At 53.1% G+C, this 57,456-nt stretch carries 52 protein-coding genes (2 of these 52 running past the window's edge); 32 read left to right on the top strand and 20 right to left on the bottom strand.

The genetic code is table 11. The features are described from left to right. Positions 1-1,431, bottom strand: partial view of a penicillin acylase family protein gene (locus AC23NW_RS08255; protein ID WP_487448818.1) — the 5' portion only. The gene continues 1,026 nt to the left of window position 1, outside the view; only the first 1,431 of its 2,457 coding nucleotides appear in the window; its start codon is at positions 1,429-1,431; its stop codon lies beyond the left edge, outside the window. Between the two features lie 234 nt (positions 1,432-1,665). Here AC23NW_RS08255 and AC23NW_RS08250 point away from each other — a divergent pair, with 234 nt between their 5' ends. Together AC23NW_RS08250 and AC23NW_RS08245 are read left to right on the top strand one after the other, a co-directional pair. Continuing rightward, a complete protein-coding gene (locus AC23NW_RS08250) occupies positions 1,666-2,514 on the top strand; it encodes a glycerophosphodiester phosphodiesterase family protein (RefSeq protein ID WP_487448817.1) in 849 nt (282 codons plus the stop codon). A gap of 3 nt (positions 2,515-2,517) precedes the next feature. Continuing rightward, on the top strand, positions 2,518-4,050 hold the full coding sequence (locus AC23NW_RS08245) for a GH3 auxin-responsive promoter family protein (RefSeq protein WP_487448816.1): 1,533 nt from the start codon (positions 2,518-2,520) through the stop codon (positions 4,048-4,050). Here the strand turns inward: AC23NW_RS08245 and AC23NW_RS08240 are convergent, their stop codons facing one another. Further along, positions 4,051-4,539: a flavin reductase family protein gene (locus AC23NW_RS08240; RefSeq protein ID WP_487448815.1), complete on the bottom strand. Its 489-nt coding sequence runs from the start codon at positions 4,537-4,539 to the stop codon at positions 4,051-4,053. A gap of 128 nt (positions 4,540-4,667) precedes the next feature. Here AC23NW_RS08240 and AC23NW_RS08235 point away from each other — a divergent pair, with 128 nt between their 5' ends. Beyond that, positions 4,668-5,897 carry a 4-hydroxy-3-methylbut-2-enyl diphosphate reductase gene (locus tag AC23NW_RS08235; protein WP_487448814.1) on the top strand — a complete coding sequence of 410 codons (1,230 nt, stop codon included), beginning with the start codon at positions 4,668-4,670 and terminating at the stop codon, positions 5,895-5,897. On the opposite strand, the gene AC23NW_RS08230 is transcribed toward AC23NW_RS08235, so the two are convergent. Together AC23NW_RS08230 and AC23NW_RS08225 are read right to left on the bottom strand one after the other, a co-directional pair. Then, positions 5,894-7,516, bottom strand: a complete 1,623-nt coding sequence (locus tag AC23NW_RS08230) for a glycoside hydrolase family 10-like protein (RefSeq protein WP_487448813.1) — start codon at positions 7,514-7,516, stop codon at positions 5,894-5,896. The genes AC23NW_RS08235 and AC23NW_RS08230 overlap by 4 nt on opposite strands. A gap of 114 nt (positions 7,517-7,630) precedes the next feature. Next, complete coding sequence (locus AC23NW_RS08225) at positions 7,631-7,774, bottom strand: DUF2256 domain-containing protein (RefSeq protein ID WP_293834175.1); 144 nt, start codon at positions 7,772-7,774, stop codon at positions 7,631-7,633. Positions 7,775-7,836: 62 nt separating this feature from the next. Between AC23NW_RS08225 and AC23NW_RS08220 the strand changes: the two genes are divergently transcribed. Continuing rightward, positions 7,837-8,127 (top strand): TIGR03643 family protein, encoded by a 291-nt coding sequence (locus tag AC23NW_RS08220; protein WP_293834176.1) that lies wholly within the window; start codon positions 7,837-7,839, stop codon positions 8,125-8,127. Between the two features lie 176 nt (positions 8,128-8,303). Then, positions 8,304-8,774, top strand: a complete 471-nt coding sequence (locus tag AC23NW_RS08215; protein ID WP_071503387.1) for an Lrp/AsnC family transcriptional regulator — start codon at positions 8,304-8,306, stop codon at positions 8,772-8,774. Positions 8,775-8,829: 55 nt separating this feature from the next. On the opposite strand, the gene AC23NW_RS08210 is transcribed toward AC23NW_RS08215, so the two are convergent. Then, positions 8,830-10,047, bottom strand: coding sequence for a tetratricopeptide repeat protein (locus tag AC23NW_RS08210; protein WP_293834177.1), 1,218 nt, complete (start codon positions 10,045-10,047; stop codon positions 8,830-8,832). A 173-nt stretch (positions 10,048-10,220) separates the two neighbouring features. Here AC23NW_RS08210 and hpt point away from each other — a divergent pair, with 173 nt between their 5' ends. Next, a complete protein-coding gene (gene hpt, locus AC23NW_RS08205; RefSeq protein WP_487448812.1) occupies positions 10,221-10,763 on the top strand; it encodes a hypoxanthine phosphoribosyltransferase in 543 nt (180 codons plus the stop codon). A 4-nt stretch (positions 10,764-10,767) separates the two neighbouring features. Then, complete coding sequence (locus tag AC23NW_RS08200; protein ID WP_487448810.1) at positions 10,768-11,160, top strand: VOC family protein; 393 nt, start codon at positions 10,768-10,770, stop codon at positions 11,158-11,160. Here AC23NW_RS08200 and moaA read toward each other — a convergent pair. Further along, complete coding sequence (gene moaA / locus AC23NW_RS08195) at positions 11,157-12,137, bottom strand: GTP 3',8-cyclase MoaA (protein WP_487448809.1); 981 nt, start codon at positions 12,135-12,137, stop codon at positions 11,157-11,159. The genes AC23NW_RS08200 and moaA overlap by 4 nt on opposite strands. A 32-nt stretch (positions 12,138-12,169) precedes the next feature. Between moaA and AC23NW_RS08190 the strand changes: the two genes are divergently transcribed. The 5 genes from AC23NW_RS08190 to AC23NW_RS08170 all read left to right on the top strand — a co-directional run bounded on the left by AC23NW_RS08190 (position 12,170) and on the right by AC23NW_RS08170 (position 15,441). Then, on the top strand, positions 12,170-12,790 hold the full coding sequence (locus AC23NW_RS08190) for an ATP-binding cassette domain-containing protein (RefSeq protein WP_293834181.1): 621 nt from the start codon (positions 12,170-12,172) through the stop codon (positions 12,788-12,790). A gap of 117 nt (positions 12,791-12,907) precedes the next feature. After that, on the top strand, positions 12,908-13,354 hold the full coding sequence (locus tag AC23NW_RS08185) for a DUF4920 domain-containing protein (protein ID WP_293834182.1): 447 nt from the start codon (positions 12,908-12,910) through the stop codon (positions 13,352-13,354). 128 nt (positions 13,355-13,482) lie between these two features. Further along, positions 13,483-14,340, top strand: coding sequence for an alpha/beta fold hydrolase (locus tag AC23NW_RS08180; RefSeq protein WP_487448807.1), 858 nt, complete (start codon positions 13,483-13,485; stop codon positions 14,338-14,340). 14 nt (positions 14,341-14,354) lie between these two features. Next, positions 14,355-14,849 carry an RNA polymerase sigma factor gene (locus AC23NW_RS08175; protein WP_293834184.1) on the top strand — a complete coding sequence of 165 codons (495 nt, stop codon included), beginning with the start codon at positions 14,355-14,357 and terminating at the stop codon, positions 14,847-14,849. Then, on the top strand, positions 14,836-15,441 hold the full coding sequence (locus AC23NW_RS08170; protein WP_487448806.1) for a hypothetical protein: 606 nt from the start codon (positions 14,836-14,838) through the stop codon (positions 15,439-15,441). The genes AC23NW_RS08175 and AC23NW_RS08170 overlap by 14 nt, the downstream gene beginning before the upstream one ends. A 126-nt stretch (positions 15,442-15,567) precedes the next feature. On the opposite strand, the gene AC23NW_RS08165 is transcribed toward AC23NW_RS08170, so the two are convergent. Then, positions 15,568-17,757: a penicillin acylase family protein gene (locus AC23NW_RS08165; RefSeq protein WP_487448805.1), complete on the bottom strand. Its 2,190-nt coding sequence runs from the start codon at positions 17,755-17,757 to the stop codon at positions 15,568-15,570. Positions 17,758-17,847: 90 nt separating this feature from the next. Here AC23NW_RS08165 and AC23NW_RS08160 point away from each other — a divergent pair, with 90 nt between their 5' ends. From AC23NW_RS08160 to AC23NW_RS08145, 4 genes are all read left to right on the top strand, one after another. Continuing rightward, complete coding sequence (locus AC23NW_RS08160; RefSeq protein WP_293834187.1) at positions 17,848-19,137, top strand: metal-dependent hydrolase family protein; 1,290 nt, start codon at positions 17,848-17,850, stop codon at positions 19,135-19,137. Positions 19,138-19,328: 191 nt separating this feature from the next. Continuing rightward, the gene (locus tag AC23NW_RS08155; RefSeq protein WP_487448928.1) at positions 19,329-20,414 is read left to right on the top strand and encodes a saccharopine dehydrogenase family protein; all 1,086 of its coding nucleotides are present in this window, start codon (positions 19,329-19,331) and stop codon (positions 20,412-20,414) included. A 221-nt stretch (positions 20,415-20,635) separates the two neighbouring features. Beyond that, positions 20,636-21,979 carry an MFS transporter gene (locus tag AC23NW_RS08150; RefSeq protein ID WP_293834188.1) on the top strand — a complete coding sequence of 448 codons (1,344 nt, stop codon included), beginning with the start codon at positions 20,636-20,638 and terminating at the stop codon, positions 21,977-21,979. Between the two features lie 28 nt (positions 21,980-22,007). After that, positions 22,008-23,501, top strand: a complete 1,494-nt coding sequence (locus AC23NW_RS08145) for a tagaturonate reductase (RefSeq protein WP_487448804.1) — start codon at positions 22,008-22,010, stop codon at positions 23,499-23,501. A 68-nt stretch (positions 23,502-23,569) separates the two neighbouring features. Here AC23NW_RS08145 and AC23NW_RS08140 read toward each other — a convergent pair whose 3' ends face one another. Continuing rightward, entirely contained in the window at positions 23,570-24,838 is a 1,269-nt protein-coding gene (locus AC23NW_RS08140; RefSeq protein WP_487448802.1) for an MFS transporter, read from the bottom strand. A 96-nt stretch (positions 24,839-24,934) separates the two neighbouring features. Then, positions 24,935-25,672, bottom strand: a complete 738-nt coding sequence (locus AC23NW_RS08135; RefSeq protein WP_293834191.1) for a LytR/AlgR family response regulator transcription factor — start codon at positions 25,670-25,672, stop codon at positions 24,935-24,937. 83 nt (positions 25,673-25,755) lie between these two features. Here AC23NW_RS08135 and AC23NW_RS08130 point away from each other — a divergent pair, with 83 nt between their 5' ends. Further along, positions 25,756-28,806, top strand: coding sequence for a sensor histidine kinase (locus AC23NW_RS08130; RefSeq protein ID WP_487448801.1), 3,051 nt, complete (start codon positions 25,756-25,758; stop codon positions 28,804-28,806). Between the two features lie 21 nt (positions 28,807-28,827). On the opposite strand, the gene AC23NW_RS08125 is transcribed toward AC23NW_RS08130, so the two are convergent. Next, positions 28,828-30,363 carry a hypothetical protein gene (locus tag AC23NW_RS08125; protein ID WP_487448800.1) on the bottom strand — a complete coding sequence of 512 codons (1,536 nt, stop codon included), beginning with the start codon at positions 30,361-30,363 and terminating at the stop codon, positions 28,828-28,830. An 89-nt stretch (positions 30,364-30,452) separates the two neighbouring features. Then, the gene (locus AC23NW_RS08120; RefSeq protein WP_487448798.1) at positions 30,453-31,874 is read right to left on the bottom strand and encodes a hypothetical protein; all 1,422 of its coding nucleotides are present in this window, start codon (positions 31,872-31,874) and stop codon (positions 30,453-30,455) included. A gap of 238 nt (positions 31,875-32,112) precedes the next feature. Here AC23NW_RS08120 and carB point away from each other — a divergent pair, with 238 nt between their 5' ends. Then, a complete protein-coding gene (gene carB, locus AC23NW_RS08115; protein WP_293844438.1) occupies positions 32,113-34,989 on the top strand; it encodes a carbamoyl-phosphate synthase large subunit in 2,877 nt (958 codons plus the stop codon). A gap of 93 nt (positions 34,990-35,082) precedes the next feature. Here carB and AC23NW_RS08110 read toward each other — a convergent pair whose 3' ends face one another. From AC23NW_RS08110 to AC23NW_RS08100, 3 genes are all read right to left on the bottom strand, one after another. Then, a complete protein-coding gene (locus AC23NW_RS08110) occupies positions 35,083-36,627 on the bottom strand; it encodes a DUF4394 domain-containing protein (protein WP_487448797.1) in 1,545 nt (514 codons plus the stop codon). 161 nt (positions 36,628-36,788) lie between these two features. Continuing rightward, a complete protein-coding gene (locus tag AC23NW_RS08105; protein ID WP_293843839.1) occupies positions 36,789-36,953 on the bottom strand; it encodes a hypothetical protein in 165 nt (54 codons plus the stop codon). 193 nt (positions 36,954-37,146) lie between these two features. Then, the gene (locus tag AC23NW_RS08100; RefSeq protein WP_487448795.1) at positions 37,147-37,428 is read right to left on the bottom strand and encodes a hypothetical protein; all 282 of its coding nucleotides are present in this window, start codon (positions 37,426-37,428) and stop codon (positions 37,147-37,149) included. 270 nt (positions 37,429-37,698) lie between these two features. Between AC23NW_RS08100 and AC23NW_RS08095 the strand changes: the two genes are divergently transcribed. Genes AC23NW_RS08095 through AC23NW_RS08080 form a run of 4 tightly spaced genes read left to right on the top strand, consistent with a single transcriptional unit; the run spans position 37,699 to position 40,500 of the window. Then, positions 37,699-38,220: an RNA polymerase sigma factor gene (locus AC23NW_RS08095; RefSeq protein WP_293843845.1), complete on the top strand. Its 522-nt coding sequence runs from the start codon at positions 37,699-37,701 to the stop codon at positions 38,218-38,220. After that, on the top strand, positions 38,201-38,968 hold the full coding sequence (locus AC23NW_RS08090) for a HEAT repeat domain-containing protein (RefSeq protein ID WP_487448792.1): 768 nt from the start codon (positions 38,201-38,203) through the stop codon (positions 38,966-38,968). The genes AC23NW_RS08095 and AC23NW_RS08090 overlap by 20 nt, the downstream gene beginning before the upstream one ends. A gap of 32 nt (positions 38,969-39,000) precedes the next feature. After that, positions 39,001-39,777 carry a DUF4097 family beta strand repeat-containing protein gene (locus AC23NW_RS08085; RefSeq protein ID WP_293843851.1) on the top strand — a complete coding sequence of 259 codons (777 nt, stop codon included), beginning with the start codon at positions 39,001-39,003 and terminating at the stop codon, positions 39,775-39,777. 18 nt (positions 39,778-39,795) lie between these two features. Continuing rightward, on the top strand, positions 39,796-40,500 hold the full coding sequence (locus tag AC23NW_RS08080; RefSeq protein WP_487448790.1) for a DUF4097 family beta strand repeat-containing protein: 705 nt from the start codon (positions 39,796-39,798) through the stop codon (positions 40,498-40,500). Positions 40,501-40,579: 79 nt separating this feature from the next. On the opposite strand, the gene AC23NW_RS08075 is transcribed toward AC23NW_RS08080, so the two are convergent. Then, positions 40,580-41,563: a glycoside hydrolase family 43 protein gene (locus AC23NW_RS08075; RefSeq protein ID WP_487448788.1), complete on the bottom strand. Its 984-nt coding sequence runs from the start codon at positions 41,561-41,563 to the stop codon at positions 40,580-40,582. A gap of 198 nt (positions 41,564-41,761) precedes the next feature. Between AC23NW_RS08075 and AC23NW_RS08070 the strand changes: the two genes are divergently transcribed. Continuing rightward, entirely contained in the window at positions 41,762-42,577 is an 816-nt protein-coding gene (locus AC23NW_RS08070; protein ID WP_487448786.1) for a carboxylesterase family protein, read from the top strand. Between the two features lie 6 nt (positions 42,578-42,583). On the opposite strand, the gene AC23NW_RS08065 is transcribed toward AC23NW_RS08070, so the two are convergent. After that, positions 42,584-43,519: a LytTR family DNA-binding domain-containing protein gene (locus AC23NW_RS08065; protein WP_487448784.1), complete on the bottom strand. Its 936-nt coding sequence runs from the start codon at positions 43,517-43,519 to the stop codon at positions 42,584-42,586. Positions 43,520-43,718: 199 nt separating this feature from the next. Here AC23NW_RS08065 and AC23NW_RS08060 point away from each other — a divergent pair, with 199 nt between their 5' ends. After that, entirely contained in the window at positions 43,719-44,621 is a 903-nt protein-coding gene (locus AC23NW_RS08060) for a carboxypeptidase-like regulatory domain-containing protein (protein ID WP_487448782.1), read from the top strand. A 31-nt stretch (positions 44,622-44,652) separates the two neighbouring features. On the opposite strand, the gene AC23NW_RS08055 is transcribed toward AC23NW_RS08060, so the two are convergent. The 3 genes from AC23NW_RS08055 to AC23NW_RS08045 are packed head-to-tail and all read right to left on the bottom strand — an operon-like array spanning position 44,653 to position 47,216. Next, a complete protein-coding gene (locus AC23NW_RS08055) occupies positions 44,653-45,117 on the bottom strand; it encodes a 3-oxoacyl-ACP synthase (protein WP_487448780.1) in 465 nt (154 codons plus the stop codon). A gap of 53 nt (positions 45,118-45,170) precedes the next feature. Then, a complete protein-coding gene (locus AC23NW_RS08050) occupies positions 45,171-45,464 on the bottom strand; it encodes a DUF952 domain-containing protein (protein WP_487448779.1) in 294 nt (97 codons plus the stop codon). 12 nt (positions 45,465-45,476) lie between these two features. Further along, positions 45,477-47,216, bottom strand: a complete 1,740-nt coding sequence (locus AC23NW_RS08045; RefSeq protein ID WP_487448778.1) for a GMC oxidoreductase — start codon at positions 47,214-47,216, stop codon at positions 45,477-45,479. A gap of 277 nt (positions 47,217-47,493) precedes the next feature. On the opposite strand from AC23NW_RS08045, the gene AC23NW_RS08040 reads away from it, so the two are divergent. The 8 genes from AC23NW_RS08040 (at position 47,494) to AC23NW_RS08005 (ending at position 57,141) form a co-directional block, all read left to right on the top strand. Continuing rightward, a complete protein-coding gene (locus AC23NW_RS08040) occupies positions 47,494-47,841 on the top strand; it encodes a hypothetical protein (RefSeq protein ID WP_487448776.1) in 348 nt (115 codons plus the stop codon). Between the two features lie 168 nt (positions 47,842-48,009). Continuing rightward, entirely contained in the window at positions 48,010-50,844 is a 2,835-nt protein-coding gene (locus tag AC23NW_RS08035; protein WP_487448775.1) for an ATP-binding protein, read from the top strand. Positions 50,845-50,981: 137 nt separating this feature from the next. Beyond that, positions 50,982-51,344, top strand: a complete 363-nt coding sequence (locus AC23NW_RS08030) for a hypothetical protein (RefSeq protein WP_487448773.1) — start codon at positions 50,982-50,984, stop codon at positions 51,342-51,344. Positions 51,345-51,349: 5 nt separating this feature from the next. Continuing rightward, positions 51,350-52,339, top strand: coding sequence for a cytochrome-c peroxidase (locus AC23NW_RS08025; protein ID WP_487448772.1), 990 nt, complete (start codon positions 51,350-51,352; stop codon positions 52,337-52,339). A 150-nt stretch (positions 52,340-52,489) separates the two neighbouring features. Then, positions 52,490-53,344 (top strand): SDR family oxidoreductase, encoded by an 855-nt coding sequence (locus AC23NW_RS08020; RefSeq protein WP_293840269.1) that lies wholly within the window; start codon positions 52,490-52,492, stop codon positions 53,342-53,344. 15 nt (positions 53,345-53,359) lie between these two features. Then, positions 53,360-54,226 carry an SDR family oxidoreductase gene (locus AC23NW_RS08015; protein WP_487448770.1) on the top strand — a complete coding sequence of 289 codons (867 nt, stop codon included), beginning with the start codon at positions 53,360-53,362 and terminating at the stop codon, positions 54,224-54,226. Between the two features lie 174 nt (positions 54,227-54,400). Beyond that, the gene (locus tag AC23NW_RS08010) at positions 54,401-55,693 is read left to right on the top strand and encodes an erythromycin esterase family protein (protein WP_487448769.1); all 1,293 of its coding nucleotides are present in this window, start codon (positions 54,401-54,403) and stop codon (positions 55,691-55,693) included. Between the two features lie 62 nt (positions 55,694-55,755). Then, entirely contained in the window at positions 55,756-57,141 is a 1,386-nt protein-coding gene (locus tag AC23NW_RS08005; protein ID WP_487448767.1) for a cytochrome P450, read from the top strand. Between the two features lie 97 nt (positions 57,142-57,238). Here the strand turns inward: AC23NW_RS08005 and AC23NW_RS08000 are convergent, their stop codons facing one another. Then, positions 57,239-57,456, bottom strand: partial view of an META domain-containing protein gene (locus AC23NW_RS08000; protein WP_487448765.1) — the 3' end only. It continues 334 nt past the right edge of the window; only the last 218 of its 552 coding nucleotides appear in the window; the start codon falls outside the window, past its right edge; its stop codon occupies positions 57,239-57,241.

Genomic DNA, 57,456 nt, shown 5'->3' with positions numbered 1-57,456 from the left:
AGCGATGTTTTTACTGTTATCCGCAAAAACAAAGTTTTGGGCCGGCGCTGCATAATGGGCCAGTGCCTTTACATAATCATCGTAGTTTACCGCGCGGTTAAGCTGGTAGAAACACAACAGGTCATTAGCCGCTTCGTGCGCAATCCAGCGGGCGGCGTGCCCTACCGGGATATTCGGCCGGAATGGCTTCTGTGCACCCATATAGACCACAGGTCCATGATGTGTGTAGTACACGGTATCAACCACATCGGGCTTTCCTTTTACCTTAATGCGTTCAATACGCCGGGTCGTTTGTTTCCATTGTTTATCATGGAGGTAAACCGAGTGCTGATCATCCCTGAACTGAATCGTATAAAAATCCAGTACATCGGCCCCCACGTTAGTTACCCCCCAGGCAACCTGTTTATTGAAGCCGATGATTACACCCGGCGCTCCCGGCAACGACGCGCCGTAGACATTCAGCGTTGGTGTAATGAGCTGAATCTGATACCAGATCGACGGTAAACTCAGCGTCAGGTGGGGGTCATTGGCGAGAATGGGATAACCGGTTGCCGACTTTTCAGCACCCACCGCCCAGTTATTGCTGCCAATCGATGGATCATGGCGCAGCAACCCGGCACTGAATGTAGCGGCCGACATGCCGAGTAAACGCTGCTGCATCACAGAATCTTTTGGAGTGGCAGGTACCGGCAGCGGTTTGAAATCCCACTTCGTTCCCGGCGGAATAATCGGATCTTCGCGGGTCGGATAATCCGGAAACAGGTCGGCCACGACGCCGGCACCGTATTTTTTCAGCAGGTTAGTCATCCGCAGATCATCAGCACCCATTGCCAGTGTGCTTGTCATCTGCTTCAGCAGGTAGGCACACTTGATCGGTGTCCATGGCTCCGGAGCATAGCCCAGCAGTTTGTATTCCACCGGATAGGTTGCCGGTTTCAGCTGCTCAATCCAGGCATTGATTCCTGCGGTATAGGCCTCCACAATTTCTTTGGTTTTGGGATCAGCCAGCATGGTCTTTACCGCTTTTTCGGCACCAAAGCCCATGCCCATCCGCCGGTTGAACCGGTCGAGCTCCAGCGCCCGTTCGCCGACAATTTCCGACACACGGCCGGCGGCAGCATGTGTCTGAAACTCCATCTGCCACAGGCGGTCCCGCGCCGTTACAAACCCCTGCGCGAAATAAGCATCGTAATCATTTTGGGCAAATACGTGCGGCACACCCACATCGTCATACAACACAGTGACCGGCTGCCGCGTACCGCTGATCGTAAACTCCTTATCCGTAGTAGCAGTAGATTCAGCATTTTGCCAGAAGCCGGTGAACGGACTCAGTAAAGGGCCAAAAGCGGGAGTTGCCCCCCAGGGGCGGTTAAGGGCCACAATGATAACCAGCGCTGCTACACTGCTACCAATGGCTTTCAGGTTGTTCATAAAGCTAAGGGAATCGGGCCGCAAGTAAAATATTCTTTATTTAATAAAAAATAGTCTTTATTACCCTGATTACTTCTTTCCTTCAATTAATTTGCCCCGGCAATTCACAGAAACTTCATACGTGTTTGCAACAGGGCTTCTCCGATTTGTGTTATAGCAGGAGTTATACACCCATAAAGCCTGTCTATGCATCGGATTCTTTTAGTTGCCCTGTTTATACCGGTACTACACGTTATGGGACAACCTGCCGCAAATACGCCGGGTATACAGGGCCACCGGGGCTGCCGGGGCCTTATGCCCGAAAATACCCTTCCTGCGTTCCGGAAAGCATTAGATTTGGGGGTTACAACGCTTGAGTTAGATGTCGTCATCAGCAAGGACAGCCAGGTGGTTGTGTCGCATGAACCCTATGTCAATGCCGACTTTTCAACAGCACCTGACGGCACCCCCGTTTCGCGCAAAGACCAGAAGAATCTGAATATCTATCAGATGGCGTACAGCGATGTTAAACGGTACGATGTTGGTCTGCGGGGTAATGTCAATTATCCGGAGCAACAGAAAGTGGCGGCGTACAAACCGTTGCTCAGTGAGGTTTTCGAAACAATGGAAGCGTACCGAAAGGCCAATAACCTGCCTGAGTTTAGCTATAATATTGAGATTAAAAGCGAGCCGGACCAATACAATGTGTCTCAGCCCGCACCCGCTCCTTTTTCAGATTTAGTGCTGGCGGTTATTAAAGAACACATTTCTATCGACCGGATTACCATACAAAGTTTCGATTTTGCGGTATTAAAGCACTGGAAGCAGCAGATTGATGCCGGTAATTATCCGAAAACCAAACTTGCCGCGCTGGTAGCCGATTTAAAAAGTGTTGACTCCCATTTAAAAGATTTAGGATTTATACCCGATATTTATAGTCCATATTTCCGACTTTTGGGACAGGAAAAGGTAGATCGTATTCACCGGAAAGGGATGAAAGTAATTCCCTGGACGGTAAACAATACCGAAGAGATGCAGAAACTGAAAGGTTGGGGCGTCGACGGTATCATTACGGATTATCCCGATCGTGCAAAAGGATTGTAGCTTATGACACTGCTGAACACTACACTTAAATGGCTTCTTGAACGTCGGTTACCCCGCATCGAGGCGATGATGAAGCACCCCGGTGAGGTGCAGCAGCAGGTGTTTAACCAGCTCATCCGCCGTGGCCGGCGCACCCATTGGGGCAAGCTCCATCACTACGGCAGCATCCGGTCCGTTAAGGATTTTCAGACGCAGGTGCCCGTTTCTTCTTACGAAGACCTGTATCCGTATATCGAACGGACCATGAAAGGCGAGAACAATCTGCTCTGGCCTTCACCGATTCACTGGTTCTCCAAATCGTCGGGGACGACCAATGCCCGCAGTAAGTTTATTCCGGTTTCGCAGGATTCGCTGGACGATTGCCATTTCAAAGGTGGCAAGGATATGATGGCGCTTTACGTGGCCAACCGCCCCGACAGTAAAACCTTTGAAGGCAAAGGGCTATCCATTGGTGGCAGCCTCCACGAAAACCCCTTCAGCAAAAGCGGTGCGGCGGGCGACGTATCGGCAGTTGTCATGAAAAACCTGCCGTCCTGGGCACAATACATCCGTACACCGACCATCGACGTTGCCCTCATGGGCGAATGGGAGTCGAAAATCGAACGGATGGCCGAGGTGACAGCCCGTGAGAATGTGACGAGTATTCTGGGGGTACCAACGTGGACCCTCGTACTGCTCGACAAAATTCTGGCCAATACCGGCAAATCCAATATTCTGGAAGTATGGCCGAATTTTGAGGTGTTTATTCACGGCGCCGTCAACTTCCAGCCTTACCGCGAGCTGTTTACGCAGCATATCTTTCCGTCAGGCGATATTAAATACCTGGAAGTATACAATGCATCGGAAGGTTTTTTCGCGATTCAGGATGATGTACGCCGGATTGGTGAGATGCTGGTGATGCTCGACTATGGCATTTTCTATGAATTTGTCCCGATGGAAGAAGCCGACAGTCCGTTTCCGAAAGCGCTGACCATCGAAGAGGTTGAACTCCATAAAAACTACGCGCTGGTCATTTCCACCAATGGCGGTTTATGGCGTTATCGGGTGGGTGACACTGTCCGGTTTACGTCTCTGTATCCGCACCGGCTCAAAGTCAGCGGACGGACCAAGCATTTTATCAATGCCTTCGGCGAGGAAGTGATTGTCGAAAATGCCGAAGCGGCCATTACCAAAGCCAGCGAACTGACCGGAGCGGTTATTGCCGACTATACGGCAGGCCCCGTTTACATGGGCGGCAACCGGAATGGCCGCCATGAATGGATCATTGAGTTTTCGCAGCCACCGGCCGACCAGGCCTATTTCAACCGGATTCTCGACGAAACCTTACGCCTCGTTAACTCCGATTACGATGCCAAGCGGTATAACGACATGGTCTTACAGGCGCCGATCATTCATGCCGTGCCGCGCGGGACGTTCTACAACTGGATGGGGCAGCGCGGTAAGCTGGGCGGACAGCATAAGGTTCCCCGGCTGGCCAACTCACGCGAGTACCTGGACGATATTCTGCATTGTCTGGATCAGGACTACGTTGACTAACTACCCGCGAACCAGTCCTTTTTCCCGCAGAAAATTATTGGTCATCACCGGTTTATCCGGATGTAGTACCAACTGACCAACCACTTCGCACACGAAAAGAACATGATCGCCGGAGTCGATCTGTCCAATCACCCGGCATTGAGCATAGCCAACAGCTCCGGTCAGAAACGGACATCCGCGGTTATCCAGTGCATGCGGTAACCGGCTGAGCTTATCCTGCTCACGTCCGCTTTTCCGGCCCAGCCGGCCGATGAGATTCGTCTGGTCTTCTGCCAGCAGATTTACGTTGAAAATACCGCTGTCTTCTACCAGCGTTATGGTATAATCAATTTTGTACAGGGCAACAGTCAGGTGCGTGCCGCCCATAGCCGTCTGCATGACCCATGTGGCAATGTTTGCATTATACCGTGCCCCTGGTGTGCCGGCGCCGGCTAAGGTTGTAATGGAATGGACATCGTAATTTTTATATTTCAGTAGTTTTTTCGCCATCGGGACCTGTGTTGGAGTTCAAACGGGTTATCGTAGTTTTGCAGTGAACAAAGCGTTTCATCTCTCTGTTTAGAACAAAGCAGGTTATTTGTCAGGCCTGTACGTTAAGTGACCCATTCAGCACAGTCATGAAGTCTTTCAACATCCCTCAGCATTACCGCAGTGCCGTTATTACTCCCATTAAGGAATTCCGCCGGAAACGTGATAAGCTAAAACGCGATTTCACCCCGACCGAACTGGATTTCGGGCCGGTACGGGTACTGATTGCCCGCCACTTTGGCTTTTGCTACGGTGTTGAAAATGCGGTTGAGATTGCCTACAAAGCCATCGCCGAAAACGAAGGCCGCCGGCTTTTTCTGCTGAGTGAAATGATTCACAACCCCGATGTAAATGCCGATCTGATCAGCCGGGGAGTGCGTTTTCTGATGGATACGCATGGCAAACAGCTGATCCCGTGGGAAGAACTGACGGCCGATGATGTGGTCATTATCCCGGCGTTCGGCACTACACTGGAAACCTACGCCCGCCTGCAAGCTATTGGTCTGGACATCGAAAAATACGATACCACCTGCCCGTTTGTGGAAAAAGTATGGAACAAGGCCAGCCAGATCGGCAATAAGCAGTACACTGTTATCGTGCATGGTAAGCCAAGCCACGAAGAGACGCGGGCCACGTTTTCACACAGCAAGGAAGCAGCGCCGACCGTGGTGGTGAAGGACATGAAACAGACACAGCATCTGGCAAGGTTCATTACCGGTGCCCTGCCGGCCGAACAGTTTTATACCGACTTTGCGGGGCAATACTCAGAAGGGTTCGATCCGTCTGTCGACTTAAAACGTATCGGTGTGGTAAACCAGACGACAATGCTGGCCTCCGATACTCAGGGCATTGCCGATTACCTGAAAGGCATCATGATTGACACCTACCAGCTTACGCCGGAGACTGTCGATAACCATTTTGCCAATACACGGGATACCTTGTGTTATGCCACCAACGACAATCAGGATGCAACCTATACCCTGCTTGACTATCCGGCCGATTTTGCCATTGTAGCAGGTGGCTATAACAGTTCCAATACGTCCCACATTGTCGAGCTCTGTGAGGCGAAAATTCCGACTTACTTTATTGAGTCAGATCAGAAAATACTCTCTGCTGACCTGATCCGCCACTACGACCTGCATACGAAACAGGAAGTGGTTACAGAATCCTTTATTCCGCAGCAGGAGCAGGTAACCGTATTGTTAACCTGCGGCGCCTCCTGCCCCGACGCGGTTGTCGAGGGCATTCTGATGCGCCTGGTCAGCTTCTTCCCGAATGCCCGTTCCATTGAATCGGTGATGAACCAGGTGACGGATTAATTGAGCCAGACCTGTACTTCCCGGCTTTCGTTGTGCAGCCGGTCAAAGGAGGTTACGATATACGTGTATTTCTTTTTCGGATCGGCCGTACGGTCGATGAAACGGGTATTGTCCTCGCCCGGGCAAATGCTCAGGATCCGTTGCGGATTATCGGTACGATACTGGCGGTAGCGGCCTTCAAAACGATAAACGACATAATAACTGGCCAGATCACCGTCTCTGGCTTCATCCGGTGACTGCCAGTAAATTTCTACCCCGCTCTCCGTACGGGCCGCTTTCAGGTCGCGTACCGGCAAGGGCGGAATACTGTCGATCCAGGTCATTGGCGGCACCAGCGCCGGATATTTATAGAGGTTTGTCTGAAGCGAATCCCGCACACCCAGCCGGTTGGTGGTCAGCGACTTTGAGCTAAAATAAATACTGCCGTGAACCGGTCCGCGTGCCGCCGTCAGTGCATTATTGCGCAGGTACCTGATCTGCGACGGCATCTGTGTCGGGTCCATCCAGGTCTGGTCGCGTTCGCGGGTGTTGCCCAGGCGGTAAGCTCCGTGGCCAATATACAGGTGGCGGCCGATGCTGTTTTTTGCCCACCAGTCGACCAGTACTTTATACGGCGCGCGGCTGAACTCGGTCGTGAAATATACCTGCGGCACAATGTAATCGACCCAGCCCTGACGGACCCATTTGCGGGTGTCGGCATAGAGTTCATAATACGCCTGCCCGCCGGTAGTTGCTGATCCGTCGGGATCACTTTTTACATTCTTCCAGATTCCGAACGGACTGATCCCGAACTTACAGTACGGATTTACAGCTTTTACGGAATCGCGCAGTTCGAGCACCAGTTTATCAACATTGCTCCGGCGCCAGTCTTCCTTACCCATTCCGTTGTAATATTTCCGGTAAGCGGCATCATCTTTAATCGTCTGTCCGGCAATGGCATACGGGTAAAAATAATCATCAAAATGGATACCATCCACGTCGTAGTTGCGTACGATATTGGCCACAATCCCGGCCACATAGGTCCGCACTTCCGGCATACCTAAGTTGAACAGCTTCCGGTCACCATAGGTGATAAACCATTCCGGTTTGCGGTAGCTGATATGGTCACTGGTAATGCTGGCTGTTTTCCCGAATGTCCCCCGGTCGAGGTTGAGCCACGCATGAAACTCCATGCCCCGGCTATGTGCCTGATCAATGATGAATTCCATCGGATCGTAAAACGGATCGGGAGCCTTGCCCTGCTTACCGGTCAGCCACTCCGACCACGGTTCCGCGCCTTCGGCATAGAATGCGTCGGCAGCGGCCCGCACCTGCATGATCACGGCATTTAGCCCCGCCTGCCGGTGCATGTCCAGAATCGAAATCATTTCCTGTTGCTGCTGCGCTGTCGGCAGCCCTTTCTTACTCGGCCAGTCAATGTTTTGTACGGTAGCAATCCAGACAGCCCTGAACTCGCGCTTCGGCGAAGGGGGCACCGACATATCCGGTACTTCATAGGTAACCGTATCAACCGGCGGCTTTGGCCGGGCGGCCACCGATGAAACCGGCTTTGGCGATGTCGTAACCGGCGGCTTTTTAGCTACGGGCTTTGTTGTGGCCGGCGGCGTTCTGACAACCACAGGCGTTCGGCGCGAATGGCACCCTATCGTGAAAAGAAGCGTTGAGAGACAAACCCAGAAAACAGTTACCCGAAACATGGAAAAGCGAATTAGGCTACAAAAGTACGGGATTAATTACTTTTTGCCTTCCCGCCGGCAACGATCGCTGCAATAGATAACCTGATCCCAGTCCCGTTCCCACTTTTTCCGCCAGCTGAACGGGCGTTGACAAACAGGGCATACCTTCACCGGCAGGTCGGACTTCTTGCGCATTTTCATGATCTGATTCCTTAACGTTTTATTTCGCTAAACCTTACCCTGCGGCCAATGGTTTAGGGTTCATGAAAACACAACAGACTACCCTCCTGACTGACGATGATATTGACCGGATTATTGAAATGGCATGGGAGGACCGGACACCCTTCGATGCCATCGAAGCACAGTTTGGTCTGGCCGAGCAGGACGTGATTGAACTCATGCGCCGTGAAATGAAACCATCGTCGTGGCGCATGTGGCGGGCCCGCGTTCAGGGCCGGAAGACTAAACACAAGGCTACATCGGCGGTTGACGATCAAACGTTTAAATGTAGCCGACAACGGCAAATCAGTCATAATCAGTCGAAAAAACGTTGAGAATGACATTTTGGCATCTAAATGTTTTCGCTTAATTTTGTCGCGCAATATTTGGGTAAATGGATATTTCTATTCAAAAAATAGTAAAAAAACCCAAAAATTTAAAATTTTTTTTGGAAAGGTGTAGTTTTGCAAACGACGTGATAAACTACTAACCTTAGCGTACAACGAAGACTATGTCAAGCTCAAAGTTAGATCAAATTGACCGAAAGGTTCTGGATATTCTGCAATCAAACGCCAAGATAACCAACGCACAATTATCAAAGGAAATCGGCCTGTCTCCTGCCCCGACACTCGAACGTGTTAAGAAGCTGGAAACATCCGGTATCATCCAAAGCTACCACGCCCAGCTCGACCGCGAAAAAGTAGGTCTGGGGGTAACTACATTTGTGATGGTAACCCTGGTAGGCCATAAAAAAATGGTGACCGACTCGTTTGTACAACGGGTCAACGAAATCCCTGAAATCATCGAATGCCACCACATTACCGGTTCAGGTGACTTCCTGCTGAAGGTTATTTCAAAAGACATCAACTCGTATCAAAAGCTGATGCTGGAAGTAATTAACGAGATTGAAGAGGTTGCCAGCACCCAAACCATGGTAATTTTATCGACGTTCAAGGAAAGCAAGGTAATGCCTATTCCCTGAGCCGTATATACCTGACGAAAAAGGGCCATTTACAGCAAATGGCCCTTTTTCGTATTTAGTCGCGGCGTTTCCGGCGTTCGTCCCTGCGCGACTTTTTACTGTCTTTCAGGGCCTTTTTCGCTTCTTCATACTGGCTTGATTTCTTATCGGCCGAATCGAGCACTTCCTTGTAGTAGGTTGTTGCCTGATCGTAGTTCTTCTCATCGGTCGCAATCTTCGCCAGCCCGACCAGCGATGACCAGTAATAGCCTGCGTTTGTTGCGTTAATCTGCTTAGCAAAATCAATGGACTGCTGGTAATACTGCTTGGCGGTCGCCGTATTGCGGTAAAAGTTGTGGTTTACGTAAGCCAGAATGTACGCAGCTGTCCGGCCGCTGACGGCTTCATACCCGGTTTGCCCGCGGGCGATTTTTTCCAGAATCCGTTTTGAAATCACTTCCGCTTCGTTCAGCCGTCCCCGCACAAATGCCGACCGGGCAAAATACCGCTCAAAAAAAGGATTTTCGGGATACTGCTCCGTCATGTACTTCGCCAGATCATAGGCTTTGTCGTACTGGTTTTCCATGCTGTAAATCTGTAGCAGGAAGTAGCGTGCCTCCGTCCGGGTATAAAACGCATTATTGGCTGTCTTTTCCAGTTGCTGAATACCGGAGTTCTTATCCCCTTTCGGGAAAAACATCAGGATCGGCTTCAGCAGCGGATAGTTCTGCGGAATCCACTGAGCATAATAATTATACAGCCCGTCGCCGAAGAGCAATTCGGGGCTGATATCGCCGTTCCCCTTACACTTCTCGAAATATTTCAGGGCGTTTTTACCGGCCAGGGTTGCCTTTGCCCATTTCTTCCGCTCCGAATACAGACGCCCTTTGAAAGCATAGGCCGCTGCCAGGAAAAACGACGGTTCTACCTTGTTATCGCTGTCGTCATATAGTTTTTCCGCCAATGTGATGGTCGAATCCATATACGCCAGACAACGGTCATCATAGTCCTCAATGTCGGTATTCGGTACAATTTTCCACCACTCGGCGAGGCCCATCAGAAAATAAGGCATCGGGTGTTTCGGATACCGCACCTTGAGCCAGCGGAACTCCTTATCGGCTTCGTAAAATTTATAGTTATACAACTGGTTAATGGCCTCAGCCGATTCCAGCTGCACACCGGGGTGCTTTAATAATCCATCGTATTTTTTATCAAAAGCCGACGGATCATATAACTGTGCCTGAGCCATATAGCCCAATACGATTAACAAAACCGTCAAACTGAACTGCTTCATGTTCTTTGTCATTTAGCTACGCTGCTGAACGTTCTCTGCGTCTTACCTATAACGGCTGCGACATCTTTTTATGTGTGATCTTTCCATTAACGTACAAAGCCGGCGATCAGTTTACCCTTCATAAAATTTACGAAAAAGTTGCCTTGCCATGCCCGCCCGCCGTACCTTTGCTCATGCCTACAGAAAAGATAACGATCAAAGATAAGTCGTTTGTGCCGTTTATTCCGGCCGAAGCCATTCAGAACCGCATCACGCAACTCGCTCAGCAGATTAATGAAGATTACGCCGGGAAACAGCCGCTGGTCATCGGTATCCTGAACGGGTCGGTACTCTTCGCGGCAGATCTGCTGAAAAAACTGAGCATTCCCTGTGAAATCGCCTTTGTCCGGGTCTCTTCCTATGCACAGACCAGCTCGACCGGTGCGGTCAAACAGATTCTGGGCCTGAGTGAATCCGTGAAAGACCGTGATCTGATCGTCGTGGAAGATATTGTCGATACGGGTCTTACCATCAATGATATACGCAAACAGCTCCTGGTTGAGGGACCGGCCTCACTGACCATTGCTACCCTTCTGCACAAACCCGAGGCCCTGAAACAGCCTGTTGAGCTCCAATACGTTGGTTTTGAGATCGAGAATAAATTTGTGGTTGGCTACGGGCTGGATTACGACGGGCTGGGCCGCAATACCGCAGCGATTTACGTGTTAAGCGAATAAAGACATGCAGCAGACTATTGCCTGTTTCGCGCTTGTTGTTGCTGACTACGACGAAGCCATTGCGTTCTATACGCAAAAGCTACATTTTACGCTGCGGGAAGACACGATGCTGAGCGAGACAAAACGCTGGGTAGTGATTGCTCCGCCGGGCACAACCGGCAGCGGTATCCTGCTGGCTAAAGCGGCCAATGAGGAGCAACAGTCCCGCGTAGGCAACCAGACCGGTGGCCGGGTCTTTCTGTTTCTGCATACCGATAACTTTACCCGCGACTATCAGAATCTGCTTGACCATGGCATCACCATCGTTCGCCATCCCGTTACCGAGGCATACGGAACCGTAGCGGTCTTTGCTGATTTGTACGGAAATTTGTGGGACTTAATCGGGCCGGAGCGTTAACCGCCAATCGTCGCCATTGATTCGGAAACGGGTGCTCGGTTCTTTTCGGCTTCGAAACCGTTGGCAGGGCGGCTGGCAAAGGCCTGTTTAAATGCCTCAACCAGGTCTGCATCCGTTGCCCCTGAGCGCATCAGGTCGCGGACGTTCAGCACACCGCTGTCGTACAGGCAGGTTTTCAGAACGCCTTGTGCCGTCATCCGGATCCGGTTGCAGCTCCCGCAGAACGTCCGGCTGAAGGCCGCAATGATCCCGACCGTTCCTTTATAGCCTGGTATCTGATAGTCATTCGACGTGGAAAACGGCCCGTCGGCAAGCTTCTGTATATCCGGATAAAATGACTTCAGCTCCGTCAGAATGCGGCGGTGTGTCCAGTTCAGGACCGGGTAATGTGTGCCTTCGCCGTTAAAGGGCATTTCTTCGATAAACCGAACTGCCACCGGCTGATCGCGGGTCAGCTCAGCCAGTAACGGAATGTCTTCGATGTTCTGCCCTTCCATCACTACCGCATTGATTTTTACCTCAATGTCATGCGCCAGCAGCTCATCAAGGGTTCGCAAAACAGCCGGCAGTTCATCGCGGCGCGTAATCTGGTGGAATCGCTGCCGATCCAGTGTATCAATACTGAGGTTAACGGATTTCAGTCCCAGCGATGCCAGCTCGGCCACATGCGGCGCAGTCAGCACCCCGTTGGTAGTCATTGCCAGTTCGGTCAGGCCGTCGATAGCCGACAATGACCGCATGAACGCCATCAGGCCATTACGTACAAATGGTTCCCCACCTGTAATCCTGACTTTATTTACACCTAGCCCCGCCAGTACGCTGACCAGCCGCTCCATTTCTTCGAACGTCAGCAGCTGTTTTTTCGGCAGGTAACGGATACCTTCTTCCGGCATACAGTAAAAACAACGCAGGTTGCAGCGGTCGGTAACGGCCAGCCGCAGATAGGTTATCGGGCGATTATGATTATCAAAAAGCATGAGTTACAAGCAAGTTAGCTTAATTTTGCGGTATGCTGACCATTACAGCCGAAGACATCGGCAAAAAATATCGTCGTGAATGGATATTCCGGCACGTTAACCTGACATTAACCGCAGGGACAAGTTACACGTTTGTTGGCCCCAACGGAAGTGGTAAGTCCACGTTTCTTCAGTTAATTTCCGGGGTAATGCCCGCCACCGAAGGCAAATTAGCCTACCGGCTCGGGGATAAAACACTTTTAGCCGATGACTGGTTTCGGCAAGTTACTATGGCAGCGCCTTATCTTGAACTGATCGAAGAACTGACCCTGCTCGAACTGCTTGCTTTTCACCAGACGTTCAAGCCATTTAAGAACGGGCTGACAACCGAAACTGTGCTGGAAAGAATGTTTCTGAGTCATGCCCGTAACAAAGAAATCAAGTACTTTTCGTCGGGTATGAAGCAACGGGTTAAGCTCGGGCTGGCTTTTTTCTCCGACGCCCCGCTGGTAATTCTGGATGAGCCGACCGCCAACCTCGACCGGCAGGGGGCAAACTGGTACCTGGACGAAGTGCAGCAGCTTGGTCCGGAACAGATCCTGCTCATCGGATCCAACCAGCCGGAAGAATACACATTCTGCCGGAATGTGTTAAGCGTTATGGAATGGAAGTGACCCGTACGCCCTGGAATCCGGCATAGGACAACAATCAGGGCTTACGTATGATAAAGCACCTGTGATTTTCTGGCACATAGCTTGTATATTTACCCTACGAAAAACTTCTGACACACAATGAAACACATTCTTGTACTGGTAGTAGCCCTTGGCCTTACACTGACGGCAAAGGCGCAAAGCTACCACGGTAAAAAAATCACTGACGACTCCGCCGTTGCGGCTACTGAACTCGCTGCTAAAATGGGCGAGAAAAAAGAACTGACAACCAAAGTAGAAGGCACGGTCGATCAGGTCTGCAAAGTCAAAGGCTGCTGGATGACCGTAAAAACGGCTGACGGCAAAACCATGCGTGTGACCTTCAAAGACTACGGGTTCTTTGTTCCGAAAGACATTGCCGGCAAGCAGGTTGTCTTCGAAGGCGTAGCCCAGACTACCACTACGTCGGTTGCCGAACTGCGCCACTATGCCGAAGATGCCGGTAAGAGCAAAGCCGAAATCGAAAAAATCACCGAGCCGGAAAAAGCACTTACATTCGTTGCTGACGGCGTAATCGTCAAAAAATAAGCACCTTACCGCTTCATAAAGCCTGGCTATCCAACATAGTCAGGCTTTTTTTTTGCTCAGTCTGTAACAATCCGGGCAGGCATGTATCAAAAGGCCAACATTACGAAACACTAAAAAACATATTCGCCATGAAGACCTTATTATTGACCCTGCTCATTGCTGTCTATGCCACCTGTTGCGTGGCTCAGTCAAACGCCTTTACGGTATCAGTAACCGGCAAAGGACAGCCTGTTATCCTGATTCCCGGCTATTCGTGCGGTGGTGAGGTCTGGAAGGAAACGGTCGACCACCTGAAAGGCCGCTACGAATGCCATGTACTGACCCTCGCCGGCTACAATGGCGTGGCTCCTATTCAGGCACCGGTCCTGCAAACCGTGCGGGATGAACTTATCCGGTATGTGAAAACGCAGCAGTTACACAAACCCATCCTGCTCGGCCATAGCCTGGGCGCGTTCATGAGCTTGTGGGTCAGCAGTACTGAACCGGACCTGTTTTCGAAAATCATCTGCGTCGACGGTGTTCCGTTTATTTCGGCGATGACCAACCCGACGATTACGGCCGACTCGCTGCGTAGAAACCCGATGTATAATCCGGAGCTTATGGTTAGAAATTTTACGTCTACCCCCGATTCGCTGTTTGCCGTATCACAGAAACGGGCCATGCGCATGCAGGTAACCGATACCCTGAAAGCTGATCTGGTAACCAGCTGGGCTGTCCGCAGTGACCGCCGGACACTGGCGGAGACGATTATCGAAATGAGTCTGACGGATTTACGGCAGGATATTGCCCGCATCACCGCCCCTACCCTCGTACTGGGTGGCCAGTATTTCAACAGTGAACCGGCAACGATGCGGATTCTGAACGAACAATATGAAAAGCTGCCCAACAAACATCTGGCCGTATCGAACACGAAACACTTCATCATGTACGAGAATCCGCAGTGGTTTTATGCTCAGATCGACCGGTTTCTGCAATCGGCTAACTAACCTGTCGATTCGATATGACTTTACCCAATTCATTTGACCTGCTCTACAAAACGTGGCACCCCAAAGTGCTTAAACTTTGCCTCGGGTATACCGGTGATTACGATCAGGCGCAGGACCTGGTACAGGAAACCTTTATTAAAGTCTGGCACCATCTCCCGACTTTCCGGGGTGATGCGCAGGTTCAGACCTGGATTTACCGGATTGCTGTCAATACCTGCCTGCTGCATCTGCGCAGTACCCGCACTAAACCTACAGCAACGGCAGACCCGAAGGATATACACAACATTCCGGACGAACAGGCCGAACCCGACGAGCAGATTATGGTCCTGTATAAGTGCATCAGTCAGCTTGCCGAAACCGACCGGATTATCATTACCCTCGTACTCGAAGACACGCCTTACCCCGACATAGCGCAGGTTGTGGGCATTTCAGAAGGAAATCTGCGCGTAAAAATTCACCGCATCAAACAACAACTAACGTCAATTTACAAGCAATATGGACGAGTTTGAGCTATTTAAAGAACGCTGGCAGCAACAACCGGAACCCGTTAAAGGCCCTGACCTGGCCGGACTGAAAGCCAGCAACACCGACGCGCTGTCGAAACTGCGGCGAACGCAGCTCTGGTCGGCCATTGCCTTGCTGGCGACGGTAGTCGTGCTGACCTGGATTGGTTTTTTCAGCGGCATTACCTTTTCGTCGGCCACCACCTACACCGGTCTGGTGCTGGTACTGGTCGTTGTACTGACCCAGAGTCTTATCAATTTTGCCATTTACCGGCGGCTGGGGCAGCTGGCGGTTACCTCTTCGGCAAGCGAGCATTTACAGCAGTGGGAGACGTATTACAGCTTCCGGAAAAAAATGGTACGAATCAACAGCCCGCTCTATTTTATCGGCCTGAATGCCGCAATGGGACTCTATTTTATCGAAATCCTCGGCTATTTTTCATCGGCGTTCATTGCCTTATTTCTGGTTTTGTATCTGGGATGGATGGCGTTTGCGTACCTGTATCTGGGTCGGCGTGCCCTGCGGAAAGAGTACGGCCAGATTGAAGCCATTCTGGAAAATCTCCGCCGGCTGCACGGGCAACTGAAGGAGGAATAAGAAAAAGGGGGGCGACCACGTGCACCTTTATAGAAAAGGGCGGCTACATGGGGAAAATGAATGGGCGACCACGTGGGGGTAGAAAAACGGGCGACCACATGGGGTCGCCCGTACGAGTGCAATGCGTTATTCGCCGGGGTGGTATGTTTTTTCGACGTGCTGCTGAATGTCTTCGGGATAGAACCACACATCGCGGAACCGACCCTGGCTGTACAGACTGGCCTGATCAGTGAAATGCGGTGATTTGGGGTTGCTGTTGGAACCGCCTGTAACAACCGCCCGCGCCTTTACTTTCTTGCCGAATTCGACTACGGCCACAAAGCTGTTGCCGACATAGCCGTAGCGTTTTTTCGTATTTGGATACGACCGCGCCCCGAATGCCGCCAGCGAGCCCCAGGCCGACGGCGTAAACCCGACAGCCAGGCTCGGCTTCGTATCGTCGTAAGTCTCCTGAATCTGGCCCGTCAGCCGCTGAAACCGGTTCATGTCGCCCCAAGCTACGTTCCACTTGCCGAAATCGCGCTCAAATTCGTCGACTACCTCCGCCAGCGTCTGAATCTTTTCCCTGGCAGAGGTATTGTTGATCACCAGATCGGTCATGCCCAGATTATCGAGCCGCTGTCCGGCCGTTGCCCGCGGACGGGCCATCCGCTGCATTTTCTCACCCCAGACAATCGCCAGCGCGGTACCGACCGAATTTACGCCGTAGTTTTTGTCCCACACCCGCAACACCTCGATGGCTTTCCGGACATCAGAAGCCTGTTTGCCGGACAAGTCCGTTACATTTTCGTAGGCTTTCAGCAACGCAGGAATCAGTGCATCGAAACCGGCCAGGTGCGGATCATTGGCGGCGGCAATGAGTGAGTCCAGCGTATACACAGGCTTCCCTGCCAGCACGCGGGCGGCATTGATGCCCCGATAGTTTTCGGCGTCGGGTGCCATATACGCCGGAAATTTATCTTTTTGCGGACTGCTGCTGCCAGACACCGTAAACGGCGTTGAATTGCAGTTCTGAATCCAGCCCGTCGCCGGATTTTTTACCTGTACAATATCCGAAACCGCATGCAGGCCTTTCCAGTCTGTTTCGGGATTGCTGCCATCAACCGGTTGTTCCCAGTCAAATTTCGGATCACGCTTCGGCATGAAATTACCGTGCCAGTAGGCGATATTGCCTTTACGGTCGGCAAATACGGTATTGTTGGAGGCATTGCCGTTGAGCTTCATCACTTTCTGGTAGCTGGCGTAATCTTTAGCTTTTGTCCGCAGATACGACTGCATCAGCGCATTCAGCCCGTCGTTCATCATACTCAGTGCAATCCACGTGCCGTCCTTCTCACCGACAACCGGCCCGTGATGGGTGCGGTAGATTGTGAACTCGCGCTGTTCAACGCCTTTGCCCAGTTTGTACGGCAGCAGTACTTTCTCGACTGTTACCGGCCGCCATTCTTCCCCGTATTTATAGACCAGCTTCCCGTCTTTTTTCTCAATCGTTTCCAGAAACTCGTCCATCACATCGGCATAGCTGGAGGTATGCATCCAGCCACAGTTCCGGTTAAAGCCCTGATAGATGAAAAACTGCCCCCATGTTACGGCTCCGTATGCATTCAGGCCCTCTTTGCTGACCATCTGCAATTCAGAGCGGAAATAAAACGATGTGTGCGGATTGATGAGCAGCAGGGCATTTTTGGTCGCGCTTTTCGAGGGCGCAATCGCAAAGCCGTTTGACCCGACCGATTCCCGCTCGTAATGGCTGTCGAAGTCATCAACCTGTGACGTTTTACGGTTTTCGTAAAAGGCCTTCAACCGCTCGGTCGATACGGCGCTGATGTTACCGCCAATACTGCCTTCACTGAACATTAGCGGCATCCACGGCTTGAAGCGTGTCAGCAGCCGGGGTTTCACCTGCGGGTGAGTATGAAGGTAGTAGTTGGCTCCGTCGGCAAAGGCATTCAGGAGCTTTTTCATCCATGCCGGACTTTTCTGGTATTGCGCAATGGCCATGGTGCTGTCCATAAAAAGCCGGGCACGGAGGTCATGGTAGAGTGCCCCCTCACCGTCCACCTCTGCCATGCGGCCGATGGCATCGATGTAATTGGCTTCAACCCGCGCGAAATCGTCCTCACACTGGGTGTATAAAGCACCGAACACCACGTCGGCATCGGTTTTGCCGTAAATGTGCGGGATGCCCCACGTATCGCGCGTAATGGTAATCTGCCGGGCCTGTTGCTGCCAGCGGGCCACTTCATCGGCCGTAAACGACTGGGCCGTGGCTATCCCTGCCGACAGCAGCACACCTAAAAGGGAAAGGACTTTCATTTGTTCAGGCTTGTAGTCTGTTGAATGCGTTAAATATAGGCGTTTTCGTTTATCTTGCATCTCTTACCTAAACATGAAAAATCATCAATCATGAAACATCGTTACCTTTCGGCACTCCTGCTGGCAGGAACAGCTTTGTGTGCCGGCCAGGCCGTTGCCCAGCGCACCCTCATTCACTGCGGCAACCTGTTCGACGGCGTCCGGAATGACCTGCAACGCGACGTTACCGTTGTCGTGGAAGGCAATAAAATCACCGGTATTCAGAAGGGCTTCACGTCGGCAAGCGGCTCCGATAAAGTCATCGACCTGAAAAACAAAACCGTGTTGCCGGGCCTGATCGATATGCACGTGCACATCGAAAGCGAAACCCGCCGCGGAGGCTCTTACGACCGCTTTACGCAGAACGTACCCGACGTGGCGTTTCAGGCCGCCAAATATGCGAAAGTAACGCTGCTGGCCGGTTTCACGACCGTGCGCGATCTGGGGGGCTCAGGCGTTAATATCTCGCTCCGGAATGCGATCAACCGTGGGCTGGCAGAAGGCCCGCGCATCATGACCAGCGGCAAGTCCATTGCCACCACCGGTGGCCACGCCGACCCCACCAACGGCTTCCGCCGCGATCTGGCCGGTGACCCGGGACCGGTCGACGGCGTCATCAACGGCCCGGACGAAGCCCGTAAAGCCGTTCGTCAGCGCTATAAGGAGGGTGCCGATGTGATTAAAATTACGGCAACCGGCGGCGTACTGAGCAATGCCAAAGACGGTCAGGGCCCGCAGTTTACCGACGAAGAAGCAAAAGCGATTGTTGAAACCGCCAAAGATTACGGCATGAGCGTGGCTGCCCACGCCCACGGCGCAGAAGGCATGAAGCGGGCCATCCGCGCCGGTGTCACCACTATCGAACACGGTACGCTGATGGACGACGAGGCCATTGAATTGTTCAAAAAACACGGAACGTACTACGTGCCGACCATCATCGCCGGCCGGACCGCCGCCGACTCAGCCCGCATCATGGGCTACTACCCGGCTCTGGTGACGCCAAAAGCCCTCGCCATTGGGCCGAAAATTCAGGCAACATTTACGAAGGCTTACAAGGCAGGCGTTAAAATCGCCTTTGGTACCGATGCCGGGGTTTATCCGCACGGCTACAACGCCAAGGAGTTTGAGTACATGGTCGAAGGCGGTATGCCACCGGTTGAGTGCATTAAGGCGGCAACCGTTGTCAACGCCGAAGTACTGGGCATGAAAGACCAGATCGGAGCCATCGAAACCGGCAAACTTGCCGACATTATCGCCGTTGACGGCAACCCGTTACAAGACATCAAAACCCTGCAACAGGTGAAATTCGTCATGAAAGACGGCAAAGTTTACAAGCAGTAGAGACGCATACATGCGTCTCATGTATGCCCGTTTATTATCCGGAGCGAGATCTGACCGATCTCGCTTTTTTTGATACCTACACCACCGGTCAGATACGGCCTCCTTGCTCGGTTTAAGGACAAAACCCGGATAAATTATAAGCTAATCTGTATATTGCTTACCAAATTCATTGCAAACTAGTAAAGCTTATGATCCAGAACGTATTAGTCGTCGGACTGGGTAAGGTGGGATCGCTGGTCGGTGTTTTGCTCGGCCGCAAGTTTTCGGTAACCGGTTTCGACAAACACCAGCCGGCCTACGAGAATCTCCCTTTTCCGACACTGCAGGGCGACATTTCCGATACAACCGCATTCGAAAACGTCCTTCAGGGGTTCGATGCCGTGGTTTCCTGTCTGCCCTATTCCCTGAACCTGCCGATTGCGCAAACCGCCCATAAACTTGGTGTCCACTATTTTGACCTCACCGAAGACGTTCCGACCACCAATGCCATCCGCGACATGGCCAAAACCGGCACATCGGTCATGGCGCCGCAATGCGGCCTGGCGCCCGGCTATATCGGTATCGTCGGGGCTGACTTAGCGAACCGCTTCGACCGCCTGCGCGACATCGAACTGCGCGTCGGTGCACTGCCGCAGAACCCGAACGGCCTCCTGGGCTATTCGTTTACGTGGTCGCCGGCGGGGGTTATCAACGAGTACCTGAACGACTGCGAGGTGATCCAGAACGGTGTCCGCAAGTGGGTGACGGCTCTCGACGGGCTGGAAGTCATCAATATGCATGGCATGGAGTTCGAAGCGTTTTCGACCTCAGGCGGCCTCGGAACCATGTGCGAAACGTATGAGGGGCAGCTCGACACGCTCAACTACAAGACCATCCGCTATCCCGGCCACGCGAAGCTGATGCGCTTTCTGCTGTATGAACTGATCCTGAAAAACAAGCGGGAACTGGCCGAGCAAATCCTGACCGAAGCAAAACCACCGGTTCAGGATGATGTCGTCTACGTGTATGCCGTTGTCGAAGGCTGGAAAAACGGGCAGCTGAAACGTGAAGAATTTGCCCATGCCTACCACCCGATCTCACTCGAAGGACGGCGTTGGCGGGCTATTTCCTGGACAACAGCCGCGTCGGTAGCGGCCGTGGTGGAACTGGTATCCGATGGCCGGTTACCGCAACAAGGCTTCCTGAAACAGGAGGATATTCCGCTTGATGCTTTCCTTCAAACCCTGAACGGCTCCATCTACGAAGCTGCCCACACATCGCAGGTGATGACCTTGTAAATTCAGACAGGATTACGGGATTGACAGGATTTATCAGTGAAAACAATCCTGTTAATCCTGTAATCCTGTCTGACAAAAACGCCAATCCTGCGTAATTTACCCCATATTCTGTCTCTTTTTAACCACACCCGTTCCCTTGCCGGGCCCCTCTTCTTCTGCTCGTAGATCAGTAAAACAGTACAGCTTTCGGCTTTGGAGGTAAAGATTGCCTTTTGTTTTTCATGCAAAATACCGCGCCCACCGGCACTTATCGCTGGCGAATTGTTGCCGTTTTATTCCTGGCTACTACGATCAACTATATTGATCGGCAGGTGCTGTCGTTCACGATGACCGACGAGCTGTTCCGGCGCGAAATGCTTGGCCTCGGCCCCGACGAACTGCTGACGCCCGAGGCCATTGACCGGTTCCGGATTCAGTACGGCGATGTAGTGGCGGCGTTCCAGTTTACCTATGCCCTGGGCCTGCTGACCATCGGCTACCTGATCGACCGGATCGGCACCAAGCGCGGTTTTTCGCTGGGAATTCTGGTCTGGAGCATTGCGGGCGTTATGACAACCTTTGTGCAGTCTATTTCCGGACTGGCCCTGGCCCGAACCGTGCTGGGCATCGGTGAGGCAGCCAACTTTCCGTCGGCCATCAAAACGGTATCCATCTGGTTTCCAAAGCACGAGCGTTCCTTTGCCAACGGCCTGTTCAACGCCGGTACCAACGTTGGTATTATCCTGACGGCGCTGCTGGTGCCTTACCTGATTCTGCACTTTGGCTGGCGCAGCTCGTTTTTTGTCACCGGTATGCTGGGCTTTTTTCTGCTCATCCTGTGGTGGCGGACGTATACCCGCCCGGAATACAGCAATGCCGTCTCCCCTTCCGAGCTGGCATACATCCGGCAACGGGACGACAGCCCGCAGGCCCCCGAGAAAATTTCATGGCTTAACCTGCTGAGTTATAAACAAACCTGGGCACTGGTAATCGGTAAGTTTCTGGCCGACCCGATCTGGTATTTCTACATGATCTGGCTACCCGATTTTTTTAACTCGAACGATGCGCTCGACCAGAAACTTGACCTGAGCAGCTTCGGCCTGCCATTCCTGATCATCTACGTGGTGTCTGATGCGGGCAGTATCTTTTTCGGCTGGCTCAGCACCCAGTTTATGCACCGGGGCTGGTCGGCGAACCGTGCCCGCAAAACGACCATGCTTTTTTGTGCGCTTTGTGTACTGCCGATTTTCACGGTCGCACAGACAAATAGCCTTACGATGGCCATTGCCCTGATTTCGCTGGCAACCGCGGCTCATCAGGGCTGGTCGGCCAATATGTATACGTTTGCTTCGGATTTGTTCCCGAAAAATGTCGTCGGTTCCGTGATGGGCATTGGTGGCATGTCGGGAGCGGTGGGCGGCATTTTGCTGGCCCAGCAATCGGGGCGAATAATTACAGCTTTTGGCTATTTGCCCATGTTTATTATCGCAAGTTGTGCTTATTTAGTAGCGTTGATTATTATACACTTTTTATTGCCGAAGCTGGAGCCGGTAAGTGCAGAAGAGTTAGCAGGTATAGCTGTCTAATTTTATGCCCTCAATTCGAATGTTGACTATGACCAAACTTAATCGTACAACCCACCCTGTTTCCTCAAATCCGGAACGTGTATTACAATTCGGCACGGGCGTGCTCCTGCGCGGACTTGTTGACTATCAAATTGATAAGGCTAATAAGCAGGGTCTTTTCAATGGTTCGGTTGTTATTGTTAAATCAACCGGCGGTACAACCGATGAGTTTGCCCGGCAGGATAATCTGTATTCGGTAGCAGTGCGTGGTGTACGGCAGGGACAAAGCATCAGTGAGAATACGCTGGTAACGTCGGTAAGCCGTGTGCTGTCGGCGCAAACCGAATGGCGCGACATCCTGAATCTGGCCAAAAGCCCGAGTCTGCGCGTCATCGTGTCGAATACCACTGAAGTTGGCTTACAATATGTAGAGGAGAGTATTTTCCAGAATCCTCCTCAATCATTTGCCGGTAAGCTGACAGCGTTCCTGTATGAGCGGTTTAAGGATGTCGGCGGCTCACGCAACCGCGGGCTGGTCGTTATCCCGACCGAGCTGGTGGTCGATAACGGATTGAAACTGCGGGATCTGGTCGAGCGGTTAGCGGCTCACAACGAATTGGGCAAGCTCTTTACCAAGTGGCTTAAATTCCACGTCCGGTTCTGCAACTCGCTGGTCGACCGCATTGTACCCGGCAAACCGGAAGCAGGCATTAAAAAGCAGATTGAAGAAGAACTTGGCTACGAAGATGATCTGCTGACCATGACGGAACCCTATCACCTCTGGGCCATCGAAGGCGACGACCGTGTGAAAGAAATCCTGTCATTTGCCGGTGCCAACCCGAATACCATTGTTATCGACGAAGACATTACGTTCTACCGTGAGCGCAAACTCCGCGTGCTGAACGGCAGCCATACCATCAGCGTACCACTGGCTTACCTCCTCGGCCACGAAATTGTCCTCGACATGATGGATGATCCGTTGACAAGCCGGTTTATCGAAGAGGTGATGCAGCAGGAAATCGTACCGACGGTTCCGGCCGACGATGTAGCGCTGGTGAAAGAGTTTGCCGACGAAGTACTGGACCGCTTCCGTAACCCGAGTATTGAACACCTCCTGCTGAACATTACCGTGCAGGAGTCGGCCAAAATGCAGGCGCGGAACGTAACTACGTTACAGCGTTACTATGAACTTTTCAACAAAGTACCTGACCGCTTCGCCCTTGGTTTCGCTGCTTATCTGCGTTTTATGAAGGTAACGCACGAAGACAAAGGCACTTTCTACGGCGAAGTTGATGTAGCGGCCGGGCTGCTGAATTATCCGGTTAAAGATGACCGTGCGGCCTACTACTACGGCATCTGGCCAACTGTTCAGACGGGCGATGAAGCGTCTGTACGGGCATTTGTTGAAAAGGTTTGTTCGGATAAAGAGTTCTGGAAAGCAGACTTGTCGGCGCTGCCTGGCTGGGTTGATGCCGTATCGGGCTATCTGTTCAGTATGCTGAACAAAGGCGTCCGGGCTACGGTAAACGAGGTACTGGCGTAATACAGGTGCATAACAAAGGCGGCTACCTGATGCCAGGTAGCCGCCTTTGTTATATAAGCATCCTACTGTTATTCTTCCAGGTAATTCAGGTCCTTGCCGTGCGTTTCCGGAATGGTCAGAATGGAATAAAAGCCTACGACAAAGGCGATCAGGCCAACCAGCGCACCGGCATTAATAATATCCATCGACGGTTTGAACGCCTGATAGGTCAGCGTCATCGGAATCACCAGCCCGCGCACCATGTTCGGAACGGTTGTTGCCGCCGTAGCCCGCAGGTTAGTACCGAACTGCTCGGCGCCGATGGTCACGAACATCGCCCAGTAGCCGATGCCGAAGCCCAGCACCAGGGCTGTTCCGTAAAGCGTAGCCGCACTTTTCAGCCCGCCATAGAGATAGAACAAACTAACGACCAGCGTCAGCCCCATCAGCAGTGAGACGGCCTTCTTACGCGAGTGCAGCGCATGGCTGATTACCCCGCTCGACAAATCGCCAAAGGCCAGCCCGACGTACGTCCACATGATCGTCAGACCAGGTTTTATCGGCTCGCTGATACCGAATGCTTTGCCGAATTCATTACTGAACGTGGCCAGAATCCCGATTACAAACCAGGTCGGCAAACCGATACCGATGCATTTCAGGTAGCGTGACATCCGGTCAGTACTTGTAAAAAATGCCAGGAAATTCCCCCGCTCAACGTGCTGTTGCTCGGTCACATTTTTGAACATCCCCGACTCGATAACGCCTACCCGTAGCAGTAACAGGCCAATACCCATCAGACCGCCCACGAAAAACGCCATTTTCCAGTCGAACAGCTCAACGGTAAAGTAGGCTACGACCGCGCCGAACAGCCCCACACCGGCCACCAGCGAGGTACCAATAGCCCGAAGCTCTTTCGGCAATACTTCGGAAACCAGCGTAATACCAGCGCCCAGCTCTCCGGCCAGACCGATCCCGGCAACAAACCGCATGTAGGCATAGTAATCGGTCGGGTCCATGAACGTCACGTCGGCGATAAACCCGCAGGCGATGTTGGCCAGCGAGTAAGTGATGATACTGCCGAAAAGCACCGACAACCGGCCTTTTTTATCGCCCAGTACCCCCCAGATGATACCGCCGATGAGCAGTCCACCCATCTGCCAGTTCAGAATCCGGGTGCCTACTTCTGAAATCTGATCGCCGCTAAGCCCTAAGTCCTGTAGGCTGGGCACACGAACAATACCAAAAAGTAATAAATCGTAAATATCAACGAAGTAGCCCAGCGCCGCCACGATCACCGGCAGGCTGATTAAGTGCTGGGCAGTCGTTTTGGTTTTAGGGGTAAGGGTAGGAACAGCCATTCGGGGTCGAATTGAGTTTTGCTTAGATTGAGTAAACTACTACAAAATGACGGAAATCCGGCCGAATGACCAAATAAAACAGCCGTAATTTCTCGTTTAACCTAAACGCGCTAAAAACTCCTGCTTGCGGCGGCGGGCCACTTCAACCTCGCTGCCGTCCGAAAGAATGACACTGCCGCCTTCGCCGCGGATATACTCTGTGAGGTGTTGCAGGTTGATCACCGCCGCATGATGAATCCGGAAAAAGCCCTGGGTTTCGAGCAGCAGCTCATATTCCTTCAGCGTGCGGGTAGCCACCAGCTGCCGCTTCCCGGTAAGGTGAAAGATCGTGTAGTTTTTATGCGCTTCCAGATAAACGACATCAGCCAGCGGCACAAACATCATTCCCCGCGCCGACGGCACAGCGATTTTCTGCAATACGGCAACAGACTGGTTCTGCTTTTGTTCAGCCACCTGCTGACGCTGTTCGCGTTTCTTATGGCGAAAGCGTTCCAGGGCGCCGGCCAGCTCGTCTTCATCGACCGGTTTCAGCAGGAAATCAAACGCATAGGCCCGTAAGGCCGGAATGGCATAGTGCTGGTAGGCCGTCGTGAACATAATTTCGGCGCCGCACGAACGAACCCGTTCCTGAAAGGTAAAGCCATCCATACCCGGCATCTCAATATCCAGAAAAATCAGGTCCGGCTGCAGGCGTTCGGCAGCGCTCAGTGCCTCCTGTGCCACGCAATAACTGCCCAGAATATCAATATCGGGCGCAACAAAGCCCAGTTTAGCAACGAGTGCATCAAGACTTGGCCGCTCGTCATCGACCAAAATAGCGGTAAAAACTGCCACAAATCCTGCCGGTTAGTGAGTACCCCGAAATATAGCTATACTTACGGGAAGTTAAGGTCCCCGCGATTTCATTCCTCTGTATCATGCGTGTTTTTCTGCTCGCCTGTCTGCTGTTTTATGGGTTGTCTGCCCGGGCCGACGTCCGGTTTCAGCACCTTACCGTTGATAATGGCCTGCCCAGCAATACCACTGAACTCGTTTTCCGCGACTCACGGGGCTTTGTCTGGATTGGTACCAACGCCGGTCTGGTCCGGTTCGACGGCAGCCGCACCCGTACATACCTGAGCGAACTGGCGGGAAAGTCCATTAATGCGATTCATGAAGACCAGTCGGGGAATTTGTGGGTGGGTACAGGAGGTGGCCTGTTCCGGTACACCTATACCCGTGACCGGTTTACGCTTATTCAACTACCACCGGCCCTTACCGGCCTGGCCGCCGGCTGGATTGCGCCGTTTTACATCGACAATCAGCAACAACTCTGGTTTTTCTATCCGGCCAAATGGAGCGTTTTTACCATCAATATCCAGACCTTACGGGTCTTATTCCGTAGCCCCGGTACTGAACTGACCGACCGCGTTATCCCCTATCCACAGCAACCGTTCCGTCCCCTGCAAGCCCTGTATAGCCGGTCCGATCAGGGCGGGATTGTCAAACGTCTGGTGAAGAACGGGCGCGTACTGCCGCCGGAACTGTTCTTTAATGCCGGGTCGGCTACCCTGCCGGAACCGGTATTTCCGGTATCCTACTGGCTCGTTCCTGAAAACGACAGCATTGTCTGGGCAGGCGGCGATGCAGGACTTATCCGGCTGAACACCGCCACCGCTCAATTCCGGCGTTATCAGCCGGATAAGCTCCGGCAACCGTTGGGTACCATTAACCACCTGACCGCATTCGGTAAAGCGCAGCTGGCAGTCAGTTCCGCAACCGGCGGGCTAGTGCTTTTTAATACCGCATCCAGGCGCTTTTACGCCTCCTATACCGTACAGCGTGCCAACCTGCAAAGCATTGCCGGTGATAACGTAAACCGGACATTTGTTGACTCAACAGGCCTTATTATCTGCTCACTGAATAACGGGCGCGGCGTAAGTTACGGTTCGCTGCAACCGACCCCCTTCCGGCAGGTATATGGGCCGCAACAGGCAGGCAGCCTGCACCTGCCCGACGAAACCGTTAGTGCTCTTTGTCAGGCAGGGCCCGAAGCGCTGCTGCTGGGAACACCCTACGGATTGGTAAAGTCAGCCACAACTGCCGCACCGGCAACCTTGCTGAACCGTCTTACAGGCATCACCTGCCTGCAACCGGTCACCGGCAAACCGTTAACGCTAGCCGGTACCAGCCACGGCTTATTTCTGGTCAATACCCTGACGGGACAGCCCAAGCCGCTACCCTTTCCCGGCAACTTCCCGGCCGACCAGGTATTTGCCATTGTTCCGGCCGGTACGGATACATGGTGGATTAATACGTATTACGGTGCCTTTACGCTGACCCTGCATCCGGATGCTCCGCTCACCTGGCAACCGGTTGACTTTGCCGATATACCCGGCGCCGCGGTTGTAAACACAGCTGCCTACGCCGACCCTGATGGCCGGACGATAGTTGTCCTGAGTGAATACGGGAATCTGATCTATACCTTCAGGCGCACAGCCCGGGGCAACTGGAAACGGACCGCAAAGCAGCGGACGGACCTTCTCGGGCAGCAGATTACGGCCGTTCCCGGCCAGACCGATTCGCTTAATATGGCCTGCGGGCAGGGGATTTTCCGGTTCCACAAAAGCACATTACAGGGAAAACTTTACCGCACCCCCCACCCGCTGAACGGCCTGCTGCCTGATCAGGGACATACCTGGTATTTATCAACAAACGGACTTTATCAAGGTAACAGACAAGGGCAGTTATCGCGGCATTTTACCGGGGCAGATGGTATCCGGCCCGGCAACTACATTCCCGCAGCAGCCATGCAGGCGGCCGGTAAGCAGTGGTATTTCGGCAGTCCGGCCGGTTTGTTTGTATACGATCCGGGCAGCAGAAGCACGGAACCGCCTGTAAACCTGCAACTCACGAATGTTACGATTGCTAACCGGACCGATGCCGGCCAGCTAGCAGCGGCCCATACCGGCAACGGCATTGCCTTGCAGCCGGGTCAGGAAGATCTATCGCTCGACTGGGTGATACCGGACCCTGTAGCCCCCAACAGTCATTCGTTCCGCTATATTCTCAGCGGCTACGACAGAAACCGGCAGCGTACGGGAAATCCGGCCACGATCCGCTACACCAACCTACCCGCCGGTGATTTCGTGCTGCTGGTTGATATCCTCGGCCAGTCGGGTCAGGTTTTAGCCACCCGCCGGATTCCGGTACAGGTCACGGCCGCCTTCACCAAAACACGCTGGTACCGGGCGCTGCTGGTGGTACTGCTGCTGCTTACCGTATCCCTGATTGCCTGGCTGCGCATCCGCATCTGGCGCGACGAACAGGCGAGGGCCGAACTGGCACGCCTGCAAACCGAAACCGAGCTGCGGGCGTTGCGGGCCCAGATCAATCCGCACTTCGTTTTTAACTGCATGAACACCATAGATGCTTACATCCTGACCGACCGTAACCGGCAGGCATCACGGTTTCTGCAACGCTTTTCGAAGCTGATCCGGCTTACGCTCGAAAACTCCGAAAGCCGGCTGGTTGCCCTGTCGCAGGAAATCCGGCTGCTTGATTTATACATCGGTCTGGAAGCCGAGCGCTTCGATAACCTCTTCCGGTACCAGATTCAGGTGAGTCCGGAGCTGGAGGAGCGGCCTTACCAGATTCCGCCTTTGCTGTTACAGCCCTTTGTAGAAAATGCCATTCTGCACGGCCTGCGCCACCTGCCCGACCCCACAACCGGCGTACTGACCGTTACCCTCCGGCTTGCCGGTGCAGAGATGCATATCTGTATTCAGGATAACGGTATCGGGCGGGAAGCCTCCGCGCGGCTAAATGCCCAACGCCCCGAAGCATTCCGGTCGATGGGGATGCGTGTTACGGCGGGACGGGTAGCTATTTATCAGAAACTGTACCGGCAAGCGATCCGCGTCGAAACCACCGACTGTTTGCCAGGCACCCGCGTTGACCTGTGGCTACCCGCCTTACTGCCTTCGTAAAGGTATTGTTCCGGGGAGGTTTTAAGGCCTTGCTGCCGTAACGCTCCGGAGCTTCAGCACTTCCCTGCGTTCAGCGGAACTGAACGAACGCGGCGATGCTTCCAGCGCAACCTGCGAAACAACCCCGCTCCAGCCCGCACGGCTGCCTAAATCAATTTCGTAGACCCGCATTTCGCCGTCGCCGGTGATCGGGAAATCAACGTAGCGTTCGGGCTGTACCAGAAAATCGCCGTCTTCCGGCTTCCGCCAGCTGAACCGCGCCGTATTAGCCGGCGTTTTAAAGGCCGCCTGCACATACACTTTCGGCACATTTCCGGCCCGCCAGAACACCATCGGGCTTTTTACCTGAAAATTCACTTTGGTAGAGTCACGGCGGCCCCATTGAATTACCAGCTCATTGTCCGGCTGGCCCTGATCAACGGTATTGTAGTAATGCCAGCCGAGCCGGTTGCGCGTAAACCGGTAATTGGGTGCAATGGAAGCTCTGGGCTGCATCTGGGCAAACAGCCGGATGTCGGGTAATGTACCCACCACCAGATCAAACTCATAGTCGAAGACTTCGTTATAGCCCATGACAATAATCGGCGCTGAGGTCATATAACTGCTTTGCACATCATATTCATTACCGGTTCCCATCCGCCCGAACATACCGGTCACGAACCGAAACTGATCCGGTGTATACAGCCCGACGCCCTTACCTTCCTTGTTGAGCAGGGCTGTCCAGTTTTCGGTGGCATAGCGGGGTGTCAGATCACTCTCACCCGTAAATTCGGTAACGGCATCGTTGGTAAACGGCTGCATACCCGTATAACTCACAATCCGGTAATAGGGTCCGTTAAGATAGACACAGGGCAATTCCTGCGCCCTGGCTTCGTATTGGGTTGTATCGCGCCGGTTGATCGTTGTGCGGCTGCGGACATGGACGTTATTGCCTTTCAGCTCAATCCAGTGTTCCATAATACATTCGGCAGGCTCTTTCAGCAATGGCCAGATGTAGGGAACCGTTTTTACATACAGCCGGGTGCTGTCAATCTGCTGCGACGTAACAACGAGTGAGGGGTTATTGTAGACATCGCCGGTTTGCACGGGGTTCCAGCCCAGGGCCCACCATTTAGCGACCGGTTGCTTGCCATTGGGCGTAAACGGAATCGGCCCCGAGTAAATACTGGTCTGTAACTGACGGCCGAGGTCGAAGTTGTTCACCATGTTTTCGCCGTTCCAGCCATCCGACAGGTAGGTAATGCCGCCGCCCGCATTCAGGTTGATGCCAAGCCGGATTTTGCCGTTCCACAGAAAAATATGGGTCGGCGGCGGTGGCGGGGGTGGTGGTACGGGCGGCTGACCGGGCGTAGTTGTTGTGGTCTGTCCCGGAGGCGTTGTCGGGTCTGTCGTACCGGTTCCGGTACCATCTCCGCCCTTGGCAACCTGTGTCGTACTGGAAACCGGCGTCACCGGTTTAGGGCGGTTTGTGGGCCTGACTTCATCGCTGCATCCTGTCAGATACCCTATCACCATCACACACACTGCCATCCCCGGCAGCGATACCCATTGTTTCATAAACCGTTTACCCATTGTACCGGTAAAGATACAATGAAAAACGGGTTCGGCGACCGCCGCAGCACAGACCTTCGTGAGCGGCCTTTCCGTCAGCGTCCCAGTCCGATCCGCCTGATTTTTACAGTAGCATTGGATCGCGCCGGCTGCCCGGGCGTTGGCTCCAGCCCGATCTGGCTGATAATATCCTGCCAGCCTGCTTTACCGGCCAGACTGATCCGGTAGGTCCGGTAAATCCCGTCGCCGGTAATCGGGAAATCGAACGTGCGTGTAGGCAGGGACAGAAAATCTATGTCGCCGGGCTGCCGCCAGATGAACCGGGCAGCGGTTGCCGGTGTCGAGAACGCCGCTTCGATTTCCAGCACCGGCACATCCGTGGCGTTCCAGTAAACAGCCGGACTTTTGAGCTGAAAACTTGCCTTGGTCGTATCGGTGCGGGCCCAGCGCACAGTCAGCTCATTGCCGGTTGGCCAGCCGGTGTCACGGGTGTTATAGTAAAACCAACGGGCGCGGGTACCGGAGAACCGGAAGTCGGGTATCGTTGCCGGGCGCGTTTGTCGGTACGCAAACTGCCGGATATCGTCCAGACTCCCGACGATCAGGTCATACTCAAATTCATAGACACGGTTGTGGTCAAGCACTTCAAACGGCACCGCCGCCATGTAGCTGCTCGATTCGTCATATTCGGTTCCCACGCCGGGAGCGCCGAAGTACGCCGTTATAAAGCGAAACTCATTGGCACGGTATAGGCCCACCCCCCGCCCCGACGCATTGAGCAGCGCCGTCCAGTTTTCGGTTGCATACCGGTCGGTAATGCCATGATCGGGTTTAAACTCATTCACAGCGTCGTTCGTAAAGGGTTTCAGTCCGGTGTAGGTGATAATCCGGGTATACGGTCCGTTCAGGTACACACAGGGTGCCTCCTGCGTACGGGCTTCGTACTGGGTTGTATCCGTACGGTTGATGGTGGTACGGCTGCGGACATGCACCGTATTGTCGCGGAGTTCGATCCAGTGCTCCATGACACAGTCGGCGGGTTCGGCCAGCAGCGGCCAGATATTCGGGATGGTTTTAACGTAGAGTTGCGTGTTGCCGGTCTGCTGGTGGCTGATTACCTGCGCCGGGTTATTGTGCACGTCGCCGGTCTGCACGGGATTCCAGCCAAGGCCGATCCATTTGGTCACCGGGTCTTTGCCATTCACACTGTACGGGATTGGCCCCGAATACAGGCTGGTTTGCAGTTGCCGGCCCAAATCCGCATTATTTACCATATTTACCCCTGATGTTCCCTCAGCCAGGTACGTAATGGCACCACCCGCATTGAGGTCGATGCCCAGCCGCACCTTGCCATTGTCCAGAAAGAGCCGTTTTGGTTCGGGCAGCGGATTTTTCTGAATATCGTCGGGGTTTTCTTCGTAGCGCCGCAGCTTCGGGCGTACATCGCTGCCGCAGCTGAAACAGAACCAGCAAGCCGCTACCAGCAAAACCAGTTGAGTGGATAGTCGTTGTTGCATATCAGGCAGGTTTCCACATTAAAAATAAGAAATAGTATTTTTTATTGTTGCAGACGGCCGAAATCCGATTCTGCAACAAGTTTGTAAGTTTTTACCGGCTCCGGCTTCCTATTTCCGGCTGCATCCACTAATTTTGCGGGATTTTTAGCCTTACCTGATCCAGGTAGCTGACAATCAAAGTACATTATTGTACTTTTTTCAAACGTTCATTATTCGTTTTTCAAGGTCTCGCTGAAAAATGCCCAAAAATCCCAATCTCCGCTCGGTCCTGATTATCGGTTCTGGTCCCATCATTATCGGTCAGGCATGTGAATTTGACTACTCTGGTTCGCAGGCAGCCCGTTCGCTACGTGAAGAGGGTATCGAGGTGTCGTTGATTAACTCTAATCCGGCCACGATCATGACCGATCCGATTAACGCGGATCATGTCTACCTCAAACCGCTCGAAAAGAAATCCATTGTTGAGATTCTGAAGAAGCATCAGGAAATGGGTCGCCCCATCGATGCCGTGTTGCCTACTATGGGCGGCCAGACTGCGTTGAACCTGGCGATCGATTGTGACAAGGCCGGTATCTGGCAAAAATACAATGTCCAGATCATCGGGGTAGATATCAAAGCGATTGAAACGACCGAAGACCGGGAGAAATTCCGGTTAAAAATGCTCGAACTGGGCGTAGGCGTTTGTAAAGGCCGCACGGCCCGCTCGTTCCTCGAAGGTAAGGAAATTGCGCAGGAAATCGGCTTCCCGCTTGTTATCCGCCCGTCATTTACACTGGGTGGTACCGGCGGTGGCTTTGTTCAGCACCCTGAAGACTTCGACAAAGCGCTGACGGCTGGTCTGCACGCCTCTCCGGTTCACGAAGTGCTCGTTGAGCAAAGCGTAATGGGCTGGAAAGAATACGAGCTTGAGCTGCTGCGCGACGGTAACGGTAACTTCATCATTATCTGTTCGATCGAAAACTTCGATCCGATGGGTATTCACACGGGAGACAGTATCACCGTGGCGCCTGCCATGACGCTGCCGGATACGCTCTACCAGAAAATGCGTGACCTGGCCATCATGATGATGGACGGTATCGGCAAGTTTGCCGGTGGCTGTAACGTTCAGTTCTCGGTAAATCCGGAAACCGACGACATCATTGCCATTGAAATCAACCCGCGCGTGAGCCGCTCATCGGCCCTGGCGTCAAAAGCAACCGGATATCCGATTGCAAAAATCGCCGCGAAAATGGCGATCGGCTACAACCTCGACGAGCTGATTAACCCGATTACGGGCACAACATCGGCGTTCTTCGAGCCAGCCATTGACTACGTAATTGTAAAGGTTCCGCGCTGGAACTTTGATAAATTCCCGGGCGCCGACCGGTCACTGGGTTTACAGATGAAATCCGTGGGTGAAGCCATGGGTATCGGCCGGAACTTCCAGGAAGCGTTGCAGAAAGCCTGCCAGTCGCTGGAAATCCGCCGCAATGGTCTGGGTGCCGACGGCCGCGAGCTGGCGGACCAGGAAGCCCTGAAAAAGAGCCTGGCCAATCCGAGCTGGAACCGTCTGTTCCATATCTATGACGCCTTCAAGGCCGGTATGTCGTTCCGGACCATCCAGAAACTGACCAAAATTGACCAGTGGTTCCTGCGGCAGATTGAAGAGCTGATCGAGCTGGAGCGCGAAATTGAGAAATACGATCTGGACGATCTGCCGCCGGAGCTGCTCCGCACCGCCAAGCAGAAAGGCTATGCCGACCGCCAGCTGGCACACCTGCTACAGGTACGGGAAAGTAAGATATACGAATACCGCCAGCAGCATAATATTCGCCGCGTATTCAAATGTGTAGATACCTGCGCGGCCGAATTTGAGGCGAAAACACCGTATTACTACTCCACATTCAACAACCAGGTACCGATCACCACCGATCGTCCGGAGCCGGTTTCGTCGCTGCCGGGTAACGAATCGGTAGCCAGCGACCGCAAGAAAGTGGTTGTGCTGGGTTCCGGTCCGAACCGGATCGGTCAGGGTATTGAGTTTGACTACTCATGCGTTCACGGCGTTCTGGCGGCTAAGGAAGCCGGCTACGAAACGATCATGATCAACTGTAATCCGGAGACGGTATCAACTGATCCTGACATTGCTGATAAGCTGTACTTCGAACCGGTATTCTGGGAGCACGTACACGCCATCATCATGCACGAGAAACCGGAAGGTGTGATCGTACAGCTGGGTGGGCAGACGGCCCTGAAAATGGCCGAGAAGCTGACCCGCTACGGCATCAAGATCATCGGTACCAGCTGGGAAGCCCTTGATCTGGCCGAAGACCGCGGTCATTTCTCGGAGATGCTCCGTAAGCTGGAGATTCCGTATCCTAAGTTCGGTACGGTCCGTGAATCAGAAGGCGCCATTGACCTGGCGAAGGAACTTGGCTTCCCGCTGCTGGTACGCCCGAGCTACGTACTGGGTGGCCAGAGCATGAAGATCGTGATCAACGAACAGGAACTGGAGCAGCACGTGATGAAAATCCTGAGCGACATTCCGGATAATAACATCCTGCTTGACCATTTCCTCGAAAATGCCATTGAAGCCGAGGCCGACGCCATCTGCGACGGTGAAGACGCGTACATCATCGGTATCATGGAACACATTGAGCCGGCCGGTATCCACTCGGGCGACTCCTATGCCCTGCTGCCAACCTTCGATCTGAGCGAAAACGTAATCCGCCAGATTGAAGAGTACACGAAAAAAATCGCCATCGCACTGAAAACCGTTGGTCTGATTAATATTCAGTTCGCCATCAAGGATGAAGTGGTTTACGTGATCGAAGCCAACCCGCGCGCCAGCCGGACGGTGCCGTTCATCTGTAAAGCCTACCAGGAGCCTTATGTTAACTACGCCACGAAAGTGATGCTGGGCGATAAGAAGGTGAAGGATTTCAATTTCAACCCGGTGAAACAAGGCTATGCCATCAAGATTCCGGTGTTCTCGTTCAACAAATTCCCGAACGTGAACAAGGAGCTTGGCCCTGAAATGAAATCGACCGGTGAAGGCATTTACTTTATCGACGATCTGGAAGATGAATTCTTCCAGAAAGTTTATGCAGAGCGCAATTTGTATCTGAGCCGCTAACCAAACGGCATACCCATAAAAAACGGCCGCTGGAAGTTCCGGCGGCCGTTTTGCTTTCTAACGCATCTAAACACGCGTAAACCCAACTCGACTTTAAAATCCTAAGCCGACTGCCATGGCCTGAACCGGCGCAGGGAAATCAGCAATTGGGGTAGCCGCGCCTGTTGCCAGATTAATCCGGCACACTTTCGTCACAGTACCCATACGCAGCAGCGCATAGGCTGTTCCTGTTGTTCCCGTAATATCAAATCCGTTCGCCCCTTCAACATTCCAGCCTAAGGCTCCTACGTCGACCAGCCCACCGGCATTCGGCGGATCCTGACGCACCAGACGGTCGGTATTTGCGTCAATATCATATAAAACTGTCGTGGTTGCTCCCGCAAAGTTGTTGGTATATGCCGCGCCGGTTACCGTTGGCATACCCGGATTCAGTGAACCGTCCACAGCTGCTACCGTTCCATTATCCGGATTAAGCCGCAGGTTCTGACCCGTGCTCGTTACCACCCGGATCCGGTCTACGGTCGGGTTAAAGTCAAAGCCGACATCAATACCCGACAGAGCCGGCGAGAATGGCGAACCAACAGCCGTAGCCGCTCCGTTCGAGACATTGATCGTATAAATCCGGCTGCCGCTACTCAAGGCATACAGCTGCGAGTTAGCTGGCCGGAAGTCGATACCGACGATCATTTCACCTGATTGCAGGCCGGTAAGGGCTTTTACAATCGGTGTACCCGGATTCAGCGGGTTGAAGATCATCAGCCGGTTGAAGCCGTCAACAGCATATGCCACCGGATCAGTCGGGATAGCCAGGCCGATGATGCTCCTGTTCGGCAGGTTGCCGATAGCCTCTGCCTGACCGGTTGACAGGTTGATTTCATACAACACCGGACTGCCGCCGGTCGAGCCAAGCGCAGCCAGTGCCACCCCGCCTGGCGAGATATCAAACCCGCCCGCACCGATGATATTCACACCCAGCGGACCCACTTCGCTCAGCGTACCGTTGTTCGGCGGATCCTGCTTGTAAAGCTTATCGGTTACCGGATCAATATCATACAGGGTTGTCGTGGTAGCGCCTGAGAAGTTATTCGTATAGGCTACGCCATTGATCGCTGCGCCCGGTACGCCATTGATGTTGCCATCGACAGCCACCACCAGACCAGTTTCCGGGTTCAGCCGCAGATCCTGACCTTGATTGGTCACCAGCCGGATGCGGTCTACCGTCGGGTTAAAGTCGAACGCCGTCACGTCGCCGGTCATGGCCGGTGTAAATGGCGTGCTGTTCAGCGCACGGGCCATCCCGTTCATGTGGTTAATCATGTAAATCCGGCTCTGGTTGGTCACCCCGTAAAGCTGACCGGTAGCCGGCCGGAAGTCAATCGCCGTCAGGCGTTCGTCCATCATCAGCCCAGTTACGCTGATGGTAGCAGCCGGTGAGCCCGGATTATCAGTACTGACCTGGAGGAGCTGATTACCATCTGTCAACACGTAGGCAACGGTATTGCCAGGTGTTCTGGCAGCGCCGTTTGTCTGTGCGTCAGGTTGGAAGGAGGCATCCCGGCAGGCGTTTACGCCCAGCAACATACCCGCCAGCACCGTAAGTGTGGCAAAGCGCTGAATTGTTTTCGCTGTAAACATCATCTGAAATAGTTAAAAGGAATTTTTGAATTGGGTAATAGCACTTCTTACGGGAATAAGCTTTAACCGGATTTTAATGTTTGATTTTTTTTGACTGAACGGCCGAAAAAAAGAAAAAGAGCCCCGTCTGAGGCTCTTTCCAAAGATTAATCTATTCGTTTCTGTTAAAAAATCCGTCCACCATGTGGCGTCGTTAAACGGGCCAGCGCTTCAAAAGCCGGCTCATTTCTGTTTACAAACGCGTACACTGACTGCGTCGAAAATAGCCAATTAGACATCGACCGCAGTGCCTGTAAATGGCCTTTCCAGTTAATCCGAATTGTCTGCATATAGGTATTATTTAGTTGAACATCGGCTTACCCTCCATCTATAGTTGAATAAACCTTTCACCTAAATAACTCATTTATAGCACACAATGATTCACCAATAACGATAAAGTACAAAAACTACCTCTTATTGGTCAGCGAATCGGCTATATGTACAATAGATTCTTCTCAGGATGCAGCCCGAAAAAAGGCCGCTTCAGGCCAGAGTTGTCAGCCGTTTGCAGAGCATCAGAATATGGTCAATCAGCCGGTCGTGGTGTTCCATGCTGAACTGATTAATCTGTACCAGCTTAACCGGATGCCATTCAAATGCATCATTAACCGGATCAAAAACGCCGATCGGTAACTCACCGGCCTGATGGGTTTGTTCGTTCAGCAACCGCATGCCTTCATCTATGGTCTGACACGGGAAATAATGATAATTACCCTGCCGGAAATAAACGGCAAAGTATTGTTTTTGTGGGTAGTTGAGCTTCATATGGGTATGGTTGTACGGTCGATAGATGTATGGGTTCAAGGTATTTGTGTTTTGTTTACCAGAGAGAGTCTTAATCCGGGCGGTTGGTTGCACTGTCAGTAGAAAATACTGTAACTATTACCGGATATATACGCATGAAACTCCCTTCTTAGATTTACGTTTAACGTAAATACGGCTACTTCCTGTATTGTAACAGCCTCGCTGATTTTTTTTTGTTTTTTTTCATCGCAGCTGTAATGTTTGCCTGTGCTGCTCGTCTTTTACACAGACATGGACCTGCAAACCTTTAAACAACAAATACTTCCCGTACAGGGCCGGCTTTTCCGGCTGGCAAAGCTTTTTCTGCGGAACCGCGAAGAAGCCGAGGATACCCTGCAGGATGTTTTACTGAAACTGTGGACAAACCGGCAGCAGCTGGACCAGTACCACAGTGTAGAGGCCATGGCTGTTCAGATGACCCGCAATCTGTGTCTGGACAAACTGAAATCGCATGGATATGCCCGCCGGACTGACGATGCAGACCTGAGTATGGTGCAGGCACACATCGGCACGCCCCATCAGGTTACGGAATCGGCAGACACCGTTGCCGTAGTCCGGCGGCTGATTCAGGAATTACCGGAGCAGCAGCGGCTGATTCTGCACTTGCGCGACGTGGAAGAGTATTCGTTTGAGGAGATTGAGCAAGTGACCGGCATGTCGATTAATAATATTCGTGTGGCTTTGTCGAGGGCCCGTAAATCCGTCCGCGACAGCTATACTAAAGTTCTTAACTATGAATCATCAGGATATTGACGCCTTACTGGCCCGATACTACGCAGGAGAAACTACGCTGGAGGAAGAACAATGGCTGAAGCAGTACTTTGCTTCCGGTCCGCAGACGCCTCAGCAAGCGCCGGACGCCGGTATCTTCCGCTACGCTTCCGATGCCCGGACCGAACACCCGTCCCTCGGCACCAGCACGCGGATTGCGGCAAAGCTGACGAAAACCGATGTTATCCACCGGCTGGGTGGCTGGAGCATGCGGATTGCAGCCGGTCTGGCCCTGCTCCTGCTGGGCTTCGCGGCAGGCCGGTTATATACCGGCTCGCCGGCCGGAACAGTAGCCGACAATGGCCAGGCCACTGGCATCAAAAATGTGCTGGCGGTAACCCAGCAAGCCAATACATCGGCCAGCGATCGGATTCTGGCCGTCAATCAGTGTACCGAGCTGCCGGAGGTAAATGAAGACATTACCCAGCTGCTTATCAACACGATGAATGCTGACGACAATGTTAATGTCCGGCTGGCAGCCTGTCAGGCACTGGTCAGTTTCGAGAACGAGCCGGGCGTACGGGAAGCCCTGATTCAGTCGCTGAAATCGCAGACGGATGCCAACGTTCAGATTACCCTGATCGAGTTACTGGTGGGCATTAAGGAAAAGCGGGCGATGAACGCCATGCAACAGCTGGCCCATAGTAAACAGACGATTGACGTAGTCCGGCAAAAAGCCGAAGAGGGCGTCAGCCGGCTAAGCCGTCAAACCATGAATTCTGCTTCTTAAAAAACAATCAATTACCTCAAATACAAAAACTAATGAAAAAGCTAATGCTGATGAGCGCCGCACTGCTGTGGTGTACAGGAACTCTTGTGGCCCAGGATTATAAAGTGAAACTGGGTAAGGATCAGAAAGTCCTGATTGAGATGGATAACAGCAATGTAAAAATCGAGGGCCATACCGGTGATGATATCATTATCGCCGGCGGGAAAACCGACGCACCGCCGGAACGCGCCAAAGGGTTGAAACCGCTGTATAACTCCGCCGTCGACAATACGGGGCTGGGGCTGGCCGTCACGCAGGAGAACGGGAACCTGAAAATTGAGAAAGCCTCGCGGAGTTCACAGGCGATCACCATCCGGATTCCTAAAAAGGCGGCGGTGATGTACGAACAAATGAGCTGGATGGGCGGCAGCAATATCACTGTCAACAACTTCGACGGTGATCTGGAAATCAAGACGAAAAACGGCGACATTGAGCTCAATAACGTAACGGGGCCGGTAGTAGCCAACAGTACGAGTGGTGAAATCCGGGTTGTTTATTCGGCCCTGAATCAGGAAAAGCCGTCGGCCCTGTCGACAATCAGCGGAGAAATTGACGTGACGCTGCCCTCGAACACCAAAAGCAACCTGAAACTGCGCTCAATCAACGGGGAAATGTATACAGACTTCGATCTGGGTATGAAAAACAGCGGGAAAGACGGCTTACCGAAAGTAGCCGGCGGCAATAACATCAACGGCACCATCAACGGTGGCGGGGTCGAAGTACAGTTGAAGACCATCAGCAGCAACATCTACGTCCGGAAACAGAAATAACCCCTCCTGCTCAACCCCATGAAAACGCACCTTTTCCTTATTCTCCTCTTGCTCGTTGGTATCAACCCGCTGTATGCGCAGAAGGTCATCGAAAAAAAGCTGCCCTATTCAAACGGGCAGCTGGTCAACCTGAACCTGCGGTTTGCCGACAGCATTGTCGTCCGTTACTGGGACAGCGACCAGGTATCGGTCAAAATCTCGGTCAACATCAACAGCAACCGCCTGAACGACGCATTGCTGGTCAGTACAACTACCACCTCCGGCGAGGTTGGCCTTAAAACCGACTTTGACAAGGACATGCTGAAAAACGGCAAAGCGGAAGATTGCCCCGACAGTAAACACGGCTGGAGTACAAACTCAAACGGCCAGACCTACTTTGTGTGCAGCAACATCGATTACGTGGTTTACCTGCCGAAGCAGGCACAGCTCAAAATTGAAACCATAAGCGGCAATATCGACATTCAGGGGTCAAGCGGCGCCCCGGTCTTTGCCAAATCGATCAGCGGGTTTGTCGATTTCAGCTGGCCGGGAAAGCAGGGAGCCAATCTGGCCATGAAGACCATTACCGGTGAGGTGTACACTGATCTTGACATAGCGTTTACCGGTAAAAAAGACAAACATCCGATCGTCGGGTACTTACTGAAAGGCACCGTGAATGGCGGCGGGGCGGACGTTCATCTGGAGTCAATCAGCAATAATGTCTACCTGCGACGGAGCCGCTGATCCGGTGGTCATTCCCATAAAAAAACGGCCATGGCAGTATGCCGTGGCCGTTTTTTATGATATGGGTTGCTGATGCGTATTACGGCAGTTTGCGCGGCGGAACGCCTTCAAACGTAATTTTTACCGGTTTGATACCTCCTTTTTCGTCGAATTCCATGCGGTCGATGCAGGTTTCGCGGTGGTTGCCGTCGGTTTCCGACAAGGGACGGCGGTGATAGACGATGTACCATTCGTCTTTGCCCGGCACCTGAATTACCGAATGGTGACCGGCACCTCTGGCTACTGCCGGATCCTGCTCCAGAATTTTACCCACCCGTTCAAACGGCCCGAACGGCGAGTCCGAAACGGCATAGGCAACCGAATAATTCGGGCCCGTCCAGCCGCCTTCCGACCACATGAAGTAATACTTATTGTTGCGCATGAACATGAACGGTCCTTCTACATAGCCTTTGGGTGTGATCTCGCGGTAGGTTGTCCCGTCAGGAAACGGCAAGGTACCGGTGAAATCATCTTTCAGCCGGACAATGTTGCAATGCCGCCAGCCACCATACAGCATGTAATACTGACCGTCTTTATCCTTAAACACAAACTGGTCAATCGGCTGCGCACCGTTGTGGAATTTGTCGATCAGTGGTTTGCCCAGTAAATCCTTGAACGGCCCGGCCGGATTGTCGGCGACTGCCACGCCGATACCACCTGACTCCTTGTCGCTCTGAATATCATTGGCGGCAAAAAACAGGTAGTATTTTTTACCTTTCTGAACGATAGCCGGTGCCCACATGGCCCGGCGCGCCCACTTGATTGAGGTTGTATCAACGATCCGGCTGTGTTTCGTCCACGTGATCAGATCCGGCGACGAGAACGCATCCATAAACACCTGCTGGTTATACGGAGCCGAATAGGTTGGATAAACCCAGTATTTTTTGTCGAAAATGACGCCTTCCGGATCAGCATACCAACCAGGGAAGATCGGATTACCCGAGGTTTTTTTGTCGTTTTTTTGCTGTGCAACTACCTGGAGGCTCACTACCAGAAGTGCCAGCGAAAAGAAAAATTTAGTCATGTGTTGTAAAACATCGTGCAGCCGGATAGCTGCGATTAACGGAAAAGAATGGGTTTCACTACAAAGAAACAGCAAATTTTGCTCTTAATATGCAAAATCTGCGCAATAGTGTACACGCTCATTTTATCCGGTGGAAGCAATGGCAAAGCTGAAATCCTTGTAGTATTGTAACAAAATCAACTGACGTTTTACCGGCTTATGAAAACCCCTGCTGCCCTGCTCCTCTGCTTACTGGTCTGGTTCACGACATTTTCCGGATATGCCCAGTCGTTTGACGCCTATGAGAAAGCCGCTTTTAAGGCAAAGGGTGGTCATGAACTCCCATACCGTATTCTCTATCCTAAGGGCTACGCCGAAGCATCGGGAAAACAAAAGCAGAAATACCCGCTGGTGGTAGTGCTGCACGGGGCCGGTGAGCGCGGCAGTGACAATGAAAAGCAACTGACGCACGGCGGAAAGCTGTTTTTGCAGGAGCGCAACCGGACTGACTTTCCGGCGGTCGTTATTTTTCCGCAGTGCCCGACCGACAGTTACTGGTCGTCGGTAAAAATTGACCGCAACAAATCGCCGCTGGATCTACAGTTCGACTATCACCGCCCGATGACCTGGCCGCTGAAGGCCGTCCGTTCGCTGGTGAAGAAGCTGGCCCGCGATAAACGGATTGATAAATCGCGGCTCTACATTACCGGCCTGTCGATGGGCGGCATGGGCACCTTCGAGCTGATTGCCCGCTACCCGAAAGTGTTTGCGGCCGCTGCGCCTGTTTGCGGCGGGGGCGATACCACCTACTGCGAAAAGTTCGCCAAACGGGTGCCGGTCTGGGTTTTCCACGGCGATAAGGATAATGTGGTCGCTCCGCGGCATTCGCGGGAGATGGTGGCCAAATTACAGTCGCTCGGGGCCGATGTGCAGTACTCCGAATACCTTGACGTACAGCACAACAGCTGGGACAACGCCTTCGCCGAACCCGACTTCATGTCGTGGCTGTTCGGCCACCGGAAAAAGAGAAAATAAGCCGGCTTACGCAGTACCCAGCCGCTCCTTGAGCCCTTTCAGCCGGGTACGCTGCATGATGAACTCGGTTTTGTTGTCGGTCATCCGGACAATGTACTTATCGTTTTCCCAGTACGAATAGTTTTTCACAAACCGGACGTTGGCAATGACTGACCGGTTGATGCGGTAAAACTGCTGCGGGTTCAGTCCGGCTTCGAGCTCAGTCAGCGTTTTCCGGATGGCATATGTCCTTCCGGATGTGTAGGCGTAATACGCCTTTTGCTCAACCTCGACATACAGCACATCCCCCACAGCCAGCAACGTTTCCCCTTCTTCGTCAGACGCTTCCAGCTGGGTCAGATAAATGGTTTCAGGTTTTTGTTCCGGTATCGGTAAGGCACCACGCTCCGGTGTGTGCGGCTGAGCAAACCGTTGTTTTTGCCAGTCGTTATAATCCAGAAACAGGTTCAGATTCAGAAAGCCATAGCCGAAAACCAGAAACGGCAGAAAGTAATTGACGAACATCCGGCCGGTAAATACATACTCCGGAAACCAGGCGTTCCAGGCATAATCCGGATAAAAAATGGCCAGATAGCGCAGCGTATTGGTAACCGGCCCGAAGACCGGAATGGAGAGGCAGATAAAAAGCAGGAACTTCAGCTCATACCAGATAACCGACGGACCGGAAAGTACCAGCGGCCCCGGCTGGGTCAGGCGTACAAACAAAATGGCCAGCCGCACAAAGATGAATACCGAAATCAGCTCAAAGAGATAATAATAGCCGAAAAGCATTTTCAGGTAATGCAGCACATTGCCCCGAGTCAGCGGGCCGAACTCGCCCCCGTCTCCCCGCTGCAACGTCATGACCTGATACAGCACAATACCCACCAGGGTAGTGAGCAAAAAAGCACGCCATTGCCGTTTGATGCGAAAGGTCAGGTGAAGGGATGGATGTCCGGTCATACTTCAAAGGTAAAAGCTACCCGTATTTCAGGCAAGTTTGCGGGCATTTCAGGGTGTAAACCGCCGTAATTGCCCGTATTTGAGCCGCTAAAGCCCGTATCTCAGCCCAAGCGGCTTGCACAGTGCTCCCGCTCCGGTGTACGTTTGCATGGTCGGTGACAGACAAAACCGGCCAAAAAAACGCTAAACCCGTATCGCCATGAGCCTCCTGAAATTCTCCCTCATCGCCTTTTTCGCGTATATTTTTTCCACTTTTTTCGCCGTTGGTCAGACCACACCAATCCGTAGTGTATCGGGTCGTCTGACCGACCGCAGCCAGCAGCCGCTTGCCTACGTCAGCATCGGCATTATCAACACGCCGGTCGGAACCGTGGCCGATGACAAGGGCGCATTTACGCTTTACCTGAACGATAAGGTAAACCCGCAGGATTCGGTCCGGTTCAGTATCCTCGGCTACCGGTCGATCAGCCTGACGGTTGCGGACCTGTACCAGCGCCTGACGCTGAACCAGCCGCTGATCATGGACGAACAGGCACAACTTCTGAATGAAGTCCGGATTTCGAGCCGTGACACGAAAGTAAAAACCATAGGCAGTGAAAAAGTCGAGACCAGCAAACACACCAACTTTGCGATCAGCCAGAAGCCCCGCCAGAACCTGGGGGCCGAAATAGGCCGCGTGTTTAATACACCCAAAGGTGCTTGCCGGTTAGAAAAGTACCGGTTCTACATCATGTCGAATTTTGAGTCGGTCACCTTCCGTGTGAATGTGTATGACGCCGGTGATCTCCGCCCGCTCATCGATCAGAACATTTATGTGCCGGTGACCGGAAAAGGCAAAAAGTGGGTTGAAGTCGATTTGACGCCCTACAACATTGTCGCGCAGGAAAACGTCATTGTCGCCATTCAGTGGATCGACAATAGCGAAAAAGGTACATTTTTAGGCATTCCGATTCAGATACCGGCCTTCGCCACGCATTACTACAAATACGGCAGCCAGGACAAATGGAAGAAATTTACCGGGATGACCACGGCCATGAACCTGACGGTTACGTGCAGCAAGCTGGCTGATCTAAAGGAGGATGACCAGACGGCGCAGAAGTAAGCCCGCCTCTGATTCGGGGGACAACAGGGCGTTACGCCACTTCCTGAAGCTGGTAAACCATTTTGTTAAACGTTACGCTATCGCCCGCACTATGGCCGACCAGCAACGCTCCGATTGGTGATGCCGGCGACACGACAAAATAATCCACACCATTTATCACCAGTTTACCAACGCTGATGGCAATGAAAAAGCGGCCGCGATTGGTAGTGACCAGGCTACCCGCCCGCACCACCGCCGATGGCTTATCAATGTCAAGCTGATGCAGGTCCTGTTCCAGTTTCAGGGCTTCGGCCAGCAGCTGCGCGTGGCGGTCACGCTCGATCTGGGCCATCGCTCTCCCCGTTTCGTATTTGTCGCCTGCACTGCTTTTGGATTCTTCGTTAGCCGATTCCTGAGCCGCTTCCATGGCCGAGCGGGCCGTATCGATCCGCTGCCGGACATACTGCTGACACTGCTGATAGAGCGCTTCTTTTACCGGATGATGGGTTGTTGACATGAGGGGTACTGCTTTTTGTCGTTTTCAGACAACTGCTCATCCGCCAAAATCGTTCACAGTGCCTCAATCCGGTCGATAGCGTCTTTGTTCAGCGGGCCGTACAGATGCGGAAACAGCTCCTGGTTGGTGGAGGGTTCATAGATGAGCGGGGCGGTCAGCTTATCCGGATCAATGTGCAGTTTCAGCAAACCCGTCTGACCGGCATAGTAGCGTTCCAGCACACCGGCCACCTGGTCGGGTTTACTGAGATGGATAAAGGTTTCCTGATCAAAAGTCGGGCTTTGGTAGTGCGTTTTGCCGGCAAACGTTTCCCACCAGGCGGCAGTCGTGATGTGATAAATGTGCATTGTTTTATTACGTTACAAATTCTTCCGCTTCATTTCGGCCACGGCGTAGTTAGCGGCACGGGCAGCCAGCGCCATAAACGTGATCGACGGATTCTGGTTGCCCATGGTCGCCATGCCCGCGCCGTCGGTCACGAAAACATTCGGCGCCGTATGAAACTGATTCCACTTATTAAGCAATGACGTTTTCGGGTCACGACCCATCCGGACGCCACCCATTTCGTGAATATCCAGCCCCGGATTCCGGTGATCGTCGTAGGTACGGATATTTTTGCACCCTGTTTTCTCGAGCATTTCGGCCGCCTGCGTCATAAAATCCTTCATCTGCCGGATGTCGTTATCGTCGTAATCAATCGACGTGATCAGCTGCGGCAGCCCGAACGGATCGAGTTCTTTGCTCAGCCGGACGTGGTTGGTCTTTTTCGGGATGGTTTCGCCCTGCATCCCCATGAACACACTCCACGCGCCCGGCCTGGTGATACTGTCCTTAAAATCAGCCCCGAACCCTTCTTTACCATACCCCTGCCCCCAGCCTGCCCGGCTCGCTCCATAATACGACATGTAGCTACCCATAAAATCAGCATCCTGCTTATGGATGTTCCGGAAGTTAGGCATGAACACCGACGTTGGCCGGCGACCATAGAAATACCCATCCGGGTAGCCGTCGAAATCCGCCACGGCATTGCCGCGGTAGTTGTGAAAACCAATGTACCGGCCTAACACCCCGCTGTCGTTGCCGAATCCGTCGGGGAAGCGGCGGGAGGTCGAATTCAATAGAATAAGATTGGTGTTCAGGCAGGCCGCGTTTACAAAAATGACACGGGCGAAGTATTCGGTAACTGCTTTGGTATTAGCGTCAATCACCCGTACACCGGTTGCCTTGCCTTTGGCATCGTCGTAAATGATGGAATGCACAACGGAAAACGGCCGTAATGTGAGGTTTTTCGTCTTCGCTGCCCACGGCAACGTACTGGAATTACTGCTGAAATAGCCGCCATACGGACACCCGCGATAGCACAGATGCCGTGCCTGGCACTGTGCCCGGCCCTGCTCCAGATGCACCGGTTTGGGTGCTGTCAGGTGCGCACACCGGCCAATGATGGCATAGCGGTCCTTGTAATGCTTCTGCAATTCACGCTGCATGTGTTTCTCCACACAGTTCATTTCCCAGGGCTTCAGAAACTCGCCGTCGGGCAGCGTTTCCAGACCATCGCGGTTACCGCTGATGCCCACAAACTTTTCGACATGGCTATACCAGGGCGCCAGGTCTTCGTACCGGATCGGCCAGTCACCGTAGCCGTCGCGGGCCGGGTTTTCGAACTCATAACGGCTCCAGCGCTGGGTCTGCCGCGCCCATAACAACGACTTACCACCCACCTGATAGCCACGGATCCAGTCAAACGGCTTTTCCTGAATGTACGGCTGATCGGCATCCTTGACAAAAAAATGCTGTGTGGCTTCATCGAGTGCATAGCATTTGGTCGCAATCGGGTTCTGCTCATCAAACGCATCCGGCATCCGGTTCCGGTGCGGAAAATCCCACGGATTGAGCGTTGCCGTCGGGTAATCCGTAACGTGCTGCACATCGCGCCCCCGCTCCAGAACGAGCGTTTTCAGGCCTTTTTCGCAGAGTTCCTTAGCGGCCCAGCCCCCGCTGATGCCCGAGCCAATCACAATGGCGTCGTAGTGGTTTGCCGCATTGAGCGTAAAGGCAGGTGCTGACAGTTTTCCGTTCGTGAGTAAGGGCGTTTCCATAGATTCATCGTAACAACTACGAAAGTACCGGTTTACGGGCATATAAGCCAGAGGGCGGGGCGCAGAGGGCAGGGAACAAAGGATGGAGAGCAGCGCTTGACATTAATTTATCAATATATTATCTTGGTTAATTATTAAAGAGAGAGAGTGGCCGCAGTGCGGCAATAGCTTGAAAGAGCGAAAAGCCCGACCGATCAGTACCGGCGAGGTTGAATAGTTCGCCCTTTCAAAGCGTAACGGCCGCTCTATCGCTCATTCGCTCTTTACCTTTCTACATATGGAACCGCTTGACATAACTCTGAACTCCTTACACGAAGAAGCCCTGCTGCTTCGCAAAGCCGGTCACAGCTTCAGTGAAACGGAACATTTACTGGCCGAACGCTTTCCGGCAACGGCCGATACGGTTAACCTGATTGTAAAAAACCTGAAAACGCAGCATTACCTCCTTTGCCGGAAACGCGGCATGGTTTGTCTGGGCTTAGGTGCCATGCTGTGCGGCCTTGGTTTTCTGATCACCTTTGTGCAGTGGCAATACGGCGAACCGGCCCCCTGGGCGCTCTATGGCTTTACCGGCACGGGGGCGACGCTGGTGATGGCAGGTGGTGTGCAGGTGTTGGGGCTGTGACGGAGCCTTACATGCATCCGGTTTTGATTGTCGGCATCAAACTGATAACTTGATGCTTCAGTAAGTCCAGACGTTGCCGGCATGCCTTTGATCAGTCTTCGCATACGTATCATCGTACTGCTTTTTCTTGTACCCATACTGTACGCCGCGGGTCAGACACCGGTACGGTTGACCGACTCTGTCCGGGTGATCGCACTGCATAAAGAACCCTGGCTATTCCATACGGGTGACAACCCGCTTTGGGCTAATCCGGCTGTTGATGACCGCCAGTGGCAGCGCATTCATCCCAACTTCGGCAGAGATAGCTTGCCAAAGGGCTGGACTGGTTTTGGCTGGTTCCGGATTAAAGTCAAAAAAGACACGCAGGCCGGCTGTACTACGTGGGGTATTCACCTGAATCAGGATGGTGCTGCGGAGCTATTCCTGGACGGCGTTCACATCGGCACAATCGGCCGGATTGGCCATTCCAGGGAAACGATGCGGGCGGATCGTGCTCCGTTCACGGTATTTCCCGTTGCCATTACTGACACGCTGCCGCATGTACTGGCCGTCCGTTTCAGCAACTACAATGCCTATTTTCCTGATTTCATTGGGTTTCAGCTGTGGATGGGTGATATGCATCAGCTCAATACCAAATACCTCACCCTCAAATCAGACAATGACAAGCTGTTGTTGAGTGTGGTCGCTCAATTCACCCTTGTGATGCTGCACCTGCTGCTGTTTATCTTTTATCCCGGCCAGAAAATCAACCTGTACTACAGCCTGTTTGTGACGAATATGGCGTTGGGGCTTTACCTGAAATTCCTGAACGTGGATACCGTTGATCCATTTATACAAATGGTAGCCCAGCAGTTGTTTCTTTCCGTTCTTTCGGTCGCCCCATTGACGGGCGCCCTGCTCCTGTATGCCATAAGCAGCGAAACCCTCCCGAAAGGCCGGGTAAAGGTACTTACCATTATCTGCACCGTGTTCCTGACCTTAAGCATCGTGTTCGGTACCTATGAGTACGAAGCCGAAGCCAATGTATTCTGGATCATTGTCAATATAGCTATTATTCTGGCGTATCTGGACGGGATATGGCATGTTATCCAGGCCGCCCGCAGGGGCAACCCGGTCCGGTGGCTGATTGCGGCCGGTATGCTGGTTGTCGGCATCCTGACGGCGGTGCTGGGTGGCAATATTCTGGGCTGGTTCAGCAGTTACCAGACAATTATCAACGGCATGGCCATCACAACGCTGATAATGCCGGTCTTGTTCTCCGTCTACATTGCGCTGGATTTTGCCGGTATCAACAAAAGCCTCAGCCGGCAGCTCACCGAAAATCAACTGCTGGCGGAGCAAAACCTGGAACAGCAGCGGGAAAAATACAGGCTTATTGCGGACCAGGCCGAACGGCTCGAACAAACCGTTGCGGAACGCACGGCGCAGGTAAGGGCACAAGCCGAAAAACTCCGCGAAATGGATGCGGTAAAGTCGCGCTTTTTTGTCAACCTCACCCATGAATTCAAAACGCCGCTGACCCTTATTATAAATCCCGCCAAAGAGCTGCTGCAAACAGCGGGCTCTGCGCCGGTCCGGCAGCATGCGCGCTTTATCCTTCAGAACGGCGAGCGGCTGTTACAGCTTATCAACCAGCTGCTGGACCTTAGCCGGCTTGAAAACGGGCAGCCCGACATCGTGTATCAGCCGCTGGAACTGGTCAGATGGCTACGTACACACTGGCAGCAATACCACTCGCTGACCAGTCAGAAGGCTATCCGCACCGGCTTTACCAGCACTATGCCGGTATTGTGGGTTATGGCCGACGCGGATAAGCTGGAAAAAATTGTGCAGAACCTGATTGCCAACGCCATTAAGTTTTCGAACCCGCAAGGTACGATAGCCGTACACCTGGAGACCGGCGACCAAACCTTTTCAATCCGGGTCAGCGATCAGGGCATTGGTATTCCGGAGGAAAAACTGCCCCGTATTTTCGACCGGTTTTACCAGGCAGACGCTACCGATACGCGCACACGCGAAGGGGCCGGTATTGGCCTCGCCCTTACCAAAGAGCTTACCGAACTCCTCGGTGGCCATATTTCCGTTGACAGCGAAGAGGGCAAGGGAACTGTCTTTACCGTTACGTTGCCGCTTGTGGCTGCTCCCGAAAACAGTCCGGTTGCCATGCCGGAAGAAAGTCCCGACACCGGTGACCGGCAAACCGCTGACGAAGCAAATGACCTTCCGGACGAGGATGAGACCATGCCGCTGATCCTGCTGGCGGAAGATAACGCTGACCTGCGGGATTTTATCTCCCTCTCCCTTTCCGGAAGCTATCGGGTAATCACCGCAGCCGATGGTCTGGAAGGTATCCGGATGGCTTTTGAGAAAATACCGTCGCTGGTCATTACGGATTTGATGATGCCGCAGAAAGACGGTTATGAAGTGTGCCATACCGTAAAAACCGATGAGCGCACCAGTCACATACCGGTTGTGATGCTCACCGCCAAAAGCGATCAGGATAGCCGGGTAAGGGGCATACGCAGCGGTGCCGACGCTTATCTGGCCAAGCCGTTTGATAAACAGGAACTCACCGCCCTTATTGATAACCTGATTCTGACCAGGAAACAGTTACGGGAAAAATTCGGAAAAACTACGATCTGGCTTGAGGCAGCCGATCAGCTGCCATCTATTGAGCAGGTCTTTCTATCAAAGGTCAGAGCAGCCATTGACACCCATATCGCCGACGATCAGTACAGCAGTGAACAGCTTGCCGCAGACATGGCGCTGAGCCGGACGCAGTTGCACCGGAAATTAAAACAGCTCATTAATCAGAGTCCGGGCGAACTGATCCGGCTTATCCGCATGCAGCGGGCACACGAACTGTTGCAGCACCATGCAGCCACGGTGGCTGAGGTGTGCTACATGACCGGCTATACCAACCCCGCCAATTTCTCAACTACCTTCTCCCGGCACTTCGGTTATCCTCCCAGCGAAGCGGCAAAACGGCATTCTGAGGCATAAACGACCCGTATGGCACAAATCAAAAGGCATTTGCAACAATAGCAAATGCCTTTTTTTGGGCCTATACCTAGTTTTGAGCCACCATTCCGGCACCCGGAAATCAGTCCGTTTCACGCATAACGAATCAATTATCTACTATGAAACCCATCTACTTTTTTCTGCTGCTCATCCTCATAGGCTGCGGCCAGACTCAGGAAACCCCGACTATACATGGCCGGTGGAAAACAAGCTTTAAAAACGGCAGCAAGGTTCTGGTCGTTTTCCGGCAGGACGGCACCCATGACTATTTCATTGACGAAAAGCTGTTCTCTACCGGGAAGTTCTCGTTCCAGGGCGATACCCTCCGTGAGTCGGATCCGATCTGTTCGGCAGCGTATGTGGCCGAATACAAAGTCAGTTTTGTGGCACCGGACAGCATGCAGTTTGCCATGATTCAGGACACCTGTGCACCCAGAGCCGCCGATCTGAACGGATTAGCCTTAAAACGGGTAAACCAATAACGGTAATGAAAAAGTCAGGTCTGTTACTCCTTGCCCCGTTACTGGCCGGCTTGTGGCTATACCAAAGCCGGACCTCTGCCGCCGATCCGGCCCTGAGCTTTGTCTATGACGGTAGTGTGCCGCAAGACACCGTTTCCCTAGGGAAAAAGTTGTTTTTCGACCCCATTTTATCCGGCGACAGGCGCATAAGCTGTGCCAGCTGCCACAAACCTGCGTTTGCCTTTGCCGACAACAAGGCGCTCAGTCCGGGAATTGCCGGACGGACGGGCAAACGCAACACGCCCTCGGCGATGAATGTGGCGGGGCAACCGCATTTCTTCTGGGACGGACGGGCTGAAACTCTGGAAGAACAGGCACTGAAACCCATTGCAAACCCCGACGAAATGGGCTTGCCGGTTGACTCGGCCGTGGCGCGGCTCACGCATGATGCTGCCTACCGCAATCTGTTTCTGAAGATCTTTAATCAAAAGCCGTCGGCGGGTAATCTGGCAATCGCCCTCAGTGAATTTCAGCGGTCACTGGAAACGGGCAAAACTCCTTTTGATGACTGGCGGATCAATGACCGGCAAGATGCGGTAAGTGCCTCCGCTAAACGTGGATTTGAGCTGTTCAACAACAAGGCAAAATGTGTTCAGTGTCACTTTGGTACGAACTTTAACAATACCGAGTTCAGGAACATAGGGCTTTTTGACGGCAAAACGTTGGCTGATAGCGGACGGGCTGCCATCACCCGCAATGCCAGCGATCTCGGCAAATTCAAGATCGGGCCTCTCAGAAACATTGCCCTCACAGCACCGTACATGCATAACGGCATGTTTAAAACACTGCGTGACGTGATTGACTATTACAATGAGCCGGACAAATTCGTGCCTTCGTCCATCAACAGAGACAGCCTTTTAGCGAAGCCAATGCAGTTAACGGAACAGGAAAAAACCGACCTGGAAAATTTCCTGAGAACATTAACGGACAAGCGGCTTGCGCATCAGACGCAATAGGCCAACAGCCGGGTGATCCGGCGGATGGAGCAGGCACCAAATCCTATCATTTCAGTAGATTTAAAAAACAACCTGCGTTGCTATCGTAGTTAAGTAGTACGGAGTGGTGCCATGGCAATGGGCCGGTCCGTATTACTTATAGGCAACGTTATGGAAACAAAAATTCCCCCTCAACACCAAACCGAACAGCCGGGCATCGAGGCCGAACTCGACCCGCAACCAAAGGTAATCCGGTACCTGTACAAAGGTGCCGGTAAGCTACGCGGCAAAGTTGCCCTCATCACCGGCGGCGACAGCGGCATCGGTCGTTCCGTAGCAGTCCATTTCGCCCGCGAAGGGGCGGATGTGGCCATCGTCTACACCCCGCGCGAAGAAGTCGATGCGCAGGAGACCAAACGGCTGGTCGAAGCCGAAGGGCGGCAGTGCCTGCTGCTGAACGGCGACCTGCGCAACTCCGTTTTCTGTCAGCAAGTCGTGGAAGACACGGTCCGGCGGTTTGGTAAGCTCAATATTCTGGTCAATAATGCGGGCGTACAGTACCAGAATCAGGACCTGGAGCAGATCAGCGACGATGAGCTGCAAAAAACGTTTGAAACCAACATTTACGCGTTTTTCAGAGTCACCCGCGCCGCTATCCCGCACCTGCACGAGGGCGACAGCATCATCAACACCACATCGGTAACCGCTTACCAGGGCCGCGCCGACCTACTCGATTATTCATCGACCAAGGGTGCCATCATGTCATTTACCCGTGCTCTGTCAAGCAACCTTGCTGAGAAGAAAATCCGCGTCAACGGCGTTGCGCCCGGACCGATCTGGACACCACTCAACCCCGCTTCGGTTCCGGCGAAAGAGGTTGCCGTTTTCGGTAAAGATGTACCGATGAAGCGCCCCGGCCAGCCAAGCGAAGTCGGCCCGGCGTATGTCTTTCTGGCCTCCGACGATGCGTCGTACATTACCGGCGAAATCCTGCATCCGAACGGCGGCACAATCATTAATGGCTAACTACTCATCAACGTTATGAACAACCAGATGGAACTCGATACCCCGCCGCAGCATCAGGATGCGCAGCCGGGCCTTGAACACGAAATGAACCCGCGCCCTGTCTATATCCGGGATACCTACCAGGGTGCCGACAAGCTACAGGGTAAAATCGCGCTGATCACGGGCGGTGACAGCGGCATTGGCCGGGCGGTAGCCATCCACTTTGCCCGTGAAGGTGCGGATGTAGCCATTGTGTACCATCCGCGCGAAGAAACCGACGCACAGGAAACCAAACAGCTGGTCGAAGCCGAGGGGCGGCGCTGCCTGTTGCTGGCGGGTGACCTGCATAGCCTGAGCTTTATCAACGATGTAGTCAACCGGGTAGTCAGCACGTTTGGCCATATCAATATTCTGGTCAACAATGCGGCTAATCACGTTGAACAAACCGACTTTACCGACATCACCGACGAACAGCTGGCGGCCACCTTTGAGCTGAACATCCTGGCCATGTTCCGGCTGACAAAAGCGGCTCTACCCCATATGGCGGCCTACGATTGCATTATCAACACCACGTCCGTTGTGTCGTACCGGGGCAGCAAGAACCTGATCGACTATGCATCCACTAAGGGAGCCGTTACAACCTTTACGCGGTCGTTATCCCAGAATCTGGTGGAGCGAAATATCCGCGTCAACGGGGTAGCACCGGGGCCGGTCTGGACGCCGCTTATTGTATCAACCAAAACGCTGGAAGAGGTGGAGCAATTCGGAAAGGACACGCCGCTCGGCCGTGCGGGGCAACCCGCCGAACTGGCACCGGCCTATGTGTTTCTGGCGTCCGAAGACGCTTCCTACTTTACCGGGCAGGTGATTCACGTCAACGGCGGCGAGGTTGTCAACTCGTAACAGCACAGATTCATCCAGGCAAATCAGGTGTTTTTTCCGGCAAAAGGCCCCTGATTTGCCTGCCAAACGTCCCAAAAGGGGCATTTAGGCCCAAAAAACGGCCAAACGCCCCTTTTCTAAGCTTACTAAAAATGGAGCACCTACCTTCGTGACAGTCCTTTTCACAAACGCTCCATGACGACGAACCGATTTCTGACCGTACTTTTTCTGCTTATTCTTTCTGTGATCAGCCGTGTGCACGCACAGGATTATACCGCTTACCTTCGTCAGCACCAGACTGCATTTGCCCCGGATGAGCCGCTTAGCTTTTCACAGTTTGATGCTGCATTTTACAAGAACCGCATCTTTCTGCTTGGCGAACCACATGGGTATGCCACCACGCAAACGATTGACCTCACCCTGCTGAAACACCTGAATCAGCGTACCGGCCTCCGCAACTACCTCGCCGAAATGGATTTTGCCCAGGCTGATCTGGTAAATCAATACCTGCAAACCGGACAGACCTCCCTGCTCGACTCGTTGTTTTACAACTTCCGTCGTCAAACGAATGCCGGTACATCTCAATGGGGGAATCAGGAGTTTTACGACAAAATTGTGGCGATCCGTACCTACAACCAGACCCAACCCGCTGCCAATCATATCCGGTTTATCGGCGTTGACTGGTTTCAGAACAAAGGCCGGTACGCCGTGGCACTCCTGAAACACATCGGCAACCAATCGCTAACAACTCCGACAAACCGGCCGGCGCTGGATAGCCTGCGGACCCTGCTGACCGGCGACAGCCTTTCGCTTGGTAAATTATTGCCCCTGACAGCCTCGATCCGGCGGGATCTGGCAGCCAATCCGGACTATTACCGGCAGCTGTTGGGCAATAACGCTGTGCCCTTCTCGCTTTTTTTCGAACTGATCAACTGTGCTACGGATAAGCTGAACCGCGACCAGGTTGCTGCCCGCATGACGTTGTTTTATTCGGAGCAGCTGCACCTTGAACAGGAAAAACTATATGGGTTGTGGGGGTATGCGCACATTTTACAGGCGGGCACGGGCAAACAGGCGACGTTCTCCGGCCTGCTGGCAAAAGCCGGACAAACGGTAATTACCATGGCGACGATGTTTAAAGACAGCAAAATGCTGGTCCACCGCGACCACCTGCCGTTTTTTCTGCGGAAAGGCAATGACCTGCTTTGCGAAGTCAGCACACTTAATGCCGATGGCAAGGTGTTTAAAGTTGATCATTTCGATGACCTGACATCGGTCAGCAACCCTGCTTCCGTTACGTTATTCAAGCTGGATGCCCCCGATTCGCCTTATCGCCAGACCTTACGCCTTGTCAAAACCGGCGGGCTGACCGGTACGAAAATTGAGCCCTATACCCTGGCTCCGACTGTCACAACCGATTATTTTCAGTACGTCTTTCTGGTGAAAGACTCACCGGCTGTTCACCTCTGGCAACCTGTTGTCCGGTAGCAGACCGGCGTCATCTGTAAAGCGGCGCAAAATGCGTACCTTCGGACCTTATTCTGCCAGTTATGGAAACGCCTGTTACACCCGCTGCCAACCATCCGATTCCTACGCATCCCGGCCTGCCGCTGCTGGGCAATTCGCTGGATTTTGTCCGCGACCCGCTGGGAGCCCTGCGTATGTACCGCCGCCTGTACGACCAGGACGATGGCCGGCATATTGTCCGGCTGAGTGTCGGCGGACGGATTCAGCAACTGGTATTCCGGCCGGAAGACGCCAAACAGGTGTTGCAGGAAAATCACCGGAACTACGGCCGCTCACCGGCGTTTCAGGTCCTGAAACTCTTTCTGGGCGAAGGCCTGCTGACCAGCGACGGCGATTTCTGGCTCCGTCAGCGGCGACTGGCGCAACCGGCTTTCCACCGGCGGAAGCTGGCGATCCTGGCTGACACCATGATTCAGGAAGGGCATTACTGGGTTGAGCAGCTATCGGCGGTCGCGGGTAGTCGACCGGTAAACATTTCGCAGTCGCTGATGGATACGACCATGCGGATTGTCTGTAAAACACTGTTCGGAGCCGACGCCGAAGGGCAGTTGAATCAGGACTTGTCGTATTCGCTCGAAATGGTCAACTACCTTGCCAACAAGCTGCTGATTATTCCGGTACGTTTCCCGATGTGGGTGCCCACGCCCGATAACCTGAAGTTTAAGAAAGCCACCCGCCTGGTCAACCAGCTGATTTACGGATTCATCAACGCACGGCGGCATAGCAGCACACGGCATGATGATTTACTGGACATGCTGCTGCATGCCGAAGATGCCGATACCGGCGAACGCATGTCGGACCTGCAGCTGCGGGATGAATGCGTGACGCTTTTTATGGCCGGTCACGAGACCACGGCCGTCTCTATGGGCTGGACGCTTTACCTGCTGTCTCAACACCCTGAGGTGCTGCAAAAACTGCACGAAGAAGTTGATCAGGTTCTGGGCGGTAACCAACCCTTAACGGTTGATGATCTGCGGGCGCTGCCCTATACGGGTCAGGTTGTGCAGGAGTCGATGCGGTTGTATCCGCCAGCGTGGATCATGAGCCGGCTGGCCTTACAGGACGACCATATTCAGGGCTACACCATTCCGGCCAACACGTCGGTGCTGGTAAGTCCCTATCTGCTGCACCGCGATCCCGGCCAATGGCCCGACCCCGACCGCTTCGATCCGGACCGGTTTGCACCTGGCCGCGACAAAGAACGGCATCCGTTTGCCTACATCCCGTTCGGGGCCGGTCCGCGGCTGTGCATCGGCAATCAGTTTGCGCTGATGGAGATGCAGATTCTGCTCGCCCTGTTTGCCCGCCGCTTCACGCTTAAAGCCCCGCCGGCAAAACCGGTAGGCTTACAGCCCCTGATCACCCTCCGGCCGAAACAACCGATTCAGTTGGTTCTGGAGCAGCGGTAGCATTATCATCAACTTAGCCTTATCCGGAAAAAACAAATTGGGGTGAGCATATATGCTCACCCCAATTTGTCATCCTGACATAAAAAAACAGCCTGCTTTACTTTCCCGTCGCAGCAGCCTTACTAAAGTAGAGGGCACTTTTATAGGACTCGCCGATTGGTGATCCACTACCAGTCAGTTTTACCGTATTGCTTAACTCCAGTTGGCCGTTAGCGTTAATGCTGAAATCTACCGCTTTCGACAAATAGGTTAGGTATCTTGTTTCGCAATTCATAAACTCTGCATTTGGGGAGCCCATTTTTGTTACCGCCAAAA

It is taken from the genome of Arsenicibacter sp. R0_47 (genome assembly GCF_057652235.1).
Note: the sequence above shows the minus strand (reverse complement) of the source record. Positions and strands in the feature narration are given on the sequence as shown.

What these genes read in the sequence shown, in the direction of transcription:
- AC23NW_RS08060 (WP_487448782.1), top strand. Translation starts at nt 43,719, where the DNA reads ATGAGCCTCCTGAAATTCTCCCTCATCGCCTTTTTCGCGTATATTTTT.
- AC23NW_RS08080 (WP_487448790.1), top strand. Translation starts at nt 39,796, where the DNA reads ATGAAAACGCACCTTTTCCTTATTCTCCTCTTGCTCGTTGGTATCAAC.
- AC23NW_RS08025 (WP_487448772.1), top strand. Translation starts at nt 51,350, where the DNA reads ATGAAAAAGTCAGGTCTGTTACTCCTTGCCCCGTTACTGGCCGGCTTG.
- AC23NW_RS08055 (WP_487448780.1), bottom strand. Translation starts at nt 45,117, where the DNA reads ATGTCAACAACCCATCATCCGGTAAAAGAAGCGCTCTATCAGCAGTGT.
- AC23NW_RS08090 (WP_487448792.1), top strand. Translation starts at nt 38,201, where the DNA reads ATGAATCATCAGGATATTGACGCCTTACTGGCCCGATACTACGCAGGA.
- AC23NW_RS08210 (WP_293834177.1), bottom strand. Translation starts at nt 10,047, where the DNA reads ATGAAGCAGTTCAGTTTGACGGTTTTGTTAATCGTATTGGGCTATATG.
- AC23NW_RS08095 (WP_293843845.1), top strand. Translation starts at nt 37,699, where the DNA reads ATGGACCTGCAAACCTTTAAACAACAAATACTTCCCGTACAGGGCCGG.
- AC23NW_RS08005 (WP_487448767.1), top strand. Translation starts at nt 55,756, where the DNA reads ATGGAAACGCCTGTTACACCCGCTGCCAACCATCCGATTCCTACGCAT.
- AC23NW_RS08240 (WP_487448815.1), bottom strand. Translation starts at nt 4,539, where the DNA reads ATGGCGAAAAAACTACTGAAATATAAAAATTACGATGTCCATTCCATT.
- AC23NW_RS08250 (WP_487448817.1), top strand. Translation starts at nt 1,666, where the DNA reads ATGGGACAACCTGCCGCAAATACGCCGGGTATACAGGGCCACCGGGGC.
- AC23NW_RS08125 (WP_487448800.1), bottom strand. Translation starts at nt 30,363, where the DNA reads ATGAAACAATGGGTATCGCTGCCGGGGATGGCAGTGTGTGTGATGGTG.
- AC23NW_RS08045 (WP_487448778.1), bottom strand. Translation starts at nt 47,216, where the DNA reads ATGGAAACGCCCTTACTCACGAACGGAAAACTGTCAGCACCTGCCTTT.
- AC23NW_RS08150 (WP_293834188.1), top strand. Translation starts at nt 20,636, where the DNA reads ATGCAAAATACCGCGCCCACCGGCACTTATCGCTGGCGAATTGTTGCC.
- AC23NW_RS08015 (WP_487448770.1), top strand. Translation starts at nt 53,360, where the DNA reads ATGAACAACCAGATGGAACTCGATACCCCGCCGCAGCATCAGGATGCG.
- AC23NW_RS08160 (WP_293834187.1), top strand. Translation starts at nt 17,848, where the DNA reads ATGAAACATCGTTACCTTTCGGCACTCCTGCTGGCAGGAACAGCTTTG.
- AC23NW_RS08185 (WP_293834182.1), top strand. Translation starts at nt 12,908, where the DNA reads ATGAAACACATTCTTGTACTGGTAGTAGCCCTTGGCCTTACACTGACG.
- AC23NW_RS08120 (WP_487448798.1), bottom strand. Translation starts at nt 31,874, where the DNA reads ATGCAACAACGACTATCCACTCAACTGGTTTTGCTGGTAGCGGCTTGC.
- AC23NW_RS08110 (WP_487448797.1), bottom strand. Translation starts at nt 36,627, where the DNA reads ATGATGTTTACAGCGAAAACAATTCAGCGCTTTGCCACACTTACGGTG.
- AC23NW_RS08200 (WP_487448810.1), top strand. Translation starts at nt 10,768, where the DNA reads ATGCAGCAGACTATTGCCTGTTTCGCGCTTGTTGTTGCTGACTACGAC.
- AC23NW_RS08190 (WP_293834181.1), top strand. Translation starts at nt 12,170, where the DNA reads ATGCTGACCATTACAGCCGAAGACATCGGCAAAAAATATCGTCGTGAA.
- hpt (WP_487448812.1), top strand. Translation starts at nt 10,221, where the DNA reads ATGCCTACAGAAAAGATAACGATCAAAGATAAGTCGTTTGTGCCGTTT.
- AC23NW_RS08065 (WP_487448784.1), bottom strand. Translation starts at nt 43,519, where the DNA reads ATGACCGGACATCCATCCCTTCACCTGACCTTTCGCATCAAACGGCAA.
- AC23NW_RS08040 (WP_487448776.1), top strand. Translation starts at nt 47,494, where the DNA reads ATGGAACCGCTTGACATAACTCTGAACTCCTTACACGAAGAAGCCCTG.
- AC23NW_RS08215 (WP_071503387.1), top strand. Translation starts at nt 8,304, where the DNA reads ATGTCAAGCTCAAAGTTAGATCAAATTGACCGAAAGGTTCTGGATATT.
- AC23NW_RS08165 (WP_487448805.1), bottom strand. Translation starts at nt 17,757, where the DNA reads ATGAAAGTCCTTTCCCTTTTAGGTGTGCTGCTGTCGGCAGGGATAGCC.
- AC23NW_RS08070 (WP_487448786.1), top strand. Translation starts at nt 41,762, where the DNA reads ATGAAAACCCCTGCTGCCCTGCTCCTCTGCTTACTGGTCTGGTTCACG.
- AC23NW_RS08010 (WP_487448769.1), top strand. Translation starts at nt 54,401, where the DNA reads ATGACGACGAACCGATTTCTGACCGTACTTTTTCTGCTTATTCTTTCT.
- AC23NW_RS08175 (WP_293834184.1), top strand. Translation starts at nt 14,355, where the DNA reads ATGACTTTACCCAATTCATTTGACCTGCTCTACAAAACGTGGCACCCC.
- AC23NW_RS08220 (WP_293834176.1), top strand. Translation starts at nt 7,837, where the DNA reads ATGAAAACACAACAGACTACCCTCCTGACTGACGATGATATTGACCGG.
- AC23NW_RS08170 (WP_487448806.1), top strand. Translation starts at nt 14,836, where the DNA reads ATGGACGAGTTTGAGCTATTTAAAGAACGCTGGCAGCAACAACCGGAA.
- AC23NW_RS08020 (WP_293840269.1), top strand. Translation starts at nt 52,490, where the DNA reads ATGGAAACAAAAATTCCCCCTCAACACCAAACCGAACAGCCGGGCATC.
- AC23NW_RS08105 (WP_293843839.1), bottom strand. Translation starts at nt 36,953, where the DNA reads ATGCAGACAATTCGGATTAACTGGAAAGGCCATTTACAGGCACTGCGG.
- AC23NW_RS08180 (WP_487448807.1), top strand. Translation starts at nt 13,483, where the DNA reads ATGAAGACCTTATTATTGACCCTGCTCATTGCTGTCTATGCCACCTGT.
- AC23NW_RS08085 (WP_293843851.1), top strand. Translation starts at nt 39,001, where the DNA reads ATGAAAAAGCTAATGCTGATGAGCGCCGCACTGCTGTGGTGTACAGGA.
- AC23NW_RS08030 (WP_487448773.1), top strand. Translation starts at nt 50,982, where the DNA reads ATGAAACCCATCTACTTTTTTCTGCTGCTCATCCTCATAGGCTGCGGC.
- AC23NW_RS08130 (WP_487448801.1), top strand. Translation starts at nt 25,756, where the DNA reads ATGCGTGTTTTTCTGCTCGCCTGTCTGCTGTTTTATGGGTTGTCTGCC.
- AC23NW_RS08075 (WP_487448788.1), bottom strand. Translation starts at nt 41,563, where the DNA reads ATGACTAAATTTTTCTTTTCGCTGGCACTTCTGGTAGTGAGCCTCCAG.
- moaA (WP_487448809.1), bottom strand. Translation starts at nt 12,137, where the DNA reads ATGCTTTTTGATAATCATAATCGCCCGATAACCTATCTGCGGCTGGCC.
- AC23NW_RS08225 (WP_293834175.1), bottom strand. Translation starts at nt 7,774, where the DNA reads ATGAAAATGCGCAAGAAGTCCGACCTGCCGGTGAAGGTATGCCCTGTT.
- carB (WP_293844438.1), top strand. Translation starts at nt 32,113, where the DNA reads ATGCCCAAAAATCCCAATCTCCGCTCGGTCCTGATTATCGGTTCTGGT.
- AC23NW_RS08235 (WP_487448814.1), top strand. Translation starts at nt 4,668, where the DNA reads ATGAAGTCTTTCAACATCCCTCAGCATTACCGCAGTGCCGTTATTACT.
- AC23NW_RS08245 (WP_487448816.1), top strand. Translation starts at nt 2,518, where the DNA reads ATGACACTGCTGAACACTACACTTAAATGGCTTCTTGAACGTCGGTTA.
- AC23NW_RS08145 (WP_487448804.1), top strand. Translation starts at nt 22,008, where the DNA reads ATGACCAAACTTAATCGTACAACCCACCCTGTTTCCTCAAATCCGGAA.
- AC23NW_RS08050 (WP_487448779.1), bottom strand. Translation starts at nt 45,464, where the DNA reads ATGCACATTTATCACATCACGACTGCCGCCTGGTGGGAAACGTTTGCC.
- AC23NW_RS08140 (WP_487448802.1), bottom strand. Translation starts at nt 24,838, where the DNA reads ATGGCTGTTCCTACCCTTACCCCTAAAACCAAAACGACTGCCCAGCAC.
- AC23NW_RS08100 (WP_487448795.1), bottom strand. Translation starts at nt 37,428, where the DNA reads ATGAAGCTCAACTACCCACAAAAACAATACTTTGCCGTTTATTTCCGG.